This window comes from Candidatus Poriferisodalis multihospitum (assembly GCF_028283155.1).
In the GTDB taxonomy this organism is placed as follows: domain Bacteria; phylum Actinomycetota; class Acidimicrobiia; order Acidimicrobiales; family Poriferisodalaceae; genus Poriferisodalis; species Poriferisodalis multihospitum.
This window is the reverse complement of the sequence record NZ_JAPYOK010000088.1, coordinates 1-52,433: the sequence shown is the minus strand read 5'-3', so window position 1 is coordinate 52,433 and position 52,433 is coordinate 1. Positions and strand designations below refer to the sequence as shown.

Sequence of the window (52,433 nt, the reverse complement as noted above, 5' to 3'; positions counted from 1 at the left end):
CTCCTGGTCGGCGAGCTGAACGCCGTTGGCCAGCAGATCCACGTACAGCGCCGAACGGATCACGCCGTGGCTGTCGTGGCCCGCCAGGTTGGCGCCCACGAGACTGCGGCCGATGCGCTCCGCTTCGGCATCGGAGCACGCAGTGTGGCGGAAGATCTCGGCGATGAAGCCGGCGAGACGGTCATGGTCGATCACCACGTCGCTGTTCGCAGCGTCGTCGGTTGTGCTGGATTGGCTCATCGCCGCAGCGTACGCCGCTCCCCTGGCTCGTTTCCGCACCGGAGCACGGCGATGCAACCAACCGACCTCTCTCCCGCATTGTCGCGACGCTCCACATAGGCTCGCCCGGCGTGAATGCGCCTGACCGATCGGCCGCCGCAAACCCGGCGGAGCACTACGACGTGGTGGTGGTGGGCGCAGGCAATGCGGCGATGTGCGCAGCGCTCGCAGCGCACGAGGGCGGCGCCCGGGTGCTGGTGCTGGAGCGGGCGCCCGAGGCCGAAGCCGGCGGCAACAGCCGCTTCACAGCCGGTGCGATCCGTTTCGCCTACGACGGCGTCGACGACCTGCGAGCGCTGATGCCCGATCTCACCGACGCCGAAGTGGAGGTGACCGACTTCGGCACCTACACCGAAGCGCAGTTCTACGCCGACCTGTGCCGCATCTCCGACTACCGATGCGATCCCGATCTGGCCGACATGCTCGTCACCCGCAGCAAGGACACGCTGATGTGGATGGCGAGCCACGGCGTGCGTTTCGCGCCGATCTGGGGTCGCCAGGCCTTCAAAGTGGATGGGCGCTTCACATTCTGGGGTGGGCTCACGGTGGAGTCGGTTGGCGGCGGTGAGGGTCTCGTGGAGTCGCTGCGGGCGGCGCTCGGTCGGAACCAGATCGACCTGTGGCACGAAGCCGCGGCACGCTCGCTGCTGACCGACGACAGCGGTGCTGTCCGAGGTGTTCGCGTACGCCGCAGTGCCCGAGTGATCGACGTCGAGTGCAGCGCTGTCGTGCTGGCAGCCGGCGGATTCCAAGCCAACGCCGAATGGCGCACCCGCTACCTGGGTCCCGGATGGGACCTCGCCAAGGTGCGCGGCACCCGCTTCAACACCGGCGACGGCATCGCAATGGCGCTCGACATCGGTGCGATGCCGTACGGCAACTGGAGCGGCGCCCACGCCGTGGCGTGGGACTACAACGCCCCGGAGTTCGGCGACCTTGCCGTCGGCGACGGCTTCCAGAAGCACAGCTACCCGTTCTCGATCGTGCTGAACCAGGACGGCCAGCGCTTCGTGGACGAGGGCGCCGACTTCCGCAACTACACCTACGCCCGCTACGGACGCGAGATCCTTGCCCAACCAGGGCACTCGGCTTGGCAGGTTTTCGACGCCAGCACCGATCACCTGCTGCGCGACGAGTACCGCATCCGGCAGGTCACCAAAGTGACCGCCGACAGCATCGAGGAGTTGTGCGCGCGCATGGAAGACGTGCACACCGAGCGAGCGCTGGCGACCATCAGCGAGTTCAACGCAGCGGTCGACCGCAGCGTCGGGTTCGACCCCAACGTGCTCGACGGCCGCCGCACGAGGGGCCTCAGCCCCGACAAGACAAATTGGGCGATGCCGATCGAAACGCCTCCCTTCGCTGCGTTCCGGGTGACGTGCGGCCTGACCTTCACGTTCGGCGGGCTGCGCGTCGACGAGACCGGCTGTGTGATCGACACCGACCTGCGGCCGATCAAGGGCCTGTATGCCGCGGGCGAGCTGGTGGGCGGACTGTTCTACGGCAACTACCCCGGCGGCTCGGGCCTCTCAGCGGGTGCCGTGTTCGGCCGCCTGGCGGGAAGCTCCGCCGCAGCGCACGCAGCCGGCTGAACCGCCGCAGCCGGACGGGCGGCGGCTCCCCGGTGGGCGGTAGCGTCCAATCGCTATGTCTTCCTCGCCCAACGACTCTGGTTCGAAGATCGTCTATACCCACACCGACGAGGCTCCGGCGCTGGCCACCTACTCGCTGCTGCCGATCATCACGGCATTCACCGACGCTGCCGGCGTCGACGTCGAGACACGTGACATCTCGTTGGCAGGACGGATCATCGCGGCCTTCGGTGACGTGCTCGAGCCGCACCAGCGAATCGGCGATGCGCTGAGCGAACTCGGCGAGTGGACCCAAGACCGCGGCGCCAACATCATCAAGCTGCCGAACATCTCTGCCTCGGTCCCCCAGCTCAAGGACGCCATCGCCGAGCTGCAATCGAAGGGCTATGCAGTCCCCGATTACCCCGACGACCCCGCCAACGCATCCGAGCGCGAGATTCGCGAGCGCTTCGACCGGGTGAAGGGCTCGGCGGTGAATCCGGTGCTGCGCGAGGGCAACTCCGACCGCCGCGCACCCCGCGCCGTCAAGGAATACGCGCGCCAGTATCCCCACTCGATGGGCGCTTGGTCGCCGCAGAGCCAGAGCCACGTGTCGACGATGTCCGGCGGCGACTTCCGCTCGAACGAGCAGTCGGCCACGGCAGGCGGAGCAGGCTCACTGAGCATCGAGCATGTGGATGACGAGGGGAACGTGCGCCTGATGCGCAAGGTCCCGGTCGGTGCCGGCGACGTCGTCGACTCCACGTTCATGTCGATCGCCGCGCTGCGCGAGTTCCTCGACGGCCAGATCGCCGACGCCCGTGCCCAAGAGGTGCTGTTCTCGCTGCATCTCAAGGCCACCATGATGAAGGTCTCCGACCCGATCGTGTTCGGCCATGCAGTGCGAGCGTTCTTCGCACCGGTGTTCGACCGGCACGCCGAAGCGCTCGCGGCCGCCGGTGCAGACCCCAATGACGGCTGGGCCAACGTGCTGGCCGCCGTCGAGTCGCTGCCTGCAGCGCAGCGCGGGGCCGTCGAGGCCGACATCGCCGCCACGCTCGCCGAGCGCCCCGGCCTGGCCATGGTCGACTCCGACCGCGGCATCACCAACCTGCACGTGCCGAGCGACGTCATTGTGGACGCGTCCATGCCGGCCATGATCCGGTCGTCTGGCCAGATGTGGAACGCCGAGGGCAATCAGCACGACACCAAGGCCGTCATCCCCGACTCCAGCTACGCGGGCATCTACCAAGCGGTGATCGACGACTGCCGCGCCAACGGCGCCTACGACCCAACGACCATGGGCTCGGTGCCCAACGTGGGCCTCATGGCCCAAAAGGCCGAGGAGTACGGCAGTCACGACAAGACCTACGAGGTGGACGCTGCCGGGACCATGCGGGTCACCTCAGAGTCCGGCGAGGTACTGATGAGCCACCAGGTCGCCGAGGGCGACATCTGGCGCATGTGCACTACGAACGACGCAGCCATCGGCAACTGGGTCGACCTGGCCATCGAGCGCGGTCAGCTCACCGGTGCTGCGGTCGTGTTCTGGCTCGATGCCGAACGGCCCCACGATGCGCAGCTCATTACCAAGGTCGATGCACGGCTGGCGGAACGGCGGGCCGGTGACGCCTCGATCGGCGAGCTCGACATCAGGACCTTGGCCCCGGCCGATGCCTGCCGCTTCTCGCTGGAGCGCATCCGGCGCGGGGAAGACACCATCTCGGTCACGGGCAACGTGTTGCGCGACTACAACACCGACCTGTTCCCGATCCTCGAGCTGGGCACGTCGGCCAAGATGCTCTCGGTCGTGCCGCTCATGGCCGGTGGTGGCCTCTTCGAAACAGGCGCCGGCGGCTCAGCGCCCAAGCACGTCCAGCAGATGGTGGCCGAGAACCACCTCCGGTGGGACAGCCTGGGCGAGTTCCTGGCCCTGGCGGTGTCGCTCGAACATCTGGCCCGTGTGGCCGCCAACCCCGTCGCGCAGCTGCTCGCCGACACGCTCGATGCTGCGATCGGCACATGGCTCGCCGAAGGCCGCGCTCCCAGCCGCCGCGTCAACGAGCCCGACAACCGCGCCAGCCACTTCTATCTTGCGAAGCACTGGGCCGACGAGATGGCCCGCCAGGGCGCCGATGCCGACCTCGCCGAGCGGTTCGCCCCGCTGGGGGCGGCATTGGCCGCCAATGAGAACCAGATCATTGCCGAACTCGTGGAATGCCAAGGGGTGCCGGTTGACCTCGGCGGCTACTACCTGCCCGACCCGGCACTCGCCGAAGCAGCAATGCGGCCAAGCGCCACGTTCAACGACATCCTCGACGGCTTCCGCAGCGGCGGCTGACGCCGAGCAGCGCCGACGCTCAAATCAGGTATCGAGTTCGGCCAGCCCGCCGGGACCGAGCCGGCCGGTGTCGCGATAGGCCGCGAGCTTCTCTCGGCTGTCGGCGATGTCCAGGTTCGCCATGGTGAGCTGCCCGATGCGGTCGCCTGGGCCGAACGCCGCGTCTTCGACTCGTTCCATCGACAGGCGATCTGCCGCGTAGGTGAGCGCCGGGCCGCTGGTGTCGAGCACTGAGTAGTCGTCGCCGCGGCGCAGCCGCAGCGTGACCTCGCCCGAAACCGACGAGCCCAGCCAGCGCAGCAGCGAGTCGCGCAGCATCAGCGCCTGGGGGTCGAACCAGCGGCCCTCGTACAGCAGCCGACCCAGCCGGCGACCCATCGTGCGGTAATTGTCGAGCGTGGCTTCGTTGTGGATCGCCGACAGCAGCCGCTCATACGCGATGTGCAGCAGCGCCATCCCCGGTGCTTCGTAGATGCCACGCGACTTGGCCTCGATGACACGGTTCTCGATCTGGTCGCTCATGCCGAGGCCGTGGCGCCCGCCGATGGCGTTCGCTTCCAGCACCAGCGCGACGTGATCGCTGCCCTCAGCGCCTGAGGCCGACAATTCCCGCCCACCGATGGCAACAGGCCAACCAGCCTCGAAGCGGATCGTGACGTCCTCAGTGTCGATTCCGACCGCCGGATCCCAGTGGGCGACGCCCATGATCGGCTCAACGATCTCCATCGACGTGCCCAAGTCCTCCAGTTGCTTGGCTTCGTGCGTGGCGCCCCAGATGTTGGCGTCGGTGGAATATGCCTTCTCGGTGGGGTCCCGGTACGGCAGGCCGCGCGACACCAGGAACTCGCTCATCCCGGCACGCCCGCCCAGCTCGTCCACGAACGCCGAGTCCAGCCAAGGCTTGTAGATACGCAGACCGGCGTTGACCAGCAGGCCGTAACGGTAGAAGCGCTCGATGTCGTTGCCCTTGTATGTCGAGCCGTCGCCCCAAATGTCCACGCCGTCCTCGGCCATGGCCGCCACCAGCATCGTGCCGGTCACCGCTCGGCCCAGCGGCGTGGTGTTGAAGTATGTGCGGCCGGCTGTCGAGATGTGAAACGCGCCGCACTGCAGCGCCATCAAGCCCTCTCGCACCAGTTCGGCTCGGCAGTCCACCAAGCGTGCTGCGTGGGCGCCGTAGTCAAGTGCCCGCTGCGGCACCCCTGGCAAGTCGGGTTCGTCGTACTGACCCAGATCGGCCGTGTAGGCGCACACGAGCGCGCCACGCTCGTTCATCCACGCCACCGCCGCAGAGGTGTCGAGCCCGCCGGAGAACGCTATGCCCACCCGCGCCCCCACGGGAAGCTCGGCCAGCACACGCGAACCGCCAGCAGGCACAGGACCAGTCAACATAGGCCACAACGGTACGGCGTCCGGCCGCCACATCGACTGTGCTTTTCGGCCGACCCCACGCCGATGTTCGCCGCGTACTGATCGCGCTGCGCGTACGCTCCGCCACGAAGAGGTGACTCATGAGCGACGGCGAGGCGACAGGCACGATGAACGGCACCGCCACCGGCCATTCCATTGCCGGGCTGCTGAGCGAGATAGTGCGCATCCCCAGCGTCAACCCGCTGCATCACGGGCCGCGCTCGGGCACCGTCGCCGAGGCCGACATGGCCGACTGGGTGGCAGAGCGAGCGGCAGCGCTGGGCGCTGAGGTCGAGCTCCACGAGATCGAGCCCGGGCGTCCCAACGTGTATGCCCGCTTCGCCGGCCGCACAGAGCGCATGCTCGCCGTCGACGTGCATCTCGACACCGTCGGCGTCGAGCACATGGAAGGCGATCCCTTCGAGGGCCGCATCAGCGAAGGACGGGTCTGGGGGCGAGGCTCCGTCGACACCAAGGCGACAATGGCCGTGGTGCTCGCCGTGCTGGCCGAGATGGCTGCCGCCGGCCAGCAGCCGATGTGCACCGTCGAGCTGGTGGGCACGATCTCCGAGGAAGGCGGCGGCCTGGCGGGTGCGGGCGCCTACCGGGACCGGCTGCTCGAACGCAACGAGCGCCGCGAGCAGATCGTGGTCGCCGAGCCGACCATGTGCGTCCCGGTGTACGGCCACAAGGGCGGGCTCGGCCTCGAAGTCGAGGTCGAGGGGCGTGCAGCACACTCCTCCAAACCCCACTTGGGCATCAATGCGCTGTCCGCCGGCGCCCGCATCATCGCGGCCATCGACGCCGAGCAAGAACGCTTGGCGAGCCAACGCGACGTCGGCGTGCTCGGGGCAGGCACGGTGTCGGTCAACGAGATGGGCGGCGGGCGGGCCCGCAACATCATTCCCGACCAATGCGAGCTGTACATCGGCAGGCGAATCGCCGACGGCGAGGACTACCAAGAAGAACTCGCTCGCCTCACCGACTTGGTGCGCGCCGCAGCGCTGCCTGCGCGGGTGAAGGTGGAACTGGCGAACGGTCTGGGCGAGAACGCCTTCTTCCAGGCGCCCGGAAGCGATCTGGTCACCGCACTGGCGGAGATGTCAGGCCACAGCCCCGCCGTGGCCGATTTCGGCACGAACGCACTGCGTTACGGCGAGGTGGCCGACCAAATCGTGGTGTTCGGCCCGGGTTCCATCGATCAGGCTCACCAAGCGATCGAATGGGTCGAGATCGCCGAGCTCGAACGGGCGGCGAACGTCTACCGCCAGCTGCTCGCCCGTTGAGGCTGAGCCGAAGGCGAAGCCGAGACCCGAGCGGCCCATGAGCCCGCGTCCAATTGAGAGTGGGAACAAGAGCGGGCAGCGCAGCGCGAAGCTGCGGCGCGATCAACTGGGACGGGCGGAGATGAAGACCGGGATCTCGCGATCTGTTTTGGCCTGGTATTCCGCGTAAGGCGGGAAGGCTTCCACGCACCGTTCCCACCACGCCTCACGCTCGGCTCCGCTGACGAGGCGCACCGTGGTCTCGAAAGGCTGAGGCCCGTCCTGAATGAGCACGGTCGAATCTGCCATCAGGTTGTGGTACCAGCCCGGATGTGCCGGGGCGCCGCCCTTGGAGCCGACGATCGCGTACTCGCCCTCATGCTCAACTCGCATCAGCGGAACCTTGCGCACGAGGCCGGTGCGGTGCCCGACCGTTGTCATCACGATGATCGGCAAGCCGGTGTCGCGCAGCGTGTTGGCTTCGCTGCCGTTCGACGCCTCGTACGCGTCCGCCTGCTCCCGCACCCAGCCCCATGTGCTGGGTCCGTATTCGCCTTCGAACTTCTCGCTGTTTGCCATGCCGAGCAATCTAGGAGGCTGAGCCGAAATGCGTTCGCCTGACAGGTGTGCTGCACGCCTACGATCCACAGCGTGCAGATCATGTCCGCGCTGTTCATCGAGCATTTCGACATGCGCCAGGCCGCGGGCGGCGCAGCCCGCATCGATCTGGGCGGCGTTCACTTCTCCACGGCGGCTCCCGGACCGTTCCCGGTGACGATCACGCCACACATGCTCGTGCTCGTGCGCTGCCCCGCCTCACATACCGGATTGGCAGCGCTGGAGGTGAGATTCATGCGCGGCGACGAGCAGGTCGCGCGCAACGTGCAACCGCTCAGCGTCGAGCCCGGGAAGTTCGGCTACAACCTCGTGCAAGCCGAGCTCAGCTTCGACGAGCCGTCGACGATCGAGGCCCACTGCCGCATCGACCAGGGCGATGTCGTGGTGGTCCCCTTGACCATGAACCCTCCCGCGGAGGACTCTGAGCCCCCTGCACCTTCGTCGGAGCCGGCCACGGGCGGCTGGACCGGCACGCCCGCGCAGCAGGACGGCTAGGCCGGCCAGGCACGCATGCCGTTCACCGTCGGACTGTCCCAGCACGCCGATCCCGGCATCGCGACCGGCGAGATCGTGGGACGGGTGCTCGAGACGCTGGGAGTCCAACCCGATGTCGCCGTGCTGTTCACCTCGGGCGAGCACATGGGCAACACCGACGAGATCGCCGCGGCGGTGCTCGAGCTGCTCAACCCCGGTGCATTCATCGGCACCACGGCGGTCTCGGTGGCTGCGGGCGAGCGTGAGATCGAGGAAGAAACCGCCGCGGTGCTGTGGGTGGGAAGCCTGGGCGGCGGCAACGCGCCGCGGGCGCGCGCTCTCCGGCTGGGCGGGGTGCCCGATCCGGCTGCCGACGACGACGCGCTCGCGGCCGCGCTCGACGAAGTGCACGCCGCCGGCGATCTCTCGATGATCGTGCTGGCCGATCCGTACTCCTACCCCGTCGATGCCGCCCTCGGGCACTGGGCCGAGCGCTGGCCCGATGTGAGCGTGCTGGGCGGGCTGTCGTCTGGGGCACCCATGCCGGGCGGCAACCGCATCGTCGTGGACGGCGGCGTGCACCGCGACGGCGCTGCGGCCCTGATCGTGGGTGGCAGCGCCACCGTGACGCACCTGGTCTCTCAAGGCTGCCGCCCGATCGGCCAGCCCTACATCATCACCGAGGCCGAGGGCAACGTGGTGAAGTCGCTCGGGGGCATGCCGCCGTTCGAGCGGCTGCAGCAGGTGTTCTCCAAGCTCGACCCCGCTGACCAGCGCCTGGTGCAGCGAGGGCTGCACGTGGGCCGGGTGACCGACGAGCGCAAGATCGACTTCGAGCGCGGCGATTTCCTGATCCGCGGCGTGCTCGGCGCAGACCGTGAGAGCGGCGCCATTGCCATCGGCGACGAGGCGCCGATCGGCGCGACCGTGCAGTTTCATGTGCGCGACGCCGACACTGCCAACGAAGACCTGCGCGCCGCGCTCGCGCACTCGCCGCAGACCGAGGGCGCCCTGCTGTTCACGTGCAACGGCCGGGGCACCCACCTGTTCGACGCTCCCCATCACGACGCGTCGGCGCTCGTGGACCGGACGTCGGCCGAGGTGGCCGGCATGTTCTGCGCCGGCGAAATCGGCCCGGTCGGAGCGCGCTCATACGTGCACGGTTTCACCGCCTCGATGGCGCTGTTCTCTGACGCTGATGGGCAATGATGAACCCAGCCTCATGAATCCGGCGACATGAACACCACTCTCGAAGCACGGCAGATCAACACCATCCGGGCACTGGCGATGGATGCCGTGATGCGTGCCCGCAGCGGCCACACCGGCACGGCGATGGCGCTGGCGCCCCTGGCGCATGTGCTGTTCACCCGCATCCTGCGCTACGACGCCGCAGCACCAGATTGGCCCGATCGCGACCGGTTCATCCTGTCGGCCGGCCACGCCTCGATGCTCGTCTACGCCATGGCGCACCTAGTGGGCTACGGCGTCACGCTCGATGACATCCGAGACTTCCGCCAGCTCGGATCGATCACGCCCGGCCACCCCGAATACGGCCTCACGCCAGGAGTGGAGGTCACCACCGGCCCATTGGGGCAGGGCTTTGCCAACGCCGTTGGCATGGCGATGGCCGAGCGCGGCCTGCGCTCCCGCTTGGGCGCGGACTTGGTGGACCATCGCACGTTCGTGATCGTCAGCGACGGTGATCTGATGGAGGGCATCAGCCACGAGGCAGCATCGCTCGCCGGCCACCAGCAGCTCGGCCGCCTCGTTGCCGTCTACGACGACAACCACATCACGATCGACGGCAGCACTGAACTGGCGCTCAGCGACGACGCCGTCCGTCGCTTCGAGGCGTACGGCTGGCACCTTGCCGACCTCGGCGAGGCCGCCGAAGACACCGCCACTCTCGAGCAAGCGCTGCGCGAGGCCACGCTGGTCAGCGATCGTCCCTCGATGATCATCGTCCGCAGCCACATCGGCTACCCGATGCCGACGGCGGCCGACACCTCAGCCGCGCATGGCGCGATCACCGACGCGGACGAAATCGCTGCGGCCAAGCAGGCGATGGGCATGGACCCCGAAGCGACGTTCGCCCTCGACGACGACGTAGTGCAGGCCTACCGGTCAGCCGGTGCACATGGCGCAACCGAGCGCGTCGAATGGGAGGCTCGGCTCGCGGCCAGCGGCCACGATCGCGGCTGGCTCGACGCGCTGTGGTCGGCCGGCGCAGTGAACGGCGAGATGTCAGATCTTCCGACCTTCGAAGCCGGCACCCAGATGGCCACCCGGGTCGCCGCCAATCGGGTGCTCGACGCGTCGCTCGACACCGTGCCCGCCCTCATCAGCGGCGGCGCCGACCTGACCGGCAACACCGGCACCAACGTGGCCGCCGAGGTGCTGTCGGCCACCAATCCGGGTGGGCGCAAGCTCTACTTCGGCGTCCGCGAACACGCCATGGGTGCAGTGGCCAACGGCATGGCGCTGCACGGCGGCGTGCTGCCGGCAGTCGGCACGTTCCTGGTGTTCAGCGACTACATGCGGCCCGCTGTGCGGCTGGCGGCCCTGAGCGGCGCGAAGACTGTTTTCGTTTGGACGCATGACTCGATCGGCGTGGGCGAGGACGGGCCGACCCACCAGCCGGTCGAGCACGTCGCATCGCTGCGGGCGATCCCGGGCCTGTGCGTGATCAGGCCCGCCGACGCCAACGAGACGTCTCAGGCGTGGCAGATCGCGGTCGAGCGAGCCGGCCCGACCGCGCTGGTGCTGACACGCCAGAACGTCCCCGTGCTCGATGGCACCGACCGCCCATCGCAGGTCGCCCTAGGCGCCTACGTGCTGATCGACACCCCGGCGCCGGCGGTGATCTTGGCGGGCACCGGCAGCGAGGTGCAGTGCTGCACAGCCGCGGCCGCACTGCTCGCTGCTGACGGCATCGCCAGCTCGGTGGTGTCAATGCCGAGCTGGGATCTCTTCGAGGCCCAAGACGCTGAGTATCGAGCCGCCGTATTCCCGCAGGGCGTGCCGGTGCTCGGCGTGGAAGCGGGCTCGGCGATGGGCTGGGACCGCTACGCAGATGCCACTGTCACGATGAATCGGTTCGGCGCGAGCGCGCCGGGTGGCCACCTCATGGACCATTTCGGCTTCACCGCACCGGCCATCGCCGATGCAGCCCGCGCGCTGCTGTAGAACCTGAGCAGGCACGCGCACAGGAAGATCTTGATGACCGACGGTGGCAACGGCAGCACTACGAATGGGCGCTTACAGGGGCTGTACTCCGAGTGCGGGCAGAGTCCGTGGCTCGACAATCTCCGCCGGGGCTGGATCACCGGTGGCGAGCTGGACGCCTGGGTCGAACAGGGCATCCGCGGCCTCACGTCAAACCCGTCGATCTTCCAGAAGGCCATCGAGTCGTCGCCTGACTACGACGAGCAGTTCGGCGACCTCGTGTGCGGCGGCACTTCTGTTGACGACGCCTACTGGCAACTGGTCACCAGCGACATCCGGGGTGCCCTGAGGGCGCTCGAAGGGGTGCACGAGGCATCGGGCGGCACCGACGGATTCGTGTCAGTCGAGGTGGACCCGTCGCTCGCGCACGATCAGACGGCCACCACCCAGGCTGCCCGGGATCTGCACGAGGCCATCGCACGACCGAACCTGATGGTGAAGATTCCCGGCACGCTCGAAGGTCTCGGCGCCATTCGCCAGATGATCGCCGAGGGCCGCAGCATCAACGTGACACTCATCTTCTCCGTGGCTCGCTACGAGCAGGTGGCCGAGGCCTACCTGAGCGGGCTCGAGGATCGAGTAGCATCCGGCGTCGCGGACCTGTCGGGCGTGGCCAGCGTGGCCTCGTTCTTCGTGAGCCGCACCGACACCGAGGTCGACCGCCGGCTCGACTCGGTGGGCACACCCAGCGCGTTGGGCCTGCGGGGGCGCACCGCCGTGGCGCAGGCGCAGGCCGCCTACGGTCGCTTCGGCGAGATCTTCAGCGGGCCGCGCTGGGAACGCCTCGCAGCGCTCGGGGCCCAAGTGCAGCGTCCGCTGTGGGCGTCAACCAGCACGAAGAACCCGGCCTATCCCGACACGCTGTATGTCGACGAGCTCATCGGCCCGCACACCGTCAACACCATGCCCGACGACACCCTGGCGGCCTTCTGCGATCACGGCAAGCTGCGTCGCACCGTCGATGCCGACCAGTCCGCGGCCAGCTACGTGCTTGATGCCGTCCAGGAGCACGGCATCGATCTCGACGGCGTCGCCGACACGCTCGAGGCGCAAGGCGTCGCCGCATTCACGAAGAGCTTCGACGAGCTGCTGGTGTCGCTGCAGACGAAGGCCGATTCGCTCGCCTGACGGCTCGCCAGGCAGACGCGCTCGCCTGAATCGCGCGAGCTGGGCGGGTCGGTTGCAAACCGAAACTGACTGCCGTAGTGTGCGCGGCCGTGAAGACAGTCACGGGCCAGCCGAGCTGCTCCATCCAGGCGACCCTCGACATCGTGGGCGACCGCTGGACGCTGCTCATCCTGCGTGACCTGTTCCGCGGCGTGCGCCGCTTCAGCGCCATGCAGCACGACCTCGGCATCGCTCGCAACATGCTGGCCGACCGGCTCGGCCGTCTCGTAGACGCAGGCGTTGTCGCCAAGGAGCCTTACCAGCACCGACCGGTCCGGCACGACTACGTCCTGACTGCCAAGGGCCTCGACCTGTCGAACAGCCTGCTCGCGCTGATGGCCTGGGGCGACCGCTGGTGCCACGACGGCGATGCGCCCACCGTGCTGGTGCACGCCGACTGCGGGACACCGCTGGAGATCGCTACCCGGTGCCCCGGCTGCGACGAGCCGGTGAGCCCCACTCGCATCCGCAGCCGGTCCAGCCGCAGCGACGCGTCGCTTCGCGACCAAGCGCCCCCCGAGGGGCTGAGCGGCCACGAGGTCGCCGCTGCCGCCACCGCCTTTCAACAGCAGCCCACGAACGGAGGGGCCCTGTGACCATCATCGAACCGTCGCGTGGCGTGGACGATCCGGCGGCCAACGGCGCGTCGCCCAACGGCACTGCCGTGGCCCCGCAGCCCTCGGCGGCATCGCTGGCACTGGCTGCGCTGCCGCTCGGCGAGCTTGCCGAGCAGGCAGCGGCCGTGCGCGGCCAGGCGTTCGGCACGCGGGTGACCTACAGCCCGAAAGTGTTCATCCCGCTGACCATGCTGTGCCGCGACAAGTGCGGCTACTGCACGTTCGCACAGCCTCCCGCCCGGCTCGACTCGCCGTACCTGACGCCCGAGCAGGTGTTGGAGATCGCCGCCAGCGGTGCCCGGGCGGGCTGCCACGAGGCGCTGTTCACCCTGGGCGAGCGCCCCGAGCTGCGCTACCCCGCAGCGGCGGACTGGCTTGCTGAGCACGGCTGGGACTCCACCGTCCACTACCTGGTCGAGATGTGCCGTCTCGTGCGCGACGAGACCGGGCTGCTCCCCCATGCCAACCCGGGCGCCATGACCGCGAGCGAGCTGGCGGCGCTGCGCGAGGTGTCGCCCAGCCAGGGGATGATGCTGGAGTCGCTGAACCCCCACCTCGACTGCCACCGGGGATCGCCCGACAAGGAACCGGCTCGGCGGCTCGCCACGCTCGAAGCCGCCGGCGAGGGGGCCATTCCGTACACCACCGGGATCCTCGTGGGCATCGGCGAGTCGCTCGCCGACCGGCTGGCGGCGCTCGAGGCCATCGCCGCGAGCCACGCTCGCTGGGGCCACATCCAGGAAGTGATCGTGCAGAACTTCCTGCCCAAGGCGGGCACGTCGATGCACAACATGCCCGCCTGCCCGCCCGACGAGTATGCGCAGGCCATCGCGCTGGCACGGCTGATCCTCCCCGCCGACATCCACCTGCAGGCTCCGCCGAACCTCACCGAGGACTTTGGTGGGCTCTTGGAATGCGGCATCGACGACTGGGGCGGCGTCTCGCCGATCACGGCCGACCACGTCAACCCCGAGCGCCCGTGGCCGGCGCTCGATCGCCTGCGGGAAGTCACCGAAGCGCGGGAATTCACCCTCGCTCCCCGGCTCACGATCTACCCGGAATTCGCGCTGCAGCCCGAGCGCTGGCTGGCCGAGACCAACCGGTTCCCGGTGATGGATCGCTCCGACGCCGAAGGCCTCGGCCGTGACGACCCCGGCGGCCAGATGCCCGAACGCACCATGGAGAACCTCAACGCCGGCTCCGGCGCAGATGTCCTGGTGGCCGACGAGAACTCCACCCAGTGGTACTCAGGCGGCGCCGGTCACCTCCCCACGAACATCATGGGCGGCCCCTCGCATGCCCGCGGGGCTGTGCGCGAGGTGCTCGACGGGGTGATGGCCGGTCAACAAGTCGGCCATGAAGAGATCGTCACCCTGTTCTCCGCCCGCGGACCCGAGGTGGTCGCCGTCGGCGAGGTGGCCGACGAGCTGCGCCGCGAAGCCGTCGGCGACATCGTGACCTGGGTGCACAACCGCAACATCAACTACACGAACGTCTGCACGTTCAAGTGCAAGTTCTGCGGCTTCTCCAAGGGACCTCTGTCGCTGAACCTGCGCGGCACGCCCTACATGCTGACGCTGGCCGACATCCAGGAACGGGTGGTCGAGGCCGCCGAGCTGGGCGCCACCGAGGTGACGCTGCAGGGCGGCATCCACCCCAGCTTCGACGGCGATTACTACATCGACGTGTGCCGGGCCATTCACGATGTTGTGCCCGACATGCACCTGCACGGGTTCACGGCCCTCGAGGTCATCGAGGGGGCCAAGCGGCTCGGCGAGTCGCTCGTCGATTACTTGATGCGGCTCAAGGAAGCGGGGTTGAAGTCGCTGCCGGGCACTGCTGCAGAGATCCTCGACGACTCGGTGCGGGCGGTGCTGTGCCCAGACAAGATCAACACTGCCGAGTGGCTCGAATGCCACGAGGCGGCTCATGCCGTGGGCCTGCACTCGAACATCACGATCATGTTCGGATCGATCGAGCATCCGGAGAGCTGGGCGAATCACATCGTGGCCACCCGCGAGCTGCAGAAGCGCACGGGCGGGTTCACCGAGTGGGTGCCGCTGCCGTTCGTGCACATGGCCAGCCCGATCTACTTGCGCAAGGGCGCCCGGCGGGGCCCCACCTTCCGTGAGACGCTGCTGATGCATGCCGTGCCGCGGATTGCCTACCGGGGGCTCATCGACAATATCCAGGTGTCGTGGGTGAAGATCGGACCGCCGGGAGCCCGGCAGATCCTGCGGGCGGGCGCCAACGACATGGGCGGAACGCTGATGGACGAGAACATCTCGCGTGCTGCGGGCGCGCAGCATGGCCAGGGGCTTACCGAGCAGGACTTCCCCGAGGTGCGCAGCCGCATCCTGCGGCCCACCGACAACGCCACCGACCGCAAGCTCATCCCGCTCGAATCGCTCGGCAGTCGCGTCTAGCGACTGCGTCACCGGCGCGCCCGCCGTGGAGTCGGCAGGGCCCTCTGCGACCAGCGATCCAGCAGGTCGCAACGTCGCCGAGGGCCCTGCCGACTCCACAGCTTGAGCATCTGCATCTCGGCGCGGTCGTGGTTGGTTGGGTGGGGCGTACGCTGCGCGGTGAGATGAAGGCTTCTCTTGGGCGCTATGTGGCAGCCGGTGTGCTGCTCGTGGGCGTCGCGCTCATCGTGTGGACCGCCGTCGACGCGCCCGACGACGGCTCGGGCGTCGCCGAGGCCGTCAACGCGCAGTCCGCGACATCGCAGACCGCGCCGAGCGAGGCATCGCCGACGACGGCAACAGTTGAGGCTGCTCCGCCGGAGCCGGTGACAGCGACGACTGCCGCTCCGGTGCCGACGACAACGACCGAGGCGCCCGAGCCGATTCCGGTGCTTGGCACCGCCTTCACACTCAGCAAGCTCGACGGCTGGCTGAACACCGGGGCCACATCTCTGGAGGAGATCCGGGCAGACAACGAGATCACGGTGGTGCAGTTCTGGACGTTCGGCTGCCGGAACTGCAAGAAGACGCTCGACGCGTTGGCCCAACTACACGCGGACTTCCGGGATCGAGGCGTGGAGGTCGTGGGGGTCCACTCCCCCGAATTCGGCTACGAGGCCGATGTCGACAACATCATCGAGGCCGCTGCCGAACTCGGCGTGGTCTGGCCGATCGCTCTCGACACCACCAAGTACAACTTCCACGTCTGGCAGGAAGGCCCCACCGGTTACTGGCCCCGCGTCTATGTCATCGACAGCGACAACCAGATCCGCTTCGATCGCCGCGGCGACGGTGCGCACACCTACCGGGAGCTCTACGCAACCGTCGAGCGACTCCTCGCTGAGGCCTGACCGGCGGGCCAGCGGCCATGAGCACCATTTTCGACACCCTCACCGAGGGCATCGGGGTGATCACGTGGGCCTGCACGCTCACGGCCCTGGCGCCGGGGCTGGCGCTGGTGTTCGTTGCCCGCAGGGCGCGTCTCACAGTGGCGCTGTACTACACCGCAGGCGCTGCGTTCCTGGCCTGGGCGCAGGCAGCCGGGCACTGGTGGGTCTCGGCGCGAGGTGCAGCCGTGGTGATCGCCGGCGTCGTCGCCGCCGGCACCTACTCGGCGGCATGGCGGGCGCCTGGCCATTCGTCGCCGCTCGCCACCGGCGCAGGCCTCGTGGGCGGCGCGTTGGCAGGCTGGCTGTGGAGGCCTTGCGTCGGCGAACTCCTCGGCGACATCCTCAATGACGCCTCCACTGCCGGCCCACGCACGCTCGGGCTCATGTTCATCTACATGGTCGGCGTCTTGCTGCCGCTGCTGCTCATTGCCACGGCTCCCTATGCGGTGCCGGCTGTCGGCAGGCTGCTGAACCGGCTGCCGTTCGCCATCGCCGGCGCCCTGGTCGGCGCGGCCTACGCCGTGGCCTTGGCCATCGGCCAGTACGACGACCTCATCGGCGAGCTCTACCGCATCTCGAGCGGCAACTGAGCGGCCTGCTCGGTCAGGGCCGCTCATCAGCCGCTAGTCGTCGAACGCCTCTGACGCTCCCATCGACTCTCGCAGGATCGAGGCGGCCTTGATCGTGGCACGACGAGCTCGCGTGACGCTTCGTTCGAGCCGGGCGCGTTGGTCGCTGGTGTCGGCATCGGCGAGGGCGCCCTGCAGCAGCTCGATGCTGAGCTCGGCGAGTCGTTCGGCCGTGTCGTCGAGACGGTCTGCCAGCTCAGCGATCTCGTCATTCATGCCTGCGTGCCGCCATCCAGGTGCTCGGCCACGATCTCGAGCGGATGGCGGACGTCGAGGCCCACCGCTCGCAGGTGCAGCGTGCATCCGGGGTTTGCGCTGGCGACAACGCTCACACCGGTGCGCTCGATGGCGGCCGCCTTGCGCTCCCGTACTGCTCCGGCGACCTCGGGGTGCTGCTGGGAATAGGCGCCGCCTGCGCCGCAGCACAGGCCCTCGTCGTCGAGCTCCGCAATCTCGACATACCGCCCGAGCACAGCGCGCACTGGCAGATGCGCCTGCTGTACGTGACGCAGGTGACACGGATCCTGCACTGCTACCCGCTCCCGCGGCGTCGCGTCGCTGGCCATCGCGTCACTGGCGCTCGGACCGTCGGCATCCGGTGAGGTCGCCGCGCCCTCCGGCAGGTCGTCGATCCGCTCTGCCAGCCATTCGTGCACATCCTGCACGCGTCCAGCGAACTGGTGGGCCTCTTCGGTGCCCAGAAGGTGACCGTATTCCTTCATCGTGGCGCCGCAGCCAGCCGAGTCGATCAGGATCGGAGCCTCACCGGGCAGCGCCGCCATCACCCGGTGAGCGAGTCGCCGGGTGTCGGAGGCCAAGCCCGCGTGGAGGTGCAGCGAGCCGCAGCAGGTGGCCCCCGCCGGCGGCAAAGCGACACCGGCACCGGTTGCCTCGATCACGGCCTGCACGGCCCGGTGGGTGTCGCGCATCCACGCGTCCATGACGCATCCGGTGAACAGCCAGACATCGTCGCCGCTGGCGGTGAGCGGTGCCTGGCGCACCGGCACACGCGGCAGCGAGGCGGTCATGGCACCGAGTTGGCGAAACGGGCGTGCACGGCCCAAGAGGCTCAACAGGCGTATCAGGCCGAGCCGCTGAGACAGACCCAGCAGGCGGGATCCGAACCCGAGCAACCGGGGCATGCCCAATGCACGGTAAGCGAGCCGCCGCAGGCGAGGCTGGTAGCTGGTCTGGGATGCCAACGCCTCACGGGTGGCCTCCATCATGTGCCCGTAGTGCACGCCCGCCGGACATGCTGTCTCACAGCCGCGGCACTGGATGCAGGCGTCCATGAACTCCACAAACGCTGCATCGGCCTCGCCCCGCTCGGCGGCATCGCGCATCATGGCAATACGCCCCCGCGGCGATGCCGATTCCTCACCGGTCACGCGGTAGGTCGGGCAGTGCGGCAGGCACATGCCGCACGCCACACACGACGCGAGCGTGTCGCTGTCGATATCGAGCTGCAGCGGGAAAGAGTCAGAAGAACTCACTGCGCCCGACTGTTCGCCCACGGGGCTCACCATGCCCTCCGGCCGGGATTGAGCCGGTTGTCGGGATCCAACCGTTGTTTGAGCTGGTCCATCAGCACAGCATTGGCCGGCGCGACCGGTGCAGCGGGCACAGGTTCGTGCCGATGCACCAGACCGATGCCGACCTCGGCAATCCACCCGCCCGGCGTGCCGGCGAGCGCTCGCAGGTCCGAGGGCCGCATCGACTCGCGCCCGGCGGCGGGGATCGGCGGCCCGCCATTGGTGACACAGAAGCCCAGCGGCTCGACCTTGGCAGTCTCTGCAGCGACATCGGCTGCATCACCCTCCAGCAGGATCCAGGCGTGCGATCCGTTCCACAGGATGCTGCTGGGCCGGTACAGCAGGTCGAACGCCACAAAGGGATCGCCGTCGCCCTCCAGCCATTGCGCGGCAGGCGGCACCGGCAAGGTCCGCAGTATCACCTCGGCCAGCAGACCGAGCGTTCCCAGCGAGCCCACCAGCAGGCGGGCCAAGTCGTACCCGGAGACGTTCTTCACCGTGGGGCCGCCCGCAGTGACGACCTTGCCGGTGGCGTCAACGTGACGGGTCTGCAGCACGAGATCGCGCACATGCCCGTAACGAAGCCTCCGGTGTCCGCTGAAACCGCAAGCCAGCACCCCGCCCACGGTCGCCGCGTCATCGGCAGGGTCGAGCGGCACCATCTGGCCGGTTTGAGCGAGATGCGCCGCCAGCTGGGCCACCGTCGTGCCGGCACCGCAGCGAACCGTCATCTCCGACGGCTCGTGTTCCCACACGCCCGCAGGTGCTCGGACCTCACGCGTCCCCGCAAGCGGGACGCCGCCGACGTCCCAGTGAGTTTGGGCACCCACCACCGTGACCGGATCGCTGATGCCGATTTCGCCGGCAAACGCAGTCACCTCCGCTGCAATGTTCGCAGCCAGGCTGGCCCCGGCATCGGCCGACCCGGTGCTCGCTGCTGCCGGCGGCGAGCCGGCGCTGCTGGGCTGCGAACTCACACCCAGGCACCTTCGGGCACGTGCTGATGGAACGAATCACTGCAACGTGAGCCGGTCGGGATGATCTTGAGGGGGTTGGCGAGGCCGTCGGGATCGAACGTCTCCCGCACCACGTCCTGGGTGTACATGTCGTGGGCGCTGAACAGCATTCCCATGTAGTCGCGCTTCTCCAAACCGATTCCGTGCTCGCCGCTGAGCACCCCGCCGGCCTCGATGGAGGCCGCGACAATGTCGCGGCCAGCGGCCTTCACCCGCTCGTCCACGCCGGGCTGACGCCGATCGAACGCCAGGATCGGATGCAGGTTCCCGTCGCCGGCGTGGAAGACGTTGACGGCGATCAGCCCGTACGCATCAGCGATCCGGTACACCTTCTCGAGCACCTCGGTGAGCTTCGAGCGGGGCACGACCGTGTCGTGGAGGTAGTAATCGGGCTTGATCCGCGCCACCGCTCCGAAGGCGTTCTTGCGTCCCTTCCACAGCAGCGCCCGCTCCTCGTCGTCGGCCGCGACACGCACGTGGCCGACGTGATGCTTCAGCGCCACCTCGCGCACGATCTCCACACCGGCGTCGACTCCGCCCGGCAGACCGTCGAGCTCCACCAACAGCACCGCCGCGGCCCCGGTCGGGTAGCCGGCGTGGGCGAACGCCTCCACGATCTCGATGGCGCGCTTGTCCATCATTTCCAGGGCCGAGGGCACCAGCCCTGCGGCGATGATGGCACTGACGGCCGCCGAGCCTTCGCTGACATCGTCGAAGTCGAGCAGCAGCGTCCGCACAGCAGGCGCGTTCGGCGTCAGCCGCACTGCGGCCTTGGTGGCGATGCCCATGGTGCCTTCGGAACCCACGAACAGTCCGCGCAGGTCGAATCCCGCCGGCTCCGCCTCCACACCGCCCAAGATGGCGGTGTCGCCGGAGGGAAGCACCACCTCGAGCGCCGCGATGTGCGCCGTGGTCACGCCGTACGCCAAGCAGTGCGGCCCGCCGGAGTTGTTGGCGATGTTCCCGCCGATCGAGCAGACCTGCTGGCTCGAAGGATCGGGGGCAAAGTGAAAGCCCCGCGGCGTCAATGCTCGCGACAGATCCAGGTTCAGCACACCGGGCTCAACCCATGCCACCCGGTTGTCGATGTCAACCTCGATGATGCGATCCATCTTCGCCGTGGCAATCACCACCGGCCTGCCGACGGGCACTGCGCCCCCGGCTAGGCCGGTGCCTGAGCCTCGCGCCAGGAACGGCCGGCTGTGACGACGGCAGACACGCACGATCTGGGCGACTTCGGCGGCCGACTCGGGCAGGCACACGATCGCCGGCGGGCTGCCCTCGATCGAGCCGTCCCGGCTGTACAAACCCCGCTCGAAGTCGTTGTCGCGTGCACGGTCGCCGAGCACGCCACGCAGGTCGGCAAGCAGGGCCGCATCAGCCGCGTCGTCCTCAGAAGTCACGCCCCGACCGTACCGTAGGCTCGGCGCGGATGGCTTCTGATATCGGCGTGGGTCCCGATGGCTGGAGCTTGGGCGACGACTCTCGGGAGTGGCTGTCGCTGGAAGATCCGCTCGAACATCGCACGTGGCTGTTTGATGTGACGTTCCTCGCCAGCGCCTGGACGTGCATCTACGGCGCCGGCTGCCCCGGCATCGACGGCGACCCGGCCCCCGAGCTGGAGCTGGGCTGCTGCACCCATGGCGCCTATCTCAACGGCGACGATGACCTCGCGCACGTCCGGCAGATGATCGCCGAGCTCGACGCCGAGCTCTGGCAGCACCGCCGCGACCCCGCAGAGGCGCTCTGGCAGGACAGCGAGGGCTGGTGGCGCACCCAGGTAGTCGACGGTGCGTGCGTGTTCGCGAACCGGGCTGACCACCCCGCGGGCGCGGGCTGCGCATTCCACCTGCTGGCTGAGCGCACCGGCCGGCGGCCCATGGACACGAAGCCCGAGATCTGCTGGCAGGCACCGCTGCGCCGCGAAGACCATGAGACCGTCACCGGCCACGTCTACACGATGGTGCGGGAGTGGGAGCTGCGCGACTGGGGCGGCCCCGACACCGACGTCGCCTGGTGGTGCACGTCGGCGGCCCAGGCCCACGTCGGCAGCGAGCCTGTGTTCAGGGCGCTCTGCGACGAGCTGACGGCGATCTGCGGGCCGACGATCTACGCCGAGCTGCGCACCCGACTCGACCAGCGCACAGCCTCGACCCAACTGCTCCCCCACCCAGCCGTCCGCCGCGCTAGCGGCTAGCTAAGCGCTCTCGCGCTGGGGGGCCCCGGTGTTGGCGTCGGACTCAGGGTCGGCGTCGGCATCGAAATCGGCGTACTTGGCCTCGAGATCCGAATAGTCGTCGTACTTGTCGGCAAGGTGACCGTACTGATCGTCGGGCGCCGATTCCTCGTCGTCGAACTCCACCCCGAAACGGTCGGAGTTGTCGAAGTCGTAGTCCTCGATGGTGAACCGCTCCGCCGTGGCCCGCTGGAACTTGCGCGCCTCCTCATAGCGGCGATGTCGACCCTTCTTCACCGGCTGGCTCCTCGTGCTCGACTGCGAGGCTTCGCTTGCCTGCATCCGGATATGCCCCCATCCGCGCCGGAGAGGGCATCTGTGTTCTACGAAGTGCCCTGCCACCCTACCGTTTGGGGCGCGATGCTGCGTGTCATTGGGCTGCGTGTCATTCGCACTGTTCAGGCACCTTGCGGGGCCGCGACTCGAGCTGCAGGCCGGCCGACGGATCGAACGCAAGTGCGGCCTCGCCGGCCAGCAGCGACCTGATCCCGTCGCCCACCACTTCGGCCCTCCAGCCCGAGCTCAGCTTCGAGGCCGGATCGCCCGCGAGCAGCGCGGCGATGTCCGAACGGGTCGCCAGCAGGCTGCGATCGATGCCCTCGGTGCGTGCCACCTCGTCGACCCAGGCGCCCACGAGGGGAACGGCCGGCTGCAGTGCCGCATCCACGTTGGGCCCCGCCGGCAGCGCACTGGCTGGGATGTCGCCTGGCGCCATGTCGAGACCGCGCTGCACCTCAGCCATGATCCGGTCACCAGCCGCACCGCGGAACTGGCCGCTGTCCACCCCCCGCAAGCCGCCGAGGTCATCGATGCTGCGGGGGCGACGCTGAGCGATCGACAGCAGCGCCATGTCCGACAGCACGAAGCGCACCGGGATGTCCCGCTCGCTGGCCGTTCGCTCGCGCCAGGCAGCCAGCCGGTACGCGACCGCTCGCTGGGGCCCGCGCAACTGGCGTGCCCCCTTGATCCGGGTCCACGCTTGGGCAGGATCCGGCGGCGGACCGGGAGGTCGGCGCCACTGCTCGCACTCGTCGAGCGCCCATTGCCAGCGATCCCGCGCCGTCAGGCGGGAGCGCAACTCGTCGAGCAGGGGGATCAGGTACGCCACGTCGTCGGCTGCGTAGCGCTGCTGAGCCGGTCGCAGCGGCCGCTCGAACCAGTCAGTCAGGCGGTTGCCCTTGGCCAGCCGAACACCGAGCAGGCGGTCGGTCAGCGCCGCCAGCGACGGTGTGCTCATGCCCAGAAAGCCAGCGGCCACCTGTGTGTCGAAGAGCTTCGACGGGATGGCGTCGCACTCCTGGGACAGCACCTCGATGTCCTGCGCGCACGCGTGCATGACCACTAGGACGTCGGCCGCCAGCACAGCCCCCAGCACTGCGACACCGGTGGTGGTGGGATCGATGAGCGCGATCCGCTCGCCGAACGCAATCTGCACCAGCGCCAACCGCGGTCTGTAGCTGCGCTCACGGTGAAACTCGGTGTCCACGGCCACGCAGTCGGCCGCCAGCAGATCGACGACCAGAGCGTCGAGATCCGCTTGCGTGTCCACCCACTCGTACGGTGATGCATCCCGGCGAGACGAGTCGCTGCGGCGCCGATCGCTGCGAGACGATTCGTGGCGAGACGAGCTGCGGCGAGGTCGGTCACGCGAGGGTGCCATGCGCGTCAGCCCGCTCCCGGCTGGGCCGCTTCACGAGCCGCCAATGCCGCTTCGGCTGCAGCGAGATCGGCAGGCGTGTTCACGTTCAGCACATCGAACGGGTTCACCGGCACGGTCGGGACGCTCTCGATGTCGAAGGCTTCCTTCGGCCCTCGCGCACCGGCCTGCAGCCCTGCCCTCAGCATCGAGAGCGACTCGCGGGCATAGTGGCCGATGAGGGGCTCGGGGCGGTCGCTGTGAGCCAGCACCACCGGCGCGCCTGTGCTGCGGGCGCGCTCAACCAGGGCGGCAAGCAGCTCAGCAGGCACCGTCGGCACGTCGGTTGGACAGACGAGCACATCGCCGTGGCGCTCCAGCGCATCGATCAGGGCCGAGAGAGGCCCGGCTCGCGGCGAGCTGTCGGGTTCGGCCACGAGCGGCGGCGGCGGACTGCCGCCCTGCGCCACGACAGGGTCTGCTCCCGCGGCCGAGAGCGCATCGGCGACCCACAAGGCCAGCGGCCGGCCCGCCAGTTCGAGGCCGGCCTTGTCGCTGCCCATGCGCGTGGATGCGCCGCCGCACAGCACGACGCCGGCGGGCTTCACGCCTGCGGCCACTCACCCGTGGACGGCTCGCCTCCGGGGTCGAGCTGCATCAGGAAACCAGCACACCGGTCGGCCTCGTCGTGTTCGCCGATGGCAGCTGCGCACCGACCCAGGCCCAGCAGCGACCACAGGAAGCCAGTGTTGGTGTGTTCCGCCCAGCGGACGTAGCCGCTCCCCCGCCAGCCGGCGGCGCGCAGCGCGTCAAGTCCCCGGTGGTATCCCACCCTGCAGTAGGCGTACGCCTCGATGTGGCGGCCCTCGCTCGCCGCCCAGCGCCCCAGTTCCGCCCAGGCCTCCAGCAGCCGCGGCCAGCGGGCTGCCACCTCCGCTAGCGCAGCACCCTGTTCAGCCGCTCCTAGAGCCATCGCCGCTTCCCATGCCGCAATGGCGGCCGGAGGGGCCGGATCCAGCACCGTCTCGGGCAAGCCGCCCGGACGCAGATCTATAGGTGTGGCCGCCATGCGTGGAACCTCGGGAAGCGTCGTATCAGCCACTTGGACTCTACTGAGCGCCTTGCCGTCGGCTCGGGAGCGATCCCCGGGCACCGCGGGGGCGCTGCGTACTCTCTGTTGGAGTGCTGCCCGAATGGCTCGATGCCGACCGCTTGAGCATCGCTCTGGTCGGCGGGATCGCCGCATTGGCCGTGGCGGCCTTCGTTGCGCTCCGGTTGATACGCCGGCTGGTGCTGGCCGTGCTCATCTCTGCTGTGCTGGTGGGCGGAGCAGCAGTGCTGGCCGTGCAGTGGTCGGGGCTGCGGGACTGCCAGGAGACCTGCTCTTGCGAGGTCTTCGGTCGCCCGGTGCAGGTGCCCCAGAACCCCTTGTGCGGGCCTGACCGCATCGACCCCTCCCGCATCGACGTCGATATCGACATCGACACAGGTTGACGCCTATCGGCTCAGCCTCCGTCAAGGCACGCGCATGGCGCGCAGGTTGTCGGTGGCGTGCGACTCAGGGCTCGAGCCCGACACCACCACCACCATGTCGCCGCTTCGCACCACGCCGGTGCGTGCCGCCGCGTGCACCGCCTCAAGTGCCGACTCGGCCGGGGTGAGGCGTTCGCCGAAGACCAGCGGGCGCGTCCCCCACGAAAGCGAGAGCTGCATCGCGGTGCGAGGCTCGGGCGTCAGGCCCAGCAGCGGCATCGACGGGCGGAACCGGGCCATGCTGCGGGCAGTGAACCCCGAGCGGCTCAGGCAGATGATGGCCTGTGCACCCAGCTCGGTCGCCAGCCTCGACGCCGATTGGGTGATGCCGTCAGTCACCCGCAGGTAGTCGGCAGCACGTTCATCCAGCCTGCGCACCGACAGCAGCCGGTTCCACCACGCCTCGTAGTCGAAGCGCTCGTCAGCTCGCTCGGTGATGCGGGCCATAGTGCGCACGGCGTTCACGGGATCGTGGCCGATGGCCGTCTCGCCGCTCAGCATCACCGCAGACGTGCCGTCGAACACTGCGTTCGCGATGTCGGAGGCCTCCGCCCGTGTCGGCACCGGCGAGTGCAGCAGCGATTCCAGCATCTGTGTCGCGGTGATGGCCGGCCGGCCATGCGCGACACAGGCCTCGATGATCCGCTTCTGCAGGTGCGGCAACTCCTCGATGTCGCACTCTGCGCCCAGGTCGCCACGAGCCACCATCACGGCCGATGAGGCTTCGATGATCCCGTCGAGGTTCTCCACGGCGGCGTTGGTCTCGATCTTGGCCACCAGCAGCGGGCCGCGTGGGTGAGGCTCGACGCCCAAGCGTCGCATGTCGTGTGCGGAGCGGACGAAGGACAGCGCGACCATGTCGGTGCCCAGATCGATGAACGTGTCGGCCAGCTTCAGATCCTGCTGTGTGGGCGTGCTCATGCGCATCTTGGATGAGTCGACATGGAGGCCCGGCCGGCCTTCGAGATGCCCGCCATGCAAAACGCGGGTCTTGAGGGCATTGGAGGCACGGTCCTCCACCACCAGCACCACGTTGCCGTCGCCGAACGACAGCCGGTCGCCAGGTCCCACGTCGGTGAGCAGGCCCTCGTAATCGACGACGAGCCGGTCGGCCGTGCTGGCGTCGCCGTCGATCGCGAGCGAGAGCACGGCGTCTTCGGTGACGTCGCAGCCGCCTTCGGGGAACGGCTTGCAGCGCACCTTGGGGCCCGGCAGGTCCACGAGGATCCCGATATGCCGGCCCGAGTCCTTTGAGACAGCACGCAGCCGCCGGAACGTCTCGACCTGCTCGTCAAGCGTGCCGTGGGCGAGCCCGAGACGCCAGACGTCGACGCCCGCTTCGATCATGGCGGTCGTGGTCGCCTCGTCGTTGCAGGCTGGCCCGACGCTGGCGATGATCTTGGTCCGTCTTGCCATGTGCTACCACGGTACCGCTCTCGTCAAGGCAGCCAGCCATGGATTTCGCCATCTAGGGTCACCCGCCGTGGAACTCTTCTTCGTCCGCCACGGCCAGCCAGAACGTGTCGTGCGGCACGATGGTCAGCCCGCTGATCCGCCGCTGTCGGAGATCGGCCGTCAGCAGGCCGCTGCGGTCGCCGGGTGGCTCGCCGAGATGGGCATCGATGCCCTGTACGGCAGCCCGATGCGGCGGGCGCTGCAGACGGCCCAAGCGATCAGCGACGCCACCGGCCTGCAGCCGACGGTGCGCGACGGGCTGAGCGAATTCGACCGTGACTCCCCCGCCTATGTCCCGATGGAGGTGTTGAAGGAAACCGACCGGGAGCGCTGGGACGAGCTGGCAACCGGCTCGTTCAGCGACGCAGAGCGCTCGGCTCAGTTCATCGCCACGGTCAACGAGGCGGTGGACCGGATCGTGGCCGACCACCGCAGCCAGCGGGTGGCGCTGGCGTGCCACGGCGGCGTGGTGAATGCGTACCTGGCGCGCTGCCTCGGATTCGAGGCGGACACCTTCTTGAAGTTCGACGTCGACTACACGTCGGTCACACGAGTCTTTGCGTCCAGCCACGGCCACCGCAGCGTGCTGTCCGTCAACGAGCGCACCCACCTGCGAGGTCGCCCAGACCTGGCTATCGGCCTGTAGCCCGCGCTGGCGGCCTTGGCCGCACGGCTGCTCGCTGGCCTAGTTGAGCTGGGCCCACAAGCGCGTCGCCGCGTGCCGCAGGTGCTCGCCGTCGCGGCCGCCGAACCGGTCTGCGGCGTCTTCCAGCGCTCGTGCGCCCTCGTCGGGCCGTCCCAGCGTCGCGAGCGCTTGGCTGAGGCGCAGGAACTCGTCGGGCGGGCAGCCCGGCAGCTTGGTCAGCAACTCCAGCACGGCCAGCAGCGATGGCGCATCGGGTTGGCGCAGGTGCAAGGTGCGCAGGTTGTTCAGCATGCGCAGCAGGATCGCCTCAGGCGGTGTCGGCTGCAGGAAGGAGTCGTCGAATGCCTGGCGTGACTCGAAGCGGGCGAAGATCGCAGCGGCACCGGCCCGGTCGATGAGGCGACCTTCGAAGGCGTCGATGAACATGCCGGCATCCGGCGTGCCCACCAAGAAGTGCCCGGGCATGCCGACCCCGTGCAGCTCCAGTCCGGCACGGCGTGCCACTTCGATGGTCACGACAGCGAGCGTGATCGGGATGCCCAGCCGCCGCGAGACCACCAGGTCCAGGTAGCTGTTGGCAGGATCGGCGAATCTCCCGCGGTTCGGGCCGAAGCCCTCGGTGCCGAAGAGCAGATCGACGACCGCTTCGGGGATGGGTTCGCGCACAGCGGCGCCGAGACGGTCCAGTTCGGCCAGCGCCGCAGCCTCATCAACCGGATCGGTCCGGCAGTGAGCGGCGATGGCTAAGGCCGCACGGTCGAGCGGTACTGGCTCGGTGGCCGCCCACTCGGCGAAGGCGTCCGCTGGCGACAGGTGATCGCCTGACTGATCTTCTGCCCATTCGCCATCTGACATCGACGTGACGGTAGCGGTGACAGCGCTTGGCGCCATCTAGGCAGCGGCACCGCGCCAGCCCATGGTTCTGGCAGGCGAGCAGCGATACTTGCACTGTGACGTCGCGACATCCGTACCTGGACGGACCGGGTCCGGTGCCGATAGCCCACCGCGGCGGCAGCGCGGTGTGGCCGCAGAACACCATGGCCGCCTTCGAAGGCGCCGTCGGCCTCGGCTACCACCACCTCGAAACCGACGTGCAAGCTACCTCCGACGGGGTGCTGGCCGTCTTCCACGACGATGAGCTCGCCCCCACCTCCGACGGCACCGGGCGCATCTCGGAGATGACCTGGACCGAGGTGTCCCGGGCACGGGTCGACGGCGAGCCGATCCCCCGGCTCGAGGAGCTGCTCGACGCCTTCGACGACGTGCGCATCAGCATCGATCCCAAGACCGACGCCGCCGTCGAGCCGCTCATCGAGGCACTGCGGCGGCCGGGCGTGCTGGAACGCGTGTGCATCGGCTCGTTCTCCGACGAACGGCTGGAGCGGGTGGATCAAGCCTTCGGCGACGCAGTGTGCCTGAGCTTCAGCCCGCAAGAGATCGCTCGCCTCCGGATGCTGAGCATCGCCGGACTGCCGGCGCGGAAGCGCCGCCCGGCGCGGGCAAGGTCGGCCGGCCGCACGCCACCCAACCGTCCCTTCCGGGGGCGAATCGCGTCGATCCCGTTGCGGCGGGGTCCGATCCCGCTGGCAACCCGCCGGCTGGTCGACTATGCACATCGGGCCGGATTGGCTGTGCACGTGTGGACCATCGACGACCCGGCCGAGATGGGCCGCCTGCTCGACATCGACGTCGACGGCATCATGACCGACGAGCCCAGAGTCCTGCTTGAGGTCATGGCGAAGCGGGGCGCCTGGCCCGCAGACGACGGGGCCGGCGCATGAGCACCCGCGCCATCGATGCCGGGCTGATCGACGAGCTGACGGGAATCGTCGGAGCAGCACACGTCCTGCAGGACCCGGAGATGACCGCCGGCTACAGCATCGATTGGACCCGCCGTTTCGCCGGCGCGACGCCGCTGGTGATCCGACCTGGCGACACCGCCGAGACCGCCGCCGTGATGAGTTCGCTGGCAGCTGCCCGGGTGCCCGTCGTGCCCCAAGGAGGCAATACCGGCCTCGTCGGCGGCAGCGTGCCGCTCGCCGGTGAAGCAGTGCTGTCGACACGGCGGTTGAACGTCTGCGAACCGGTGGACGAGCTCGCGTCGCAGGTGACGCTGGGTGCCGGAGTGACATTGGCCGATGCCCAAGCGCACGCGGCCTCGTCGGGCCTCAGCGTCGGCGTGGACCTTGCAGCGCGCGACTCGGCCACCATCGGCGGCATGGTCGCCACCAACGCGGGCGGCATCAACGTGCTGCGCTACGGCGCCATGCGAGCCCAGGTAGTCGGCATCGAAGCGGTGCTCGCCGACGGCACGGTCGTGAGCCACCTGGCCGGCCTGGAGAAAGACAACACCGGGTACGACCTCGGGAGCCTGCTGGCAGGCAGCGAGGGCACGCTCGGCATCATCACGCAAGTGCGCCTGCGACTGCACCCCACCCAGCCTGAGCGCGCGACCGCCCTGTTGGCGTTCGAGACAGCAGCCGATGCCGTCAGCGCAGCCGCTGTGCTGCGCCGCAGCGTCGCCTCGCTGCACGCGCTGGAAGCTGTCTTCGAGGGGGCCATGGCGCTGGTTTCACGCCACCTCGGCGTTGCCCCGCCGGTTGGCAGCCTCGGCGACGAGTCGCATCGCAGTCCGGCTGGCGACAGAGCGTGGCTGATCGCCGAAGCCGCGGCGCGAAGCGATCCCAGCGATGAGCTCGGCGCTGCAGTCGAAGAGGTCGACGATCTCGTCGTCGATGCGGCGGTGGCGCTCGATCCCGCTGCCCGCCAGCGGCTCTGGGCCTTCCGCGAGAACGTCACCGAAGCGATCTCGGCGGCCGGCATCCCGCACAAGCTGGATGTGACCCTGCCTGCGGCCCGCCTCGCCGAGTTCGTCGACGGCGTGCCCGACGTGGTCCGCGCCACGGATCCCGACGCCCAGCCGCTGCTGTTCGGCCACCTCGGCGACGGCAACGTGCACGTCAACGTGCTGGGTCCCGGCGGTGCCGAACCGGCCGACGAGGTGGATGACGCGGTGCTGCGCTACGTCGCCGAACTCGGCGGCAGCATCTCAGCGGAGCACGGCATCGGCACCGCCAAACTCGCCCAGCTGCACCTCAACCGCAGCAAGGCCGAGTTGGCTGCCTTCGGCGCCATCAAGCGGGCGCTCGACCCCGTCGGCCTGCTCAATCCCAACGTCCTGCTGCCCTGAGCGACAGTCGGTTCAGCCTCTAGCGTTCGAGGGGTGAGCCGATCCCGACCGCAGGTCCCGTTCGCCACACGGCACGCCCGCAACGGCATGGTCTGCACCGTCGACCATCTCGCGAGCGACGCCGGCGTGTCGCTGCTGCGCGCCGGTGGCTCGGCGGCGGATGCAGCAGTGGCGGCTTCGGCCGTGCTCGCTGTGACCACCCAGCACATGTGCGGCATGGGCGGCGACCTGTGGGCGCTGGTCCATCACGCCGACGGCACAGCCCCCGCGGCGCTCAATGCGAGCGGCCGGGCCGGCAGCGGCGCCGATCCCGACGCGCTGCGCGCCGAGGGCCGCACACGGATGCGCTTCCGCAACGACATCCGCAGTGTGCCGGTACCGGGATGTGTAGACGGGTGGCTGAGCCTGCACGAACGGTACGGGCGCGTCCCACTGGCGGAGGTGCTCGCCCCCGCTATCGACTTCGCGAGCGGCGGCTTCCCGCTCTCGCCCCACGGCGCAGCGGCCGCGGCATTGCTCGACGGCGTCGCCAACACCGACGACTACTCGCCCCAGAACCGGCCGGGAGATCTCATCAGTCGGCCCGGCGTCGCCGCTGCCCTGCACGAGATCGTCGTCGGCGGCCGGGAGGCCTATTACGAAGGCGGCTTCGGCCGCGACCTCATCGAGCTGGGCAGTGGCGAGTACACGACGGCGGATCTGGCTCGATCCCAGGCCGACTGGGTGACGCCGCTGCAGACCGACGCCTGGGGGCACCGCCTCTGGACCGTGCCGCCGAACTCGCAGGGCTACCTCACGCTCGCCGGCGCGTGGATCGCCGCCGGTTTGGAACTGCCCGCAGACCCCGACGATCCGCTGTTCGCCCACCTGCTGGCCGAAGCTGCCAAGCAGGCAGGATGGGATCGGCCCGCGGTGCTGTCGGCCGACGCCGACGGTGCGGCGCTGGTTGCGCCCGAGCGGCTCGCACCCCGCCGCGCCGCCATCTCGCCGGATGCGGCGGCGCCGCTCGGCGCCGGCACCGGTACCGGCGACACCATGTACCTCGCGGCGGTGGATGACGACCGCATGGGCGTATCGCTGATCCAGTCCAATGCGGGCGGCTGGGGCATCGGGCTGTGGACCCCGACGCACCGGATCAGCCTGCACAACCGGGGAATCGGCTTCAACTTGGTGGAGGGCCACGCTGCGGAGTACCGACCCGGCCGGCGCCCCCCTCACACGCTCGCTCCGGCCATCGTCCAGCGCGCAGACGGGTCGCTGCGCTCAGTAGTGGGCACGATGGGCGGCGATGCCCAGCCTCAAGTGCTGCTGCAGGTGCTGGCCCGGTCGCTGTGCGCGGGCGAGGAGCCGGCATCGGCCATCGGATCGGGCCGCTGGCGGTGGGGCGCTGCCGAGGGAACCGGCTTCGACACGTGGGCCGATCCCGGCAATCTGCAGCTGTACATCGAGGGTCATGCGGCATGGGCGGGCCCCGACGGCCTCGCCGATCTCACCGGGCGGGGCCACCGGGTCGGCACCGACGGTGCACATGACAATTCGTACGGCCATGCGCATCTCATCGAGGTGCACGACAGCGTGCTTGCGGGGGCGTCGGATCCCCGGGCGCTCACCGGCGGCGTCGCCGGCTACTAGGAGCGAACGCTCAGCCTCAGTGCGGCAGCGGTTCGGCCACCTCCAGCCGGGAGGGGCCGAGCGAGCGGGCGACGAAGAGGGCCGCGTACGCACGGTCGCGCAGATCGGCCGCTTCCAAGGCGTGGGTGGGATAGCTGGCCACGCCCATCGAGAGTGTGACGCCCGTGTGATACGAGCGTGCGGCCACTTCGCGGCGCACCCGATCAGCGGCCCACACTGCTCCCCCGTGCGGCGTGTCGTCGAGGACAGCGGCCAGGATCCCGTCGGTGCAATGGCAGACGGTGTCCGATTCGCGCAGCGTGCCTCGCACCAGACGTGCCGCGAGCCGCTGAGCGACCCGGGCCTGCGTACTGCTCAGCCCCTCGAAGCCATCGACCTCGAAGAACACCACCGACAGCGGCTGGAGAGCCCGCCGGGCCAATGCCAGCTTGCGGTCGAGCAGGACCGCGAAGACGCGCACATCGGGAAGTCCCGTCACGGGATCCAGCACAGAGTCGAATACGCCGGGGGTAGAGCCCCCGGCGCCATGGCGAGCCATGGAGCGCCAGAGTGCCACTGTCGAGCGATCCGCACAATGCCGAACCGTCAGATGGCGACCGCCGACGGAACTCACGGCCCCTCGCGTCTGGACGGGCTCAGCGTCGCCACCGCGTCCGATGTGCGGCTCCGCACTAGCGTCGGCGCATGCGCATTGCACGACATCTTGTGGACGGTCAACCCGCCCTGGCCGTGGTGACAGACCAGGAAATAGCAACGCTGGAGAGCGACCACACAGACCTGCCGACCCTGCTCGAAGCGTGCGACGGCGACCTGACGACCGCAGTCGAAACCATGTCGACGGGCCCCGCCACGCCGCTCAACGAAGCGAGTCTGCTGTCGCCGGTGGGCCGCCCGCCCACCATCCTCGCCGTGGGGCTCAACTACCGGGCCCACGCAGCCGAGGGCGGCCGTGAGCCCCCAAAGGTGCCGATCATCTTCAACAAGCACCACCACTGCATCATCGGGCCGAACGAGTCCATTCACCTGCCGGCGGCCGCGCCGGACATGGTCGACTACGAAGGCGAGCTGGCCATCGTGATCGGGCGGGCTGCACGAGCCGTGTCCGCCGCCGACGCCGCCGACTACATCGCCGGCTACACGATCATGAACGATGTCAGCGTGCGCGACTGGCAGCGCGCAAGCCCCACGATGATGATGGGCAAGTCGTGGGACACCCACGGCCCGTGCGGACCGTGGATGGTCACCGGCGACTCCATCGACCCGCACAACTGCCGCTTGGTCACGGAAGTGAGCGGCGAAGTCCGCCAAGACGCCAAGACCGACGATCTCATCTTCGACTGCTACGAGATTGTCGAGCATCTGTCGACAGCGTTCACGCTTGAGCCGGGCACGATCATCGCCACGGGCACTCCCGAAGGAGTGGGAGCGTTCTGGAAGCCGCCCTCGTTCTTGAGCGACGGCGATGACGTGTCCATCACGATCGAGGGCATCGGGACGCTCACCAACCCGGTGATCGCCCAACCCACCTAGAGCTGCTGGCCCAGGGCAGTCGTGATGCGGTCCTCGACGGCGACGACGCCAGGTTCCGGCACACCCGACATCAGGCAGCGGTTCGAATTCGACTACTCGCTGGACCCCGGCAGGTCGCTCGGGCGCGTCGGCGGAAAGGGCGCCCTAGGCCCCGTGTTCTACGACGGACCCGACATCTGGCGCACCCGGGACACACCTGCGGGCGAAGCCACGCTGCGCATCACGCGCTCGGGGCACATGGCAGATGTGGCCGGGTGGGGACCAGGCGCCGAGATCGCTGCGGCGGGTGTGCCGGCGCTGCTCGGCGCCCATGACGATCCCACTGCGCTCGTGCCCCAAGATGCCGTCGTAGCCGGCTGGATGCGCCGCTGGCCCGCGCGCCGGCTGACCGCCACCGGCACGATCTGGGAGCACGTAGTGCCCACTGTCTGCGGCCAGAAGGTGCCGGGGTTGAATGCCAAGAACTCGTGGCAGGGAATCCTGCGGCGCTGGGGCAGGCAACCGCCCGGCCCCATCCCGAGCGCTCTGCGACTGCCCCCGACGGCGGAGCTGATGGCCTCGCTCGCCTATCACGAGTTCCACCGCTTCGACATCGAGCGTCGTCGTGCCGAGGCGATCATCGCCGGTGCCCGCCGCGCAGCGACGCTGGAGCGGTTGGCTCAATGCCCGCCGCAGCAGGCACGTGAACGCCTGCAGAGCGTCCGGGGAATCGGCCCGTGGACCGCGTCGATCATCGTGCTGCTCTGCCACGGCGATCCCGACTCGGTGATCGTCGGCGACTACCAGATCCCCAGCTACGTCACTTGGCACCTAGCCGGCGAACGGCGCGGCGACGACGACCGCATGCTCGAACTCCTCGAGCCCTACCAAGGCCAGCGCGCCAGAGTTCAGGCACTGGCCAAGTCAGCCGGCCCACCCCCACGCCACGGTCCACGCATGCCCTTGCAAGACCTGCAGAATCGCTAGCGAAACGCGTTCTCTACGGCAGCAATGCCACGGGAACTTCGACGATCTTGGCGCGCAGGTACTCCCCCAGTGCCTTCGCCTGCGGATCCTGCCGCGTCGACGCCGCCACACCCTCCTCCAGCAGCCCGTGGAAGATGAAGTTGAGGCTCCAGATGTTGGGCAGGTCGTAGCGATCCACCCGGTGCTCGGCGGCCTCAGGCATCAGCCCGGCAAGTCGCCCGACAGTCAAGAAATCCGACAGCCACCAGAAGGCCTCAGCCGAGCGGGCAAAGACGCCCAAGTTGGCGTTCGGCCCCTTGTCTCCGGACCGGGTGCCGAACAGCGTGCCGAGCGGCACGGATCGCGTCGGCCCGCCGGGCGGCGCCACTCGTTCGGCCGGAGCCGCCTCGCCCCTGTCAGATGGGGCCTGAGCAGACGAAACATCAGGTGGGGTGCTGTCGACCACGGTGCGGCGACCGTCCACCACCACCTGCATCGGAACCAGCGATGCGTCCACGAGGGCGGGCCAGTACACGCCGAAGGGCTGGCCCGCCCCGGGGCCTCCGCCGGTGCCGAACATCCCGGGAATGGAGCACAGGCCGATCTCGGTGCCCGCATTCGAGAATGCTCGGCCGACCTTGCGCTCATCAGGGTCCTTCACGATGATCTTGTAGACGGCGACGGCCTCCTCATTGGTGCCGGGGTCGGCCTTGTGGGTCGGCAGGAACTTGCGCACCACGGTCTCGTAGTCGTCGGGTTCGTAGGGGCAGGCATGCCAGAACTGGCGCTCGATGAGCTCCGCCTTGGCCTCGATGTCCAACCCGGTCAGCCCGATCGAGATCTGGTTGCGGAAGCCGCCCTGGTAGTTCATGGCCACCTTCAGCGTGGGCGGCGCCGGCTCGCCCCGGGTGCCGCTGATGCGCACCCGGTCTCGCCCGATCTGGTCCAGCTCAATGGTGTCGAAGCGGCTCACCACATCGGGGTTCATGTAGCGCTCGCTCTGGATCTCATACAGCAGTTGGGAGGTGATCGTGCCCACCGAAACCTCCCCGCCGGTGCTGGCGTGCTTGCCGATCACACTGGAGCCGTCCGCGGCGACCTCCGCCCACGGGAACCCTGGGTAGGTCATGTCGGCGATCTCGGTGAAGAAGCTGTAGTTGCCGCCCGTGGCCTGCCCGCCGCACTCGATCACATGCCCGGCAACGATGGCGCCGGCAAGCGCATCCCAGTCGTCACGAGTCCAGCCGTGATGCCATGCCGCAGGACCGGCCACCACGGCTGCATCGGTGGCTCGCCCGGTGATGACGATGTCTGCACCCTGGTTCAGCGCCTCGACGATCCCCCAGCAGCCGATGTAGGCGTTGGCGGTCACGATTCGATCGGCCAGCTCGCCGAGGGGCTGGCCGGTGTCGAGATGGGCAAAGTCGTTGCCGGCTGCGATCAGCTCCCCCAACCGGTCGGTGAGGTCGTCACCGTCGACATAGGCGATGGACGGGCTCAGACCCAGCCGGTCCGCCACATCGGCCACGGCGTCGGCGCACCCAGACGGATTGAGACCGCCGGCGTTGGACACCACCTTGATGCCCCGGTCCAAGCAGGTGCCCATGACTTCCTCCATCTGCGTGACGAAGGTGCGGGCGTAGCCGGCGCCGGGTCGCTTGGCGGCGATGCGCGACAGGATCAGCATGGTCAGCTCGGCCAGCCAGTCGCCCGTGAGGGCATCGATCGGGCCCCCCGACACCATCTCCCGGGCGGCAGACAGCCGGTCTCCGAAGAAGCCGCTGCAGTTGGCTATCCGGATGGGCGGTGCGGTGGTCGTGCTCATGTTGGTGGAACCTCTCGTCGCTGGCGCTTGTTTCCCGCTCTTGTTCGCTTCGCTCACGGGCCGCTCGGGCCACGGCTTCGCCTGCCGGCTCAGCCTCTGGGCTCCGATGCAGGGTAGGTCACCGCTCTGCGAGACTTCCGGCCATGGCAAATCCTGTGCTCCTGCTTCACGGTTTCACCGGCTCGGTAGCGAGCACCTGGCAGCCGACCGGCATCATCGATCTGCTGTCCGACGGCGGCCGCGAGGTCATCGCGTGGGATCTGCCCGGCCACGGCTCGGCCGAGAAGCACCACGACCCAGCCGGCTACGCCGACATGGAGGCCAAGCTGGTGGAGCGGCTCGCAGCTGAAGTCGGCGAGCAGACCGTCGACGGCGTCGGCTTCTCCATGGGATCACGCACGCTGCTGGCTATGGCGGCTATGGCACCCGAACGCTTCGGCCGCCTGGTGGTCTCGGGTGTCGGCCGGAATCTGTTCGAACGCGACGACGAGCAGGCCGAGCGCATCGCACGCGGCGTCTCCGGGGAGGCCGAGGCTGATGACGTGCACGCCCAGACTTTCGCTCGCTATGCCGCCGAGCCGGACCAGGACGGCCGAGCACTGGCTGCGTTCATGCGCCGCAAGCACGCGCCGCTCGGAGACGACGAGTTCGCACGCATCACCCATCCCGTGAGGGTCGTGCTCGGCACCGAGGATTTCGCCGGCCCTGCCGACCCGCTGCTCGACGCCCTGGCGGACGCCTCGTTCACCGGGCTGCGTGGCTGCGACCACTTCGCCACGCCCAAGAACTTCGGCTTCATCGACGCGGTGATGGAACACCTCGAGGTTTTCTGAGCCCTGCCGCCCGCAGCCGAGCCACCAACTCACGGCTGTTCACAGCAACTGCTCCCGCTTGCAGCGCCAGCTCTCGCTCGGTCTCATCGACGTCGTAGTGATCACCCTGGAATGCAGCCCGCCGCTTGCCTATGAGCGCCGCGAACCGGTGCAGCTCGTCGTAGCTCTCGTCGGAAACGAGATGAGCCCAGCGGCGGCCGCGCCATGGCCAGCGGGCCTCGTCAACCAGGATTGCCATCGGTCCAGCTTGGTATATGACTCTCCGGCCGCGCTGGACAGCGGGACGAAATAGGCTTGCCTTCCCAACGAGGCGCCTGACGGGGGGAGGCGCGGTGTGATTGGGCAGTTCCAGCGCGCACGACGGCCATCTCGGGCCTTGGCGCGCGCTGCCGCAGCCGCCCTGCTCGCTCTCACCGGGATCGGTATCGGCTCGCACCAGTCAGCGCAGGCGACCGAGGTACCCGTCGACATAGCCCCGGTCAGCCAGCACCTCAACGCATGCTTCCCCGAACCGGCGCTCCCGTGGCTTCCGTATATGGGCCCCGCCATCGAAGGCGCTCTCATCTATGACGACTGGATCGCCTCGATCATCACCGCAGGGCAGGCCTGTGAACCGCTTCGCGTGCCGCTCTTCGGCGAACTCCGCATGCCGCTCGCCGATCCCGTCATGACCTCGGAGTTCGGCCCCCGCTACCACCCAGTGCGCAAACGGTGGCTGCCGCACACCGGAGTCGATCTCGTCGACCGGGAGCGGCGCTGGCGCGTACCCGTCCTCGCGTCCGGCATGGGGAGCGTCATGGCCACCGGGAGCTTCGCTGCGTATGGCCGGTCGGTCATCATCGACCACGGACACCGGGTGGCCACGGTCTATACGCACCTCAGCAGCGTGAGCGTGCGTGAGGGTGACCAGGTGGAGGCCGGCGATCGGATCGGGCGGCTGGGGTCGACCGGGGCAGTCACCGGCCCGCACTTGCATTTCGAGTTGCGTCTGGGCGGTGCTGCCGTGAATCCACTGGACTACGTCGCACCTTGGCCCGAGCCGCCCCCGGGTCACGCCTGAGGTTCACCCGTGTCGACCGGGTTGTCCGTGTCGTCAGCTGCATCTTCCCCGTCCTCGTCCTCGTGGGTCTCGAACAACTCGGACTCGATGAGCTCGTGCCGCTTGATGTACGTCGACACGAATGCCTGAACCGTTGCGGCCGCCGGCACGGCGAGCAGTGCGCCAGCCGAGCCCAGCAGGGCTGCCCCTACCAACACGGCCCCGAAGGCCACCGCAGGATGGATGTTCATGGTGTGGGCGGTCACACGCGGTGCCAGCAGGTAGTTCTCGATCTGCTGGTACGCGAGCACCACCACGGCCACCCAGAGGGCTGAGATCGGTTCGTCGAGCAAAGCAATGAGCAACGGCAGCAGTCCCGCCAGGTATGTACCGACGACCGGCACGAATTGCGAGAGCACGCCCACCCACATCGCCAGCGGGATCGGGAACGGCACACCGATGATGGCGAAGGCCGCCCAGTGCACCAGGAATGCCGCCATCGCGAGCAAGGTCCGCGAGTAGATGTAGCCGCCGGTCTTGTCGATGGCCAGTTCCCAGCCACGCATCACAGCGGCCTGACGAGCGGGCGCCAGCGCCGAGCAGACCAGGCGACGCAACCGCGGGCCGTCCGCAACCAGGTAGAAGGTGAAGAGCGCAACGGTCAGCATCTGTATTGCCACGTTCACCACTGTCGAGCCGACCGACACCAAGTTGCCGGCGACATCACCGAGCAGCGATGCCGCGCTCCCGCCTTCGGTGAACTGGGCTCTCAGGTCGTCGGTGCTGATCTGAATGCTGAATTGGTCGTCTGCCCACCGCTCGATGTCGGCCAGATAGCCGGGCGCCGCGTCGATCAGCTTCGTGATCTGGTCGGCCAGCACCGACGCCATCGCCGCGACGAATCCAGCGACAGCCACGGTGAACGCCAAGAAGACGACCGCTGTGCCGAGCCCCCGCTTCCAGCCCCGGCGCGCCAGCCAATTGACTGCCGGTTCCATCGCAAACGACAGGAACAGCGAGACGAGCAGTACCACCAGGAGGTCGCGCAGCTTGTCGATCAGCCACGCAGCGGTCGCGAGGCCGACCACCGCCGCCATGAGCAGGCCGATGGCGCGGGGCACCCAGCGCGGCATCCGGTCACGCTCGGGCAACCGCAGCTCCGCCCTGCGCCGGGCCTCACTTGCCACGATCGCCCCCGTGCCCGGCGCCCATCGCGTCGAGAACCGCTGGGTGCAGCACACCATTGGTAGCGACGCCGTTGCGGTTGCGGTACTCGAGCCGGCCAGCGACGTCGGTGAAGGCCCCGCCGGCCTCGGCCAAGATCACCGGCATCGGCGCCAGATCCCAGGTCTCGCACACCGGGTCGATCATGGCCTCAGCCTGACCGGTCGCCACCAGGAAGTATCCGTAGGCGTCGCCCCATGTGCGCATCATCGCGCCACGAGAGCGCAATGCCTCGAATTGGATCGGCTCGAAAGTGTTGTAGTCGGAAGTGTTCACGAGCGCCCCGCTGAGGTCAGGGTGATCGCTCACCGAGCAGCGGTGGTCGTCGAGCCAGCAGCCCGAACCCCTGCCGGCGGCGAGCGTCTGCCCGAGCACCGGCAGGTCGATGACTCCCACCAACGGTCCGTGAGGATCCACGAGCGCGACGAGCGTCGCGTACAGGGGGACGCCCCGCACAAAGCCCCTCGTCCCGTCGATGGGGTCGACGATCCATGTCCGGCCGTCGGGCCGGATCGAGCCGCCCTCTTCCTCGCCGAAGATCGCGTCGTCGGGAAACAGCTCGGCGATCCGGTCGCGGACGAGGCGCTCTGCCGCCCGGTCGGCTTCGGTCACCTCGGTGCCGTCGCGCTTCCAAGTGACGCCGAGATCGCGCCGGCCGAACCATCGCAGCGTGAGCGCGCCGGCTTCGGTAGCGATATCGCGGACGGCCGCGACCAGTGATTCCCCCGCCGGGCCGCCGTCTGCCTGCGGCGCACTCACTCGCCGCGGCCTGTGCCTTGCCACGGCAGCCGTCGTTGCCGCGGGGCCTCATCGGCCTCATCAACGATGTCGGGACTCAGCGGGAAGTTCAGCACCGGCACAGGGAGCTGCCGGGCGATCCGTTCCGAAGGCAGCAGGACCAAGCGTGAGGCGCCTGTGGGCGGACGCTGGGAGAACAGCACCACCAAGTCAGCGTGATGCTGGCTGCGCGAGCGCACCACCGCACCAGTGAAGCTCTCGTTGCGCAGCGAGCGGAACTCGAAGTCGACATCGCGGCTGCCGCAGAGCTCGCCGATCTTGACAGCGTGCGGCTCGTCACGCTCCCCCGGCATCAGCACGACCAGCGACGACCGCCATCGCGCCGCTTGATCGATCAGCCATTCGGGCAGCTCCACCGGGACCGGCGCCGCTACCAGCACACGATGGGGCAACTCGAACTCCTCGGGGGCGGCGCCGTTCTCGTCTTCAGAAGACGACCAGCCGCGCAGATCCCGGGCAACCAGCAGCGGCCCGACCAGCTCGAACAGCACGACGGCGCCCAGCACCACCGTGGCGGCCTCTGCGCCCGGGTCGCCGAGCCGCTCCGACGCGATGACCGCCAGGCCCACGGCAACGCCGGCCTGCGGCGTCAGATTGACCCCCAGTCGCAACGATCTCCGCCAGCCCAGGCCCCCCACCAATCCTCCGCCGAGACCTCCGACGATCTTGGCTGCGACGCGCACAACGATGTACGCGACACCCACCAGACCCACCTTGGGCACGTCGGAGAGGTGGATCGAGGCGCCGGCCAGCGCGAAGAACAGGAGGTACAGCGGCTGCTCGATCGTCTTGATCGTCCGGAACAGTCGCACCGAGAACGCCTGCGGCGACACCGTCGCCGCCGTGGCGCCGGCAACCAGCGCAGCCAGCGGAAGGGAGATGTCCAACCAGCCGGCGATGGTCCACCCGATCACGATGTGCACCAGCACAAACAGCAGGAGCTCACCGGAGGTCTCGATCTGGAACCCGAGACGCGAGATGAACCAGCCCCCGAGCAGTCCCAGCACCGCGCCGCCGATGCCGAGCTGCACGAAATCGAGCACGGCACCGCCGACATCGGCAGCCTCGTCGGAGAGCACCACGGCAATGGGCAGGACTGCCGCGAACGTGGTGGTGGCCAGCGCATCGGACACCGCGTGGGTGCCCACGATGCCGGTGGGATAACTGCCGCGGGCGCGCACTGAGCTCACGATGTGTGCGATCGTCATCGGGGCACCCGCTCCCGCGAGCGCTCCCAGCACCAGCGCCACAGGGCGGTCAGCTCCCAGCCTGCTGGTCACCCAGAAGACCGCGACTGCGCTCAGGGCAAATTGGACCACACCAGTGGTCAGCGTCCAACGGGCGGCGCGCAGCGCCCGCACCGAGACGCGCTCACCGATCACGAACATGAGCACGGCCAGCGCCACCTCCGTGACCGGACGCAGCGCGATCAGGGAGGGCTCGTCGATCAGGTTGATTGCCGGCGGCCCCGAGGGGCCGAGCAGGGCGCCGACTATGAGGAATGCGACCAGCTCGGGCAGGTGGTGGCGTGCCAGCAGCCGGCTGGCGAGGTATGCCAGCCAGGCGAGGACCGCGAACGCGACGAGCGTGTCGTTCACTGTCGTGTCACCGCCCCGGCAGGCGCCAGAACCATGTGCTCAGGGAGTCGATCAGCTCCCAGATGACTCAGACCCAGATCAATCAGAAGCAGCCGAGACCGGCTCGAAGTTGGGGTCGCGCTGCTCCACGAAGCTCTGGACGCCTTCCTTGAAGTCCGGTCGTGTGAGCGATTCCCGCATAAGCGCGTTGGACTCCTCCAAGGCGTCGCTCCGTGCCTCATCGAGCTGTCCCCATACCTGGCGCTTGATCTGGGCCATTGACCACGGAGCGCTGAAACGCCCCAGATCACCCGCATAGCTGATTGCCTCGTCGAGCAACTCGTCGGGCGCGAAGACCCTGCTGACCACTCCCATCTCCTTGGCCTCGTCGGCCAGGAAGACGCGGCCCGACATGAGGATGTCGAGCGCATTCGACGGACCGACGACGCGGGGCAGCATCCATGAGACGCCGTGTTCGGCAATGAGGCCGCGGCGCACGAATGCACTCGTGAACTTGGCGCCCTGGGCCGCGAATCGGACATCGCACATCATGGCGTGCACGAAGCCCAGTCCGGCGCATGCCCCGTTGATCGCTGCCACCACCGGCTTGGGGATGGACAGGGCGTAGTCGTGACGCTCGTTACGCAGGCGGGGCGGGGCCTCATCGGAGCCTTCGCCTTGCCCGCTGCTGATTCCCTGCAGGTTGTCCATGTCGGCCCCGGCGCAGAATCCCCGACCTGCCCCGGTCACGACGATGGCTCGAACGTCAGGGTCGGCGGCGGCCTGATCCAGGGCGTCGAAGTAGCCGGCGCCCAGCTCGCCCGTCCAGGCGTTGAGGCGTTCCGGACGGTTCAGCGTGACAACCGCCACGCCGTCGTCAACCTCGTACAGCACTGTGTCATTGGTCTGGCCGCTCATCGGGGTCCTCCTTGTTGATTCCAATGCGCCAAGCGCATCGGTGCTTGTGCCGACGCGTCTGGTCGCATCGGTGCAGACACCGTCGCGGCCACGCTACTCGCGCTAGTTGCGAGGCATCTCTTCGACGGTGACAGTGTCCATCGTGTCGCCGACGGCGATGGCAAGCGCCACGTCCATTCCCTCGGTGACGCAGCCGAACAGGTTGTAGGCAGGCTGCAGCTTGGCGCGGCAGTCGTCGATGCAGATGAAGAACTGGCTGCCATTGGTGTCTGGCCCCGCATTGGCCATGGCCACGGCACCGAGCGCGTAGTCGCCCTTCACAGGCTCGTCAGCGAATCGGTACCCCGGGCCGCCACGGCCAGATCCCTCCGGGCAACCGCCCTGGATGACGAAGTCGGGCACGACTCGGTGGAAGGTCAGCCCCGTGTAGTAGCCGTCCTGTGCCAGGTTGACGAAGTTGTTCACCGTCACCGGGGCGAGCTGGGGGTCGAGGTCCATGACGATGCGGCCCTTGGACGTGTCGAGGGTGACACGCCAGATCGCATCGGTGTTGATGTTCATTGCAGGTGCAGAAGACATGAGCCAGCGACGCTACCCGCCACGGGTGCGCCCGCAGCGGAGGCGGCAGAACCCTCTGCGACCAGCGATCCAGCAGGTCGCAACGTCGCCGAGTCTCCTGCCGCCTCCGCTGCTATGGCATCTGTTACTAGCAGCTCCGGCCAGTCAGTCTGTTGAACGCAGGATGCGGCCGGCGAGTGCGCCGGTGTGCTCGCCGTCGCGCATGAACACCTGCCCGTTCACCAGCGTGGCGTCATAGCCGTCGCCACGCTGGATGTAGCGGCCCGCGCCGCCCGGGAAGTCGTACACGTACTCAGGACCAGACAGCGACAGGCCGTCGACGTCGATGACGTTGATGTCGGCGAACCGGCCGGCTTCGAGCCGGCCCCGGTCGACCAGCCCGAACAAGTCGGCCGTGTCAGAGGTGATCCGGCGAATGCCCTCGGGCAGCGAGAAGAACCCGTTGTCGCGCACCCAGTGGCTCAGGAAGAAGGTGGGCTGGCTGGAGTCCATGATCTGGCCGACGTGGGCGCCCGCGTCGGCGAGGCCCATCACGATGGCGTCGTGGCTGAGCATCCGCTCAATCGCATCGAAATCCTGGTTGAGCACGGGAAGGCTCAGCATCACGGTGCCGTCGGAGCGATCGGTGGCATCCAGGAACAGCTCCACCGGCGAGACGCCGACTGCCGCAGCCTGCGCCTCGAGCGTGCCGTCGGGCCCGATCCGGTAGTTCGGGTTGACCGCATCGAGCAGGTACAGGCGGCTCAGGTCAACGAGCGAGTTCGCCATGCCGGTCGAGTTCTTGTCCGACGAGTTGGCTTCGGCCACCAAGGCCGCACGGGTCGCAGGATCGCGGATCGCCTCGAGGCGACCGGCCACGTCAAGGTCGCGCAGCGAACGCCACGTGTCGCCCGCCCGGTCCCACGGCGTGCGGTGCTGGATTCCGAGCACGACGCCGATGGCACGGCAGGTGGTCTGCGGTCGCAGGTTCGCGCCGGTGGCGTTCTGCTCGCTGACGTAGCCGAGCACGAGGTCGCTCATCTCGGGCTTGCGAGCCGAATACACCAAGCCGAATGTGCTGGGCCGGCCGCTGCGCCGCGTGATCTCGCCGAGCACCTCGATCTCGTGGCGGCCTCCGGCGAAGTCCGGCCCGGCAGCCTCGAAGCGAGGCGCCGACTCGAACACGCCGCGGCCGTGGCGGCCGAGCACGTCGCCGAAGGCGTACAGCTCGTTGTCGTCGGCGAAGGTGCCCGGGATCGGGCGTCCGTCGGGCGTGCGATGGAGCAAGGTGCGCGACGTCGAGAAGCCCAACGCGCCCGACCCCATCGCCTCGTCCACCAGTTCGCACATCGCTGCGATCTCCGACTGCGATGCAGGTCGCTCGTCGAGGCTGTCGGGGCCCATCGTGTGCCAGCGGACGGCGACATGCCCGACCATGCCGCCGACATTGAGGCCTTTGGGCATGCCGTCCAAGAAGGCCAGATACTCGCCGTAGGAACGCCAGTCCCACGGGAGGCCCTGCATCATCGACTGCTTCGGGATGTCCTCGACCGACTCCATGACCTCGGCGATGTACTCGATGTCTTCAGTCTTCACCGGAGCGAACGTGACCCCGCAGTTGCCCATGACGACCGAGGTCACGCCGTGCCAGCACGAGCTCGAGCCGATGGGGTCCCAGGCGAGCTGCGCGTCGAGGTGCGTGTGGATGTCGACGAATCCGGGCGTGACGACCTTGCCGGCACCGTCGATCTCTGTGCGCCCCGACGCCGTGACCTCGCCTACCGCGGTGATCCTCTCGCCGTCGATGGCAACGTCGGCGATCTTGGCATCGCTGCCGGTGCCGTCGACCACCAAGCCGCCTCGAATGACTGTGTCGTGGGACATCGCGCGCTCCCGTTCGTGTGAGCTACCCGTCGCGTGAGCTTACGCCCACCGGGATTCCCCCGCCGTGTCTCCGCGCAGCGTGTCTCCACGCCCCGCTGCTGGCTTCGGTACTCTCGAATGGATGCCGACTCCCCAGAGAGCTGTGACTGGAAGGGCGACTGCCGTGCACCGACCCGACTCCCGCCGAGACGCTGAGCCGCGAGGCAGCACCGCACGCTGGCGTGTGCTTGCTGCAGCGCTGGCCGCTGCGATGCTGGTCAGCGCCTGCGGCCTGCTGAGCGACGACGACACCGACGCGACCACGACCACCGCCGCTGATGACGCGATGATGTCGGACACCGACGACGAGCCCACCACGGTCGTGACGGCCGTGCCCACGACGACGGCGGCCGGCGATGACATGTCCGAGGACGAGGCCGGTCCCGACGTGACGGTGGAGTCGAAGCTGTCGACCGCCGGCTTGGGGCCAGTGCAGATCGGGCACTCGCTCGAAGACGCCCGGACCGCCGCCGGTTCCCTGATGATCGCCGTTCCCGGTGGCTCAGACGCCTGCCGCTACTACACGGTCCAGAACGGTCCTGAAGGCGTCCGGTTCCTGGCCGTCGATGCCGAGATCGTGCGCGTCGACATCGAAGCCGGTCCGATCACGACGATCTCGGGTTACGGCATCGGCTCCACCCGGAGCGAGATCATCGAGGCCTTCGGCGACAGGATCGAAGACGGTCCGGGACTCTCAGCGATCCAGTACGTGCCGGTGGACGCCCCTGACATCGACAAGCGCGTGGTGTGGGAAGTCGACGAGGCGGGCGCGGTGATCTCACTGCGAGCCGGGCGGCTCCCCCACATCGAGCCCCGGGTGGCCTGCACCGGCTAGGCGCAACGGCCTGCATCCATGTGACCGCTGCGGCGGCGACAGGGACTAGCGGTTCGCCACGTCGCCGAGATTGCGGATCACGTCAATCCACAGCTGCGTGCTGAGTGCGAGCGAATCGACGTCGACTCGCTCGTCGTTGCCATGGAAGCGCAGCATGAAGTCGTCGGAGTTGACCCGGTTGCTGAACAGGCCCGCCCCGTAGGCCACTGCGCCCATGAGACGGAAGAAGCGGGCATCGGTCGCGCCCACGATCAGCTGCGGGATCACCGGCGCGCCCGGGTGTGCCTTGGCGACGAGCTCGCTCAGCAACTGCCACATCGGCGTGTTGGTCGGTGAGGAGCTGGCCGGATCGTCGTGGAGGTGCTCGATCTCGACCTCGTCGAACAGCTCGCCGAGTGCCGCCCGCAGGTGCTCATTCACCTCGACGGGGTCGCCCGGTGCGGTGCGGATGTCGACCTCGATCTCCACCTTGTCAGGAATGATGTTGGTCTTGTTGCCGCCGCCCACGACATTCGGGCTGAATGTGGTGTGGCTGCATGCGTGCAGATGGCGGGCGAGGCCCGGTGAGTCGATGCCGGCCACGGCGTCGTAGACGCGGGCCGGGTCGAGCAGCGCCTCGCGGGTTTCGTCGTCGACTCTCAGCGTTGAGACATGGTGCTGCCACATCTCGGTGAGCTGAGGCGCCGGGCGGTACTCGGCAATGCGGCGCACGATCTCGGCCGCCTTGATGAGGGCGTTGTCGGTGCCGAACGGCATCGAGCCATGGCCGGGTGTGCCGCGCACGGTGAGCCGGCGCCAGCCGATCCCCTTCTCGCCTGCTGCGAGCGTGATCTTGGTGCCCTGGGGCGTGTGGTTCGGCATGCCGCCGAACTCGGTGAGCACGTAGTCGCACTCGATGGCGTCCCAGTGGTGCTCGGCCATCCACTTGGCACCGTAAGTGCCGCCCGCTTCCTCGTCGGCGACACCGAAGTAGATGACATCGCCCTTCGGCCGGTAGCCGCTGCGCACGATGTGACGGAACGCCACCGCCATCGACGAGGTCAGGTTGAGCATGTCGACCGCCCCGCGTCCCCACACTTCGCCGTCCACCAGCTCGCCGCCGAACGGATCGCGGCTCCAGCCGTCGGCGTTCACCGGCACCACGTCGGTGTGACCCATCAGGCACAGCTTGGGCGCCGACGGGTCCGTGCCCGAGATGCGGGCCACCAATGACTTCCGGCCCGGCTCGGACTCGAAGCTCTGCATGTCGACGCCAGGACCTTCCAGGTACGTCTCCAGCAGGTCGCTGTTGCGGACCTCCTCGCCCGATTCGACCCTCCCGTCGTTGACACAGGCATTGCGGATCAGCTGCTGCAACAGCTCGATGGTCTGGTTGGTCAGCGCTGGATCGGTGTGGTCGAGTTGGCCCATGGCAGCGATGTTACGACTGCGCATGCACCCCGAATGGCGAGCCGGCGATCTTGGTCGCAGTTGCACAGCCACGGCTACGGTGAGCGCCATGAACGCGGCAACTGACACATCCGCCGGCCCATCGACGGCTGCCGATCTTGAGACGTTCAGAGCGACGACGGCTGCATTCCTGCGCGAAGCCGTCGAAACGGGCGTGGCGTGCCCTGCGTACGGCGCGATCCTGGTGCCTGCGCTGCATGAAGAGGCCCGCGTCTGGCAGCGCTACTGCTACGACCACGGCTGGGCCGGGCTGCATTGGCCGACCGAATACGGCGGTCGCGGGCTGACCCGGGCGCATACCGGCGTGTGGATGGAGGAGTGCGAACGCGCAAGCGTTGCCCCCTACCTGAACCTGCAGGGGATCGTGCTGGCGGGCGAAGCCATCATGCGCACCGGCACCGAGCGCCAGCGTGAGCAGTTCCTGCGCCCGATCCTGACGGGCGAGGTGCTGTGGTGTCAGCTGTTCAGCGAGCCCGGGAACGGCTCGGACCTGGGCGGGCTCACCAGCGCTGCGGTGCCCGACGGCAGCCACTTTGTGCTGAACGGCCAGAAGGTGTGGTCGTCGAACGCCCAGTTCGCCGAGTACGGCATCTTGATGGCCCGCACCGAGCCCGATGCCCCAAAGCACCGCGGCATCAGCTTCTTCCTGCTCGACATGACGCTGCCGGGCATCGAGGTGCGGCCCATCAAGCAGATGACCGGCGACAGCGAGTTCTGCGAGGTCTTCTTTGACGACGTCGCTATGCCCGCCGACGCACTGCTCGGCGAGCGCGGTGGCGGCTGGGGCGTCGCCATGGCGGTCCTGGAAGACGAGCGCGGCGGTGCCGGCTCGTCCGGGGTCATCAGTCTCCGCAAACGCCTCACCGAGATGATCGAAGCGGCAGGCGATGCGGGGCCGCTGGGTCGCCAGTCGCTCGCTGAACTGCACGCCCGGGGAAACGCGCTGGCGGCGCTGATGGAGCTGCACGGCGCTGATCCGCTCATGGCGCCAGTGGCCAAGTTGGCAAACAGCGAACTCGGGTACGACGAGGTCGCCATCGGCGCCAGCCTGCGCGGCGCCGAGGCCATGCTCGCTTCGGACGAAACCGAGGCATTCCTGTATGCGCCGGGAATGCGCATCGCCGGGGGCACCAGCGAGATCCAGCGCAACATCATCGGCGAGCGAGTGCTCGGCCTGCCGCGCGAGCCGTCGCCCTAAGGTTGGCGGGCCGGTCGGCGTCACACGGCCGGAACACAGCCCTGCGCAGAGCACAGAGTGGCGAGGGAGCCGACATGGCGGTTGCAACCGAGGCTGAACGGGAGGAATGGCGGGCCGGCAACGCGGTGAGTCCCGACCGAGAGCAAGCGCACTTCGGCGCGGGCGTCCCAGCCGCCGCCGATCTCGCCATCGATGAGATCAACCCGCTGAATCCTCATCTGTTTCGCGAGGATCGCTGGCACGATCACTTCGCACGGCTGCGTCGGGAAGATCCCGTTCACCTCAACGAGCTGGGATCCGCAGGACGCTATTGGTCAGTCACGAAATGGGCCGACGTCCGCGAGGTGGAGAGCGACGACGAGACGTTCTGCTCGGCTCACGGCATCACCATCGGCCCGCCCACAGACACTGATCTGCCGCCGACGACGCCGCTGAACTCTTTCATCACCATGGACGCGCCCGAGCACCGCCGCCAGCGCCGCACTGTCCAGCCGATGATGGCCCCGACCAACCTGCGAGACCTCGAGTCGCTCATCCGGGAACGCGCGACGAAGGTGCTCGACTCCCTGCCGGAGGGCGAGACGTTCGACTGGGTCGACACGGTGTCGGTCGAGCTCACCACGCTGATGCTGGCAACCCTGTTCGACTTCCCGCTGGAAGACCGCCGCAAGCTCACCCGCTGGTCCGACCTGGTCACCACCATCCCCGGTCCGGACGGGATCGTCGAGACCAGCGCCCAGCGGCGCGAGGAGTTCGCCGACTGCCTCCCGTACTTCGAGCGGCTGTGGGAAGAGCGGCGGAGCAACCCCGGCAACGACATGATCTCGATGCTGGTCCACGGCGATGCCACCAGCCACCTTCCCGCCGCAGCCCACCTCGGCAATCTGATCCTGCTGATCGTGGGCGGCAACGACACCACACGCAACACCATGTCGGGCAGCGTGTACGCGCTCAACAGGTACCCCGATCAGTACGACAAGCTCATCGCGAACCCCGATCTCATCGCTGGCTTCGTCCCGGAGATCATCCGCTGGCAGACGCCGCTGTCGTACATGCGGCGAACCGCCACGAAGGACTGCGAGGTCGGAGGCAAGCAGATCCGCAAGGACGATCAGGTCCTGATGTGGTACGTCTCGGCCAATCGAGACGAGGAGATCTTCGGCGACAACGCCGACGACCTCGACATCGAGCGTCACAACGCCGCCAGTCACCTCTCGTTCGGCTACGGCTTCCACTACTGCCTCGGCAGCCGGCTGGCCGAGCTGCAGCTGCGGGTGCTGTGGGAGGAGATCCTGCCGCGCTTCGAGCGCATCGAAGTCCAAGCCGAGCCCCAGCGCTCGCTCTCGTCGTTTATTCACGGCTACACCCACCTCCCCGTCCAAGTCACCCGGCGGTAGCCGCGACCGTTGCTGCGGCTGAGCCCAACCCCCGAAGGAGTCCTCACATGACCGTGAAGTTCTGCTGGTTCAACCTGATGCCATGGCCCGATCTGCCCGACGACTTCAAGACCGAGCACCGATCGGTGTGGGTGGACATCGACGGCTCGCTGTTCGACCCCGAGCGCGCCAACGGCGTCTACCACGAGTACATGGACCAGCTCGAGTTCGCTGACGAGCTCGGCTTCGACGGCATCGGCGTCAACGAACATCACCAGAACGGGTACGGCATCATGCCGAGCCCCAACATCATCGCTGCCGGCCTCGCCCGGCGGACCTCGCAGGCGGCCATCTGCGTGATCGGCAATTCGATCGCTCTGTACAACCCGCCGCACCGGGTGGCCGAGGAATTCGCCATGCTCGACTGCCTCAGCGGCGGCCGGCTGGTGGCCGGTTTCCCGGTGGGCACCCCGATGGACACCAACTTCACCTACGGGCAGATCCCGGCACTGACCCGCGAGAAGTACTACGAGGCCCACGATCTGATCATGGAGGCGTGGACCAATCCGGAGGTGTTCGCCTTCGACGGCAAGTACACCCAGCTGCGCTACGTGAACTGCTGGCCCAAGCCCATCCAGCAGCCCCATCCGCCGATCTACATCCCCGGTGGCGGCTCAATCGAGACGTGGGACTTCTGTCTCAAGAACGACTACAACTACTCCTACCTCAGCTTCAACGGGTACCTGGCGGGCCAGACGCTGATGGACGGCTACTGGAACCGGGTCGGCGAGATGGAGAAGTCCATGTCGCCAGGCCGTGCCGGGTTTGCCCAGATCATCTGCACGGCGGCCACCGACGCCGAGGCGGAAGAGCTGTACAGCGAGCACATGCTGTACTTCTTCAACCGCTGCCTGCACGTGTTTCCGGGCTTCGCCGACCCGCCCGGCTACCGGACGGTCAAGACGATCCAGGCGGGCAAGCTGGACCAGTTCCGCAAGGAGAACCAGGAGCTGTTCAAGCGGCTGACCTGGAAGGACCTGGTCGAGGGCGGTTACGTGATCGCCGGCTCGCCTGACACCGTGCGCGAGCGCATGGAGGACATGATCAAGCGACTGCGTGTCGGCACGGTGTTCTGCCTGCTGCACATGGGCAACATGCCCGACTGGAAGACCCGCTACTCCAGCCAGCTCTTCGCTGAGAAGGTCATGCCCGGCCTGCGCGGCATCTGGGGCGACGAGTTCTCCGACGCGGAGGACTGGTGGTGCAAGCCGATGGACGACCGAGTGCGCCCCGAGGACACGATGGCCGACGCCCGCCGCTACCCCGAGGCGCCCAAGGGCACGATGGCATGAGCGCAACCGATACTGCTCCTGCGCAGGCGTTCGAAGAGGTCGTCATCACGACCCGGCGATCGGTGACCGCGCCGGTGCGCGTCTACGAGCCTGCAGGTGCTGATGCATCCGGTACGGCGACCGTGCTGGCATTGCACGGCGCGGGCGGCTGGCTGCCGGGCGAGCCGGTGCTCGACGGCCTGGCCGCGGCCGGCCTGCGCGTGGTGGCACCGGTGTGGCCCGCTTGGAGCGAGCACGGCGACGAAGACTGCCTGTCCGATATGCAGGACTTTGCCCTGCACGGTTGGGACGTGGCCACCGAGATGGGTTTGCTCTCGGGCTCCGGCTCAGGCGAGCTGCACCTGATGGGTCACTCGATGGGCGGCATGATCGCTGCGGAGATGGCGGCACTGGCGCCTCAGTCGGTGGCTCGCATGGCCTTGCTGTGCCCGGCGGGGATGTGGCTGGGCGACCACCCGATTCCCGACATCTTCGCGATGCTCCCCTACCAGCTCGCCGAGGTGCTCTTCGCTGATCCCAACGTGGGCGAGGAAGTGCTGACCGGCGGCGCCGACTTCTCCGACAACGAGACGTTGACGCGGTTCATGGTGGCGCGTGCTCGCCAGCAGGGCATGGCCGGCAAGATCCTGTTCCCGATCCCCAACCGGCGCTTCTCCGAGCGGGCCTACCGGGTAACGGTGCCCACGCTGCTGGTGTGGGGCCGCCAAGACCGGCTGATCCCGCCTGCGTACGCCGACGCGTGGCAGGCGGCACTGCCCGACGCGACCGTCGAGCTGGTCGACGGCGCCGGCCACATGCTCCCCTACGAGCAACCGGCAGCCGTAGTGGCGGCGGTCACCGCTCACCTCGCTGGCTGAATTGACTCATTACACCGGACGACCGATCCCCCGGTCATCAGGGCGCTCACAGTGCATCGAGCCGGGCTGACTGCCGCTCACTGGCTGGGTGGTCAGGCAGAAATTGTGTCTGTTTCTGAATGGCCGCGTTCAACGGTCTAGCTGAGCTGACCGAGTGTGAGGCAGTCAACGGCTTCACGTAGCAGCACTGGCCGTTCGCTCGCGATGGAGCGCAGCACGCGCGCGTGAACGACAAAAGTGCCAATGAGGAATAGCACGTTCCAGATCTTGTGGCCCTTCGCGGTTTTGTGGGTTGAGGGTGGGTTGAGGGTCTGTTTGTAGGGGTCGAGGCCCTGCTGGGATCGGTGTTTGGAGACGCCGAACCCGGAG

The 52,433-nt window shown here is 68.4% G+C and carries 50 protein-coding genes; 26 read left to right on the top strand and 24 right to left on the bottom strand.

What is annotated here, in order from left to right; all coding sequences use genetic code 11:
• Positions 1-240: Ldh family oxidoreductase (locus VI480_RS08940; RefSeq protein WP_323672486.1), on the bottom strand; the 240-nt coding region annotated here is incomplete at its 3' end.
• Positions 241-350: 110 nt separating this feature from the next.
• Between VI480_RS08940 and tcuA the strand changes: the two genes are divergently transcribed.
• Both tcuA and VI480_RS08930 read left to right on the top strand, forming a co-directional pair.
• Positions 351-1,871: an FAD-dependent tricarballylate dehydrogenase TcuA gene (gene tcuA / locus VI480_RS08935; RefSeq protein ID WP_323672485.1), complete on the top strand. Its 1,521-nt coding sequence runs from the start codon at positions 351-353 to the stop codon at positions 1,869-1,871.
• A 55-nt stretch (positions 1,872-1,926) separates the two neighbouring features.
• Positions 1,927-4,191 (top strand): NADP-dependent isocitrate dehydrogenase, encoded by a 2,265-nt coding sequence (locus VI480_RS08930; protein ID WP_323672484.1) that lies wholly within the window; start codon positions 1,927-1,929, stop codon positions 4,189-4,191.
• Positions 4,192-4,215: 24 nt separating this feature from the next.
• On the opposite strand, the gene argG is transcribed toward VI480_RS08930, so the two are convergent.
• A complete protein-coding gene (argG, locus tag VI480_RS08925) occupies positions 4,216-5,583 on the bottom strand; it encodes an argininosuccinate synthase (RefSeq protein ID WP_323672483.1) in 1,368 nt (455 codons plus the stop codon).
• 119 nt (positions 5,584-5,702) lie between these two features.
• Between argG and VI480_RS08920 the strand changes: the two genes are divergently transcribed.
• Positions 5,703-6,887 (top strand): M20 family metallopeptidase, encoded by a 1,185-nt coding sequence (locus VI480_RS08920; protein ID WP_323672482.1) that lies wholly within the window; start codon positions 5,703-5,705, stop codon positions 6,885-6,887.
• A gap of 102 nt (positions 6,888-6,989) precedes the next feature.
• On the opposite strand, the gene VI480_RS08915 is transcribed toward VI480_RS08920, so the two are convergent.
• Positions 6,990-7,445, bottom strand: a complete 456-nt coding sequence (locus VI480_RS08915) for a nitroreductase family deazaflavin-dependent oxidoreductase (protein WP_323672481.1) — start codon at positions 7,443-7,445, stop codon at positions 6,990-6,992.
• A gap of 72 nt (positions 7,446-7,517) precedes the next feature.
• On the opposite strand from VI480_RS08915, the gene VI480_RS08910 reads away from it, so the two are divergent.
• The 8 genes from VI480_RS08910 to VI480_RS08875 all read left to right on the top strand — a co-directional run bounded on the left by VI480_RS08910 (position 7,518) and on the right by VI480_RS08875 (position 16,912).
• On the top strand, positions 7,518-7,979 hold the full coding sequence (locus VI480_RS08910) for a hypothetical protein (RefSeq protein ID WP_323672480.1): 462 nt from the start codon (positions 7,518-7,520) through the stop codon (positions 7,977-7,979).
• A gap of 15 nt (positions 7,980-7,994) precedes the next feature.
• Entirely contained in the window at positions 7,995-9,167 is a 1,173-nt protein-coding gene (locus VI480_RS08905; RefSeq protein WP_323672479.1) for an FIST signal transduction protein, read from the top strand.
• A 27-nt stretch (positions 9,168-9,194) separates the two neighbouring features.
• Positions 9,195-11,144, top strand: coding sequence for a transketolase (gene tkt, locus VI480_RS08900; RefSeq protein ID WP_323672478.1), 1,950 nt, complete (start codon positions 9,195-9,197; stop codon positions 11,142-11,144).
• Positions 11,145-11,177: 33 nt separating this feature from the next.
• On the top strand, positions 11,178-12,311 hold the full coding sequence (gene tal / locus VI480_RS08895; RefSeq protein ID WP_323672477.1) for a transaldolase: 1,134 nt from the start codon (positions 11,178-11,180) through the stop codon (positions 12,309-12,311).
• An 89-nt stretch (positions 12,312-12,400) separates the two neighbouring features.
• Positions 12,401-12,946 carry a helix-turn-helix domain-containing protein gene (locus VI480_RS08890; protein ID WP_323672476.1) on the top strand — a complete coding sequence of 182 codons (546 nt, stop codon included), beginning with the start codon at positions 12,401-12,403 and terminating at the stop codon, positions 12,944-12,946.
• Positions 12,943-15,393 (top strand): 5-amino-6-(D-ribitylamino)uracil--L-tyrosine 4-hydroxyphenyl transferase CofH, encoded by a 2,451-nt coding sequence (cofH, locus tag VI480_RS08885; RefSeq protein WP_323672475.1) that lies wholly within the window; start codon positions 12,943-12,945, stop codon positions 15,391-15,393. The genes VI480_RS08890 and cofH overlap by 4 nt, the downstream gene beginning before the upstream one ends.
• A 164-nt stretch (positions 15,394-15,557) precedes the next feature.
• Positions 15,558-16,283 carry a redoxin domain-containing protein gene (locus VI480_RS08880; protein WP_323672474.1) on the top strand — a complete coding sequence of 242 codons (726 nt, stop codon included), beginning with the start codon at positions 15,558-15,560 and terminating at the stop codon, positions 16,281-16,283.
• A 17-nt stretch (positions 16,284-16,300) separates the two neighbouring features.
• A complete protein-coding gene (locus VI480_RS08875) occupies positions 16,301-16,912 on the top strand; it encodes a hypothetical protein (RefSeq protein ID WP_323672473.1) in 612 nt (203 codons plus the stop codon).
• 33 nt (positions 16,913-16,945) lie between these two features.
• On the opposite strand, the gene VI480_RS08870 is transcribed toward VI480_RS08875, so the two are convergent.
• From VI480_RS08870 to VI480_RS08855, 4 genes are read right to left on the bottom strand one after another with little or no spacing between them, the layout of a single operon-like run.
• A complete protein-coding gene (locus VI480_RS08870; protein WP_323672472.1) occupies positions 16,946-17,167 on the bottom strand; it encodes a hypothetical protein in 222 nt (73 codons plus the stop codon).
• Positions 17,164-18,444, bottom strand: a complete 1,281-nt coding sequence (locus tag VI480_RS08865; protein WP_323672471.1) for a (Fe-S)-binding protein — start codon at positions 18,442-18,444, stop codon at positions 17,164-17,166. Before VI480_RS08865 ends, VI480_RS08870 begins: the two co-directional genes overlap by 4 nt.
• Positions 18,445-18,470: 26 nt before the next feature.
• Complete coding sequence (locus tag VI480_RS08860) at positions 18,471-19,460, bottom strand: FAD-binding oxidoreductase (RefSeq protein WP_323672470.1); 990 nt, start codon at positions 19,458-19,460, stop codon at positions 18,471-18,473.
• A complete protein-coding gene (locus VI480_RS08855) occupies positions 19,457-20,902 on the bottom strand; it encodes an FAD-binding oxidoreductase (RefSeq protein WP_323672469.1) in 1,446 nt (481 codons plus the stop codon). Before VI480_RS08855 ends, VI480_RS08860 begins: the two co-directional genes overlap by 4 nt.
• Before the next feature lie 29 nt (positions 20,903-20,931).
• On the opposite strand from VI480_RS08855, the gene VI480_RS08850 reads away from it, so the two are divergent.
• On the top strand, positions 20,932-21,696 hold the full coding sequence (locus tag VI480_RS08850; RefSeq protein ID WP_323672468.1) for a hypothetical protein: 765 nt from the start codon (positions 20,932-20,934) through the stop codon (positions 21,694-21,696).
• Here VI480_RS08850 and VI480_RS08845 read toward each other — a convergent pair whose 3' ends face one another.
• From VI480_RS08845 to VI480_RS08830, 4 genes are all read right to left on the bottom strand, one after another.
• Positions 21,697-21,972, bottom strand: coding sequence for a hypothetical protein (locus VI480_RS08845; RefSeq protein WP_323672467.1), 276 nt, complete (start codon positions 21,970-21,972; stop codon positions 21,697-21,699). It lies immediately after the preceding gene.
• A 148-nt stretch (positions 21,973-22,120) separates the two neighbouring features.
• Positions 22,121-23,284 (bottom strand): ribonuclease D, encoded by a 1,164-nt coding sequence (locus tag VI480_RS08840; protein WP_323672466.1) that lies wholly within the window; start codon positions 23,282-23,284, stop codon positions 22,121-22,123.
• 116 nt (positions 23,285-23,400) lie between these two features.
• Positions 23,401-23,979 (bottom strand): molybdenum cofactor guanylyltransferase, encoded by a 579-nt coding sequence (mobA, locus tag VI480_RS08835; RefSeq protein WP_323672465.1) that lies wholly within the window; start codon positions 23,977-23,979, stop codon positions 23,401-23,403.
• On the bottom strand, positions 23,976-24,440 hold the full coding sequence (locus VI480_RS08830; protein WP_323672464.1) for a DUF3151 family protein: 465 nt from the start codon (positions 24,438-24,440) through the stop codon (positions 23,976-23,978). The genes mobA and VI480_RS08830 overlap by 4 nt, the downstream gene beginning before the upstream one ends.
• Positions 24,441-24,553: 113 nt before the next feature.
• Between VI480_RS08830 and VI480_RS08825 the strand changes: the two genes are divergently transcribed.
• Positions 24,554-24,865, top strand: a complete 312-nt coding sequence (locus tag VI480_RS08825; protein ID WP_323672463.1) for a hypothetical protein — start codon at positions 24,554-24,556, stop codon at positions 24,863-24,865.
• Positions 24,866-24,886: 21 nt separating this feature from the next.
• Here the strand turns inward: VI480_RS08825 and pyk are convergent, their stop codons facing one another.
• Positions 24,887-26,320 carry a pyruvate kinase gene (gene pyk, locus VI480_RS08820; protein WP_323672462.1) on the bottom strand — a complete coding sequence of 478 codons (1,434 nt, stop codon included), beginning with the start codon at positions 26,318-26,320 and terminating at the stop codon, positions 24,887-24,889.
• A 67-nt stretch (positions 26,321-26,387) separates the two neighbouring features.
• Between pyk and VI480_RS08815 the strand changes: the two genes are divergently transcribed.
• The gene (locus VI480_RS08815) at positions 26,388-27,005 is read left to right on the top strand and encodes a histidine phosphatase family protein (protein WP_323672461.1); all 618 of its coding nucleotides are present in this window, start codon (positions 26,388-26,390) and stop codon (positions 27,003-27,005) included.
• Positions 27,006-27,044: 39 nt separating this feature from the next.
• Here VI480_RS08815 and VI480_RS08810 read toward each other — a convergent pair whose 3' ends face one another.
• Entirely contained in the window at positions 27,045-27,860 is an 816-nt protein-coding gene (locus tag VI480_RS08810; protein WP_323672460.1) for a transglutaminase-like domain-containing protein, read from the bottom strand.
• Positions 27,861-27,955: 95 nt separating this feature from the next.
• Between VI480_RS08810 and VI480_RS08805 the strand changes: the two genes are divergently transcribed.
• The 3 genes from VI480_RS08805 to VI480_RS08795 are packed head-to-tail and all read left to right on the top strand — an operon-like array spanning position 27,956 to position 31,827.
• Entirely contained in the window at positions 27,956-28,786 is an 831-nt protein-coding gene (locus tag VI480_RS08805) for a glycerophosphodiester phosphodiesterase (protein WP_323672459.1), read from the top strand.
• On the top strand, positions 28,783-30,195 hold the full coding sequence (locus tag VI480_RS08800; RefSeq protein ID WP_323672458.1) for an FAD-binding oxidoreductase: 1,413 nt from the start codon (positions 28,783-28,785) through the stop codon (positions 30,193-30,195). The genes VI480_RS08805 and VI480_RS08800 overlap by 4 nt, the downstream gene beginning before the upstream one ends.
• 33 nt (positions 30,196-30,228) lie before the next feature.
• Positions 30,229-31,827 carry a gamma-glutamyltransferase gene (locus VI480_RS08795; protein WP_323672457.1) on the top strand — a complete coding sequence of 533 codons (1,599 nt, stop codon included), beginning with the start codon at positions 30,229-30,231 and terminating at the stop codon, positions 31,825-31,827.
• A 16-nt stretch (positions 31,828-31,843) separates the two neighbouring features.
• On the opposite strand, the gene VI480_RS08790 is transcribed toward VI480_RS08795, so the two are convergent.
• A complete protein-coding gene (locus VI480_RS08790) occupies positions 31,844-32,365 on the bottom strand; it encodes a diguanylate cyclase (RefSeq protein WP_323672456.1) in 522 nt (173 codons plus the stop codon).
• A gap of 146 nt (positions 32,366-32,511) precedes the next feature.
• On the opposite strand from VI480_RS08790, the gene VI480_RS08785 reads away from it, so the two are divergent.
• Both VI480_RS08785 and VI480_RS08780 read left to right on the top strand, forming a co-directional pair.
• Positions 32,512-33,357, top strand: a complete 846-nt coding sequence (locus VI480_RS08785) for a fumarylacetoacetate hydrolase family protein (protein WP_323672455.1) — start codon at positions 32,512-32,514, stop codon at positions 33,355-33,357.
• Between the two features lie 24 nt (positions 33,358-33,381).
• Positions 33,382-34,323 (top strand): hypothetical protein, encoded by a 942-nt coding sequence (locus VI480_RS08780; protein ID WP_323672454.1) that lies wholly within the window; start codon positions 33,382-33,384, stop codon positions 34,321-34,323.
• A 13-nt stretch (positions 34,324-34,336) separates the two neighbouring features.
• On the opposite strand, the gene VI480_RS08775 is transcribed toward VI480_RS08780, so the two are convergent.
• Positions 34,337-36,127 (bottom strand): acyclic terpene utilization AtuA family protein, encoded by a 1,791-nt coding sequence (locus VI480_RS08775; RefSeq protein WP_323672453.1) that lies wholly within the window; start codon positions 36,125-36,127, stop codon positions 34,337-34,339.
• 143 nt (positions 36,128-36,270) lie between these two features.
• Here VI480_RS08775 and VI480_RS08770 point away from each other — a divergent pair, with 143 nt between their 5' ends.
• Positions 36,271-36,960, top strand: coding sequence for an alpha/beta fold hydrolase (locus VI480_RS08770; protein WP_323672452.1), 690 nt, complete (start codon positions 36,271-36,273; stop codon positions 36,958-36,960).
• Here VI480_RS08770 and VI480_RS08765 read toward each other — a convergent pair.
• Positions 36,923-37,198 (bottom strand): DUF4031 domain-containing protein, encoded by a 276-nt coding sequence (locus VI480_RS08765; RefSeq protein ID WP_323672451.1) that lies wholly within the window; start codon positions 37,196-37,198, stop codon positions 36,923-36,925. The two genes, VI480_RS08770 and VI480_RS08765, sit on opposite strands and share 38 nt — an antisense overlap.
• Positions 37,199-37,294: 96 nt before the next feature.
• On the opposite strand from VI480_RS08765, the gene VI480_RS08760 reads away from it, so the two are divergent.
• Positions 37,295-38,020 carry a M23 family metallopeptidase gene (locus tag VI480_RS08760; protein ID WP_323672450.1) on the top strand — a complete coding sequence of 242 codons (726 nt, stop codon included), beginning with the start codon at positions 37,295-37,297 and terminating at the stop codon, positions 38,018-38,020.
• Here the strand turns inward: VI480_RS08760 and VI480_RS08755 are convergent.
• From VI480_RS08755 to VI480_RS08730, 6 genes are all read right to left on the bottom strand, one after another.
• Entirely contained in the window at positions 38,011-39,186 is a 1,176-nt protein-coding gene (locus VI480_RS08755; RefSeq protein WP_323672449.1) for an AI-2E family transporter, read from the bottom strand. The genes VI480_RS08760 and VI480_RS08755 overlap by 10 nt on opposite strands.
• The gene (locus VI480_RS08750; RefSeq protein ID WP_323672448.1) at positions 39,176-39,982 is read right to left on the bottom strand and encodes an inositol monophosphatase family protein; all 807 of its coding nucleotides are present in this window, start codon (positions 39,980-39,982) and stop codon (positions 39,176-39,178) included. The genes VI480_RS08755 and VI480_RS08750 overlap by 11 nt, the downstream gene beginning before the upstream one ends.
• The gene (locus VI480_RS08745; protein WP_323672447.1) at positions 39,979-41,619 is read right to left on the bottom strand and encodes a cation:proton antiporter; all 1,641 of its coding nucleotides are present in this window, start codon (positions 41,617-41,619) and stop codon (positions 39,979-39,981) included. Before VI480_RS08745 ends, VI480_RS08750 begins: the two co-directional genes overlap by 4 nt.
• Positions 41,620-41,697: 78 nt before the next feature.
• Positions 41,698-42,516 (bottom strand): enoyl-CoA hydratase, encoded by an 819-nt coding sequence (locus tag VI480_RS08740; protein WP_323672446.1) that lies wholly within the window; start codon positions 42,514-42,516, stop codon positions 41,698-41,700.
• A 102-nt stretch (positions 42,517-42,618) separates the two neighbouring features.
• A complete protein-coding gene (locus VI480_RS08735) occupies positions 42,619-43,095 on the bottom strand; it encodes a peptidylprolyl isomerase (protein ID WP_323672445.1) in 477 nt (158 codons plus the stop codon).
• Positions 43,096-43,239: 144 nt separating this feature from the next.
• Positions 43,240-44,958, bottom strand: a complete 1,719-nt coding sequence (locus VI480_RS08730) for an N-acyl-D-amino-acid deacylase family protein (protein WP_323672444.1) — start codon at positions 44,956-44,958, stop codon at positions 43,240-43,242.
• Between the two features lie 163 nt (positions 44,959-45,121).
• Here VI480_RS08730 and VI480_RS08725 point away from each other — a divergent pair, with 163 nt between their 5' ends.
• Positions 45,122-45,832, top strand: coding sequence for a hypothetical protein (locus VI480_RS08725; protein ID WP_323672443.1), 711 nt, complete (start codon positions 45,122-45,124; stop codon positions 45,830-45,832).
• A 45-nt stretch (positions 45,833-45,877) separates the two neighbouring features.
• On the opposite strand, the gene VI480_RS08720 is transcribed toward VI480_RS08725, so the two are convergent.
• Positions 45,878-47,242: a M20/M25/M40 family metallo-hydrolase gene (locus VI480_RS08720; protein WP_323672442.1), complete on the bottom strand. Its 1,365-nt coding sequence runs from the start codon at positions 47,240-47,242 to the stop codon at positions 45,878-45,880.
• Between the two features lie 88 nt (positions 47,243-47,330).
• Here VI480_RS08720 and VI480_RS08715 point away from each other — a divergent pair, with 88 nt between their 5' ends.
• The 4 genes from VI480_RS08715 (at position 47,331) to VI480_RS08700 (ending at position 52,064) form a co-directional block, all read left to right on the top strand.
• Entirely contained in the window at positions 47,331-48,479 is a 1,149-nt protein-coding gene (locus VI480_RS08715; protein WP_323672441.1) for an acyl-CoA dehydrogenase family protein, read from the top strand.
• Between the two features lie 74 nt (positions 48,480-48,553).
• The gene (locus tag VI480_RS08710; protein WP_323672440.1) at positions 48,554-49,876 is read left to right on the top strand and encodes a cytochrome P450; all 1,323 of its coding nucleotides are present in this window, start codon (positions 48,554-48,556) and stop codon (positions 49,874-49,876) included.
• A gap of 47 nt (positions 49,877-49,923) precedes the next feature.
• Positions 49,924-51,207: an LLM class flavin-dependent oxidoreductase gene (locus tag VI480_RS08705; RefSeq protein ID WP_323672439.1), complete on the top strand. Its 1,284-nt coding sequence runs from the start codon at positions 49,924-49,926 to the stop codon at positions 51,205-51,207.
• A complete protein-coding gene (locus tag VI480_RS08700) occupies positions 51,204-52,064 on the top strand; it encodes an alpha/beta hydrolase (protein ID WP_323672438.1) in 861 nt (286 codons plus the stop codon). Before VI480_RS08705 ends, VI480_RS08700 begins: the two co-directional genes overlap by 4 nt.
• A 137-nt stretch (positions 52,065-52,201) precedes the next feature.
• Here VI480_RS08700 and VI480_RS08695 read toward each other — a convergent pair.
• On the bottom strand, positions 52,202-52,433 hold a 232-nt coding region (locus VI480_RS08695; protein WP_323672437.1), incomplete at its 5' end, for a hypothetical protein.

Coding starts and splice junctions, on each gene's coding strand:
- VI480_RS08930 (WP_323672484.1), top strand. CDS start 1,927: ATGTCTTCCTCGCCCAACGACTCTGGTTCGAAGATCGTCTATACCCAC.
- argG (WP_323672483.1), bottom strand. CDS start 5,583: ATGTTGACTGGTCCTGTGCCTGCTGGCGGTTCGCGTGTGCTGGCCGAG.
- VI480_RS08920 (WP_323672482.1), top strand. CDS start 5,703: ATGAGCGACGGCGAGGCGACAGGCACGATGAACGGCACCGCCACCGGC.
- VI480_RS08915 (WP_323672481.1), bottom strand. CDS start 7,445: ATGGCAAACAGCGAGAAGTTCGAAGGCGAATACGGACCCAGCACATGG.
- VI480_RS08905 (WP_323672479.1), top strand. CDS start 7,995: ATGCCGTTCACCGTCGGACTGTCCCAGCACGCCGATCCCGGCATCGCG.
- tkt (WP_323672478.1), top strand. CDS start 9,195: ATGAACACCACTCTCGAAGCACGGCAGATCAACACCATCCGGGCACTG.
- tal (WP_323672477.1), top strand. CDS start 11,178: ATGACCGACGGTGGCAACGGCAGCACTACGAATGGGCGCTTACAGGGG.
- VI480_RS08880 (WP_323672474.1), top strand. CDS start 15,558: ATGAAGGCTTCTCTTGGGCGCTATGTGGCAGCCGGTGTGCTGCTCGTG.
- VI480_RS08875 (WP_323672473.1), top strand. CDS start 16,301: ATGAGCACCATTTTCGACACCCTCACCGAGGGCATCGGGGTGATCACG.
- VI480_RS08870 (WP_323672472.1), bottom strand. CDS start 17,167: ATGAATGACGAGATCGCTGAGCTGGCAGACCGTCTCGACGACACGGCC.
- VI480_RS08850 (WP_323672468.1), top strand. CDS start 20,932: ATGGCTTCTGATATCGGCGTGGGTCCCGATGGCTGGAGCTTGGGCGAC.
- VI480_RS08830 (WP_323672464.1), bottom strand. CDS start 24,440: ATGGCGGCCACACCTATAGATCTGCGTCCGGGCGGCTTGCCCGAGACG.
- pyk (WP_323672462.1), bottom strand. CDS start 26,320: ATGGCAAGACGGACCAAGATCATCGCCAGCGTCGGGCCAGCCTGCAAC.
- VI480_RS08810 (WP_323672460.1), bottom strand. CDS start 27,860: ATGTCAGATGGCGAATGGGCAGAAGATCAGTCAGGCGATCACCTGTCG.
- VI480_RS08800 (WP_323672458.1), top strand. CDS start 28,783: ATGAGCACCCGCGCCATCGATGCCGGGCTGATCGACGAGCTGACGGGA.
- VI480_RS08790 (WP_323672456.1), bottom strand. CDS start 32,365: ATGGCTCGCCATGGCGCCGGGGGCTCTACCCCCGGCGTATTCGACTCT.
- VI480_RS08785 (WP_323672455.1), top strand. CDS start 32,512: ATGCGCATTGCACGACATCTTGTGGACGGTCAACCCGCCCTGGCCGTG.
- VI480_RS08780 (WP_323672454.1), top strand. CDS start 33,382: ATGCGGTCCTCGACGGCGACGACGCCAGGTTCCGGCACACCCGACATC.
- VI480_RS08775 (WP_323672453.1), bottom strand. CDS start 36,127: ATGAGCACGACCACCGCACCGCCCATCCGGATAGCCAACTGCAGCGGC.
- VI480_RS08770 (WP_323672452.1), top strand. CDS start 36,271: ATGGCAAATCCTGTGCTCCTGCTTCACGGTTTCACCGGCTCGGTAGCG.
- VI480_RS08765 (WP_323672451.1), bottom strand. CDS start 37,198: ATGGCAATCCTGGTTGACGAGGCCCGCTGGCCATGGCGCGGCCGCCGC.
- VI480_RS08740 (WP_323672446.1), bottom strand. CDS start 42,516: ATGAGCGGCCAGACCAATGACACAGTGCTGTACGAGGTTGACGACGGC.
- VI480_RS08735 (WP_323672445.1), bottom strand. CDS start 43,095: ATGTCTTCTGCACCTGCAATGAACATCAACACCGATGCGATCTGGCGT.
- VI480_RS08730 (WP_323672444.1), bottom strand. CDS start 44,958: ATGTCCCACGACACAGTCATTCGAGGCGGCTTGGTGGTCGACGGCACC.
- VI480_RS08720 (WP_323672442.1), bottom strand. CDS start 47,242: ATGGGCCAACTCGACCACACCGATCCAGCGCTGACCAACCAGACCATC.
- VI480_RS08715 (WP_323672441.1), top strand. CDS start 47,331: ATGAACGCGGCAACTGACACATCCGCCGGCCCATCGACGGCTGCCGAT.
- VI480_RS08710 (WP_323672440.1), top strand. CDS start 48,554: ATGGCGGTTGCAACCGAGGCTGAACGGGAGGAATGGCGGGCCGGCAAC.
- VI480_RS08705 (WP_323672439.1), top strand. CDS start 49,924: ATGACCGTGAAGTTCTGCTGGTTCAACCTGATGCCATGGCCCGATCTG.
- VI480_RS08700 (WP_323672438.1), top strand. CDS start 51,204: ATGAGCGCAACCGATACTGCTCCTGCGCAGGCGTTCGAAGAGGTCGTC.